At 68.8% G+C, this 55,023-nt stretch carries 56 protein-coding genes and 1 pseudogene (1 of these 57 only partly in view); 24 read left to right on the top strand and 33 right to left on the bottom strand.

Going from position 1 to position 55,023, the window contains the following annotated elements:
* Positions 1-1,033, bottom strand: partial view of an NAD(P)/FAD-dependent oxidoreductase gene (locus DYS74_RS15315; protein WP_121534559.1) — the 5' portion only. Its footprint begins 290 nt before the window's first position; only the first 1,033 of its 1,323 coding nucleotides appear in the window; its start codon is at positions 1,031-1,033; its stop codon lies beyond the left edge, outside the window.
* A complete protein-coding gene (locus DYS74_RS15310) occupies positions 1,033-2,382 on the bottom strand; it encodes a glutamine synthetase family protein (RefSeq protein WP_121534558.1) in 1,350 nt (449 codons plus the stop codon). Before DYS74_RS15310 ends, DYS74_RS15315 begins: the two co-directional genes overlap by 1 nt.
* Before the next feature lie 122 nt (positions 2,383-2,504).
* Between DYS74_RS15310 and DYS74_RS15305 the strand changes: the two genes are divergently transcribed.
* Positions 2,505-3,185: a GntR family transcriptional regulator gene (locus DYS74_RS15305; RefSeq protein ID WP_121534557.1), complete on the top strand. Its 681-nt coding sequence runs from the start codon at positions 2,505-2,507 to the stop codon at positions 3,183-3,185.
* Between the two features lie 3 nt (positions 3,186-3,188).
* Here DYS74_RS15305 and DYS74_RS15300 read toward each other — a convergent pair whose 3' ends face one another.
* The 7 genes from DYS74_RS15300 to DYS74_RS15270 all read right to left on the bottom strand — a co-directional run bounded on the left by DYS74_RS15300 (position 3,189) and on the right by DYS74_RS15270 (position 8,240).
* Positions 3,189-3,440 (bottom strand): WGR domain-containing protein, encoded by a 252-nt coding sequence (locus tag DYS74_RS15300; protein ID WP_183077556.1) that lies wholly within the window; start codon positions 3,438-3,440, stop codon positions 3,189-3,191.
* Between the two features lie 130 nt (positions 3,441-3,570).
* Positions 3,571-4,752 (bottom strand): plasmid replication protein RepC, encoded by a 1,182-nt coding sequence (repC, locus tag DYS74_RS15295; RefSeq protein WP_183077555.1) that lies wholly within the window; start codon positions 4,750-4,752, stop codon positions 3,571-3,573.
* 174 nt (positions 4,753-4,926) lie between these two features.
* Positions 4,927-5,889 (bottom strand): plasmid partitioning protein RepB, encoded by a 963-nt coding sequence (gene repB / locus DYS74_RS15290; protein WP_121534594.1) that lies wholly within the window; start codon positions 5,887-5,889, stop codon positions 4,927-4,929.
* Positions 5,886-7,079, bottom strand: a complete 1,194-nt coding sequence (gene repA, locus DYS74_RS15285) for a plasmid partitioning protein RepA (protein ID WP_121534555.1) — start codon at positions 7,077-7,079, stop codon at positions 5,886-5,888. The genes repB and repA overlap by 4 nt, the downstream gene beginning before the upstream one ends.
* A gap of 209 nt (positions 7,080-7,288) precedes the next feature.
* Positions 7,289-7,438, bottom strand: coding sequence for an entericidin A/B family lipoprotein (locus DYS74_RS15280; protein ID WP_394342974.1), 150 nt, complete (start codon positions 7,436-7,438; stop codon positions 7,289-7,291).
* A 146-nt stretch (positions 7,439-7,584) separates the two neighbouring features.
* On the bottom strand, positions 7,585-7,989 hold the full coding sequence (locus DYS74_RS15275) for a type II toxin-antitoxin system VapC family toxin (protein WP_121534554.1): 405 nt from the start codon (positions 7,987-7,989) through the stop codon (positions 7,585-7,587).
* On the bottom strand, positions 7,989-8,240 hold the full coding sequence (locus tag DYS74_RS15270) for a type II toxin-antitoxin system Phd/YefM family antitoxin (RefSeq protein WP_121534553.1): 252 nt from the start codon (positions 8,238-8,240) through the stop codon (positions 7,989-7,991). The genes DYS74_RS15275 and DYS74_RS15270 overlap by 1 nt, the downstream gene beginning before the upstream one ends.
* 169 nt (positions 8,241-8,409) lie before the next feature.
* Between DYS74_RS15270 and pqqA the strand changes: the two genes are divergently transcribed.
* Genes pqqA through pqqE form a run of 5 tightly spaced genes read left to right on the top strand, consistent with a single transcriptional unit; the run spans position 8,410 to position 11,525 of the window.
* Positions 8,410-8,505 carry a pyrroloquinoline quinone precursor peptide PqqA gene (pqqA, locus tag DYS74_RS15265; protein WP_113901478.1) on the top strand — a complete coding sequence of 32 codons (96 nt, stop codon included), beginning with the start codon at positions 8,410-8,412 and terminating at the stop codon, positions 8,503-8,505.
* 5 nt (positions 8,506-8,510) lie between these two features.
* Positions 8,511-9,404, top strand: coding sequence for a pyrroloquinoline quinone biosynthesis protein PqqB (gene pqqB / locus DYS74_RS15260; protein ID WP_183077562.1), 894 nt, complete (start codon positions 8,511-8,513; stop codon positions 9,402-9,404).
* Complete coding sequence (pqqC, locus tag DYS74_RS15255) at positions 9,401-10,162, top strand: pyrroloquinoline-quinone synthase PqqC (protein WP_121534551.1); 762 nt, start codon at positions 9,401-9,403, stop codon at positions 10,160-10,162. The genes pqqB and pqqC overlap by 4 nt, the downstream gene beginning before the upstream one ends.
* Entirely contained in the window at positions 10,159-10,437 is a 279-nt protein-coding gene (pqqD, locus tag DYS74_RS15250) for a pyrroloquinoline quinone biosynthesis peptide chaperone PqqD (RefSeq protein ID WP_121534550.1), read from the top strand. The genes pqqC and pqqD overlap by 4 nt, the downstream gene beginning before the upstream one ends.
* Positions 10,434-11,525 carry a pyrroloquinoline quinone biosynthesis protein PqqE gene (pqqE, locus tag DYS74_RS15245; RefSeq protein WP_121534549.1) on the top strand — a complete coding sequence of 364 codons (1,092 nt, stop codon included), beginning with the start codon at positions 10,434-10,436 and terminating at the stop codon, positions 11,523-11,525. The genes pqqD and pqqE overlap by 4 nt, the downstream gene beginning before the upstream one ends.
* Here pqqE and DYS74_RS15240 read toward each other — a convergent pair.
* A complete protein-coding gene (locus DYS74_RS15240; RefSeq protein WP_121534548.1) occupies positions 11,522-12,466 on the bottom strand; it encodes an AraC-like ligand-binding domain-containing protein in 945 nt (314 codons plus the stop codon). The genes pqqE and DYS74_RS15240 overlap by 4 nt on opposite strands.
* A 319-nt stretch (positions 12,467-12,785) precedes the next feature.
* Between DYS74_RS15240 and capB the strand changes: the two genes are divergently transcribed.
* The 3 genes from capB to DYS74_RS15225 all read left to right on the top strand — a co-directional run bounded on the left by capB (position 12,786) and on the right by DYS74_RS15225 (position 18,166).
* Entirely contained in the window at positions 12,786-14,534 is a 1,749-nt protein-coding gene (gene capB, locus DYS74_RS15235; RefSeq protein ID WP_121534547.1) for a caprolactamase subunit beta, read from the top strand.
* Positions 14,535-14,622: 88 nt separating this feature from the next.
* On the top strand, positions 14,623-16,749 hold the full coding sequence (capA, locus tag DYS74_RS15230; protein WP_121534546.1) for a caprolactamase subunit alpha: 2,127 nt from the start codon (positions 14,623-14,625) through the stop codon (positions 16,747-16,749).
* A 79-nt stretch (positions 16,750-16,828) separates the two neighbouring features.
* Positions 16,829-18,166 carry a purine-cytosine permease family protein gene (locus tag DYS74_RS15225; RefSeq protein WP_121534545.1) on the top strand — a complete coding sequence of 446 codons (1,338 nt, stop codon included), beginning with the start codon at positions 16,829-16,831 and terminating at the stop codon, positions 18,164-18,166.
* A 65-nt stretch (positions 18,167-18,231) separates the two neighbouring features.
* On the opposite strand, the gene DYS74_RS15220 is transcribed toward DYS74_RS15225, so the two are convergent.
* On the bottom strand, positions 18,232-18,861 hold the full coding sequence (locus tag DYS74_RS15220; RefSeq protein ID WP_121534544.1) for a TetR/AcrR family transcriptional regulator: 630 nt from the start codon (positions 18,859-18,861) through the stop codon (positions 18,232-18,234).
* Between the two features lie 108 nt (positions 18,862-18,969).
* On the opposite strand from DYS74_RS15220, the gene DYS74_RS15215 reads away from it, so the two are divergent.
* The 12 genes from DYS74_RS15215 to DYS74_RS15160 all read left to right on the top strand — a co-directional run bounded on the left by DYS74_RS15215 (position 18,970) and on the right by DYS74_RS15160 (position 30,287).
* Positions 18,970-20,019, top strand: coding sequence for a polyamine ABC transporter substrate-binding protein (locus DYS74_RS15215; protein WP_121534593.1), 1,050 nt, complete (start codon positions 18,970-18,972; stop codon positions 20,017-20,019).
* A gap of 1 nt (position 20,020) precedes the next feature.
* Complete coding sequence (locus tag DYS74_RS15210) at positions 20,021-20,875, top strand: ABC transporter permease (RefSeq protein ID WP_121534543.1); 855 nt, start codon at positions 20,021-20,023, stop codon at positions 20,873-20,875.
* Complete coding sequence (locus DYS74_RS15205; RefSeq protein WP_121534542.1) at positions 20,875-21,645, top strand: ABC transporter permease; 771 nt, start codon at positions 20,875-20,877, stop codon at positions 21,643-21,645. Before DYS74_RS15210 ends, DYS74_RS15205 begins: the two co-directional genes overlap by 1 nt.
* A complete protein-coding gene (locus DYS74_RS15200) occupies positions 21,642-22,676 on the top strand; it encodes an ABC transporter ATP-binding protein (protein ID WP_121534541.1) in 1,035 nt (344 codons plus the stop codon). Before DYS74_RS15205 ends, DYS74_RS15200 begins: the two co-directional genes overlap by 4 nt.
* On the top strand, positions 22,673-23,401 hold the full coding sequence (locus DYS74_RS15195; RefSeq protein ID WP_121534540.1) for an MBL fold metallo-hydrolase: 729 nt from the start codon (positions 22,673-22,675) through the stop codon (positions 23,399-23,401). The genes DYS74_RS15200 and DYS74_RS15195 overlap by 4 nt, the downstream gene beginning before the upstream one ends.
* 37 nt (positions 23,402-23,438) lie before the next feature.
* Positions 23,439-24,407: a LysR family transcriptional regulator gene (locus DYS74_RS15190; protein ID WP_121534539.1), complete on the top strand. Its 969-nt coding sequence runs from the start codon at positions 23,439-23,441 to the stop codon at positions 24,405-24,407.
* 67 nt (positions 24,408-24,474) lie between these two features.
* Positions 24,475-25,428 carry an agmatinase gene (gene speB, locus DYS74_RS15185; protein WP_121534538.1) on the top strand — a complete coding sequence of 318 codons (954 nt, stop codon included), beginning with the start codon at positions 24,475-24,477 and terminating at the stop codon, positions 25,426-25,428.
* Between the two features lie 30 nt (positions 25,429-25,458).
* Positions 25,459-26,526, top strand: coding sequence for an ABC transporter substrate-binding protein (locus DYS74_RS15180; protein ID WP_113901497.1), 1,068 nt, complete (start codon positions 25,459-25,461; stop codon positions 26,524-26,526).
* Positions 26,527-26,583: 57 nt separating this feature from the next.
* On the top strand, positions 26,584-27,621 hold the full coding sequence (locus DYS74_RS15175) for an ABC transporter ATP-binding protein (RefSeq protein ID WP_121534537.1): 1,038 nt from the start codon (positions 26,584-26,586) through the stop codon (positions 27,619-27,621).
* A complete protein-coding gene (locus DYS74_RS15170; protein ID WP_121534536.1) occupies positions 27,618-28,475 on the top strand; it encodes an ABC transporter permease in 858 nt (285 codons plus the stop codon). Before DYS74_RS15175 ends, DYS74_RS15170 begins: the two co-directional genes overlap by 4 nt.
* A complete protein-coding gene (locus DYS74_RS15165; protein WP_113901500.1) occupies positions 28,472-29,272 on the top strand; it encodes an ABC transporter permease in 801 nt (266 codons plus the stop codon). Before DYS74_RS15170 ends, DYS74_RS15165 begins: the two co-directional genes overlap by 4 nt.
* Positions 29,265-30,287, top strand: a complete 1,023-nt coding sequence (locus DYS74_RS15160; RefSeq protein WP_121534535.1) for an alcohol dehydrogenase catalytic domain-containing protein — start codon at positions 29,265-29,267, stop codon at positions 30,285-30,287. The genes DYS74_RS15165 and DYS74_RS15160 overlap by 8 nt, the downstream gene beginning before the upstream one ends.
* An 8-nt stretch (positions 30,288-30,295) precedes the next feature.
* On the opposite strand, the gene DYS74_RS15155 is transcribed toward DYS74_RS15160, so the two are convergent.
* From DYS74_RS15155 to DYS74_RS15090, 14 genes are all read right to left on the bottom strand, one after another.
* Positions 30,296-32,071 carry a sigma-54-dependent Fis family transcriptional regulator gene (locus DYS74_RS15155; protein WP_121534534.1) on the bottom strand — a complete coding sequence of 592 codons (1,776 nt, stop codon included), beginning with the start codon at positions 32,069-32,071 and terminating at the stop codon, positions 30,296-30,298.
* Between the two features lie 119 nt (positions 32,072-32,190).
* A complete protein-coding gene (locus DYS74_RS15150) occupies positions 32,191-33,771 on the bottom strand; it encodes a GMC family oxidoreductase (RefSeq protein WP_121534533.1) in 1,581 nt (526 codons plus the stop codon).
* 12 nt (positions 33,772-33,783) lie between these two features.
* Positions 33,784-34,380: a twin-arginine translocation signal domain-containing protein gene (locus DYS74_RS15145; protein WP_121534532.1), complete on the bottom strand. Its 597-nt coding sequence runs from the start codon at positions 34,378-34,380 to the stop codon at positions 33,784-33,786.
* Positions 34,381-34,582: 202 nt separating this feature from the next.
* On the bottom strand, positions 34,583-35,302 hold the full coding sequence (locus DYS74_RS15140; protein ID WP_121534531.1) for a lipoate--protein ligase family protein: 720 nt from the start codon (positions 35,300-35,302) through the stop codon (positions 34,583-34,585).
* The gene (locus tag DYS74_RS15135) at positions 35,299-35,988 is read right to left on the bottom strand and encodes a 2-oxo acid dehydrogenase subunit E2 (protein WP_121534530.1); all 690 of its coding nucleotides are present in this window, start codon (positions 35,986-35,988) and stop codon (positions 35,299-35,301) included. Before DYS74_RS15135 ends, DYS74_RS15140 begins: the two co-directional genes overlap by 4 nt.
* Positions 35,985-36,218: a biotin/lipoyl-containing protein gene (locus tag DYS74_RS15130; RefSeq protein WP_121534529.1), complete on the bottom strand. Its 234-nt coding sequence runs from the start codon at positions 36,216-36,218 to the stop codon at positions 35,985-35,987. The genes DYS74_RS15135 and DYS74_RS15130 overlap by 4 nt, the downstream gene beginning before the upstream one ends.
* 66 nt (positions 36,219-36,284) lie before the next feature.
* Positions 36,285-37,313, bottom strand: coding sequence for an alpha-ketoacid dehydrogenase subunit beta (locus tag DYS74_RS15125; RefSeq protein WP_183077554.1), 1,029 nt, complete (start codon positions 37,311-37,313; stop codon positions 36,285-36,287).
* A gap of 10 nt (positions 37,314-37,323) precedes the next feature.
* Positions 37,324-38,310, bottom strand: a complete 987-nt coding sequence (locus tag DYS74_RS15120; RefSeq protein ID WP_183077553.1) for a thiamine pyrophosphate-dependent dehydrogenase E1 component subunit alpha — start codon at positions 38,308-38,310, stop codon at positions 37,324-37,326.
* 222 nt (positions 38,311-38,532) lie between these two features.
* Positions 38,533-39,444 carry a carbamate kinase gene (gene arcC, locus DYS74_RS15115; RefSeq protein WP_121534527.1) on the bottom strand — a complete coding sequence of 304 codons (912 nt, stop codon included), beginning with the start codon at positions 39,442-39,444 and terminating at the stop codon, positions 38,533-38,535.
* Positions 39,445-39,447: 3 nt separating this feature from the next.
* Positions 39,448-40,449, bottom strand: coding sequence for an ornithine carbamoyltransferase (gene argF, locus DYS74_RS15110; protein ID WP_121534526.1), 1,002 nt, complete (start codon positions 40,447-40,449; stop codon positions 39,448-39,450).
* A gap of 15 nt (positions 40,450-40,464) precedes the next feature.
* Positions 40,465-41,682: an arginine deiminase gene (locus DYS74_RS15105; RefSeq protein WP_121534525.1), complete on the bottom strand. Its 1,218-nt coding sequence runs from the start codon at positions 41,680-41,682 to the stop codon at positions 40,465-40,467.
* A gap of 14 nt (positions 41,683-41,696) precedes the next feature.
* Positions 41,697-43,151, bottom strand: a complete 1,455-nt coding sequence (gene arcD / locus DYS74_RS15100; RefSeq protein ID WP_121534524.1) for an arginine-ornithine antiporter — start codon at positions 43,149-43,151, stop codon at positions 41,697-41,699.
* A 183-nt stretch (positions 43,152-43,334) separates the two neighbouring features.
* A complete protein-coding gene (locus DYS74_RS15095; protein WP_121534523.1) occupies positions 43,335-43,904 on the bottom strand; it encodes a TetR/AcrR family transcriptional regulator in 570 nt (189 codons plus the stop codon).
* Positions 43,904-44,392, bottom strand: a complete 489-nt coding sequence (locus DYS74_RS15090) for an HPP family protein (protein WP_121534522.1) — start codon at positions 44,390-44,392, stop codon at positions 43,904-43,906. The genes DYS74_RS15095 and DYS74_RS15090 overlap by 1 nt, the downstream gene beginning before the upstream one ends.
* Before the next feature lie 158 nt (positions 44,393-44,550).
* On the opposite strand from DYS74_RS15090, the gene ftsH reads away from it, so the two are divergent.
* On the top strand, positions 44,551-46,359 hold the full coding sequence (gene ftsH / locus DYS74_RS15085) for an ATP-dependent zinc metalloprotease FtsH (protein ID WP_121534521.1): 1,809 nt from the start codon (positions 44,551-44,553) through the stop codon (positions 46,357-46,359).
* Positions 46,360-46,409: 50 nt separating this feature from the next.
* Here the strand turns inward: ftsH and DYS74_RS15080 are convergent, their stop codons facing one another.
* The 6 genes from DYS74_RS15080 to hmgA form a co-directional block, all read right to left on the bottom strand.
* Complete coding sequence (locus DYS74_RS15080; protein WP_121534520.1) at positions 46,410-47,720, bottom strand: TRAP transporter large permease; 1,311 nt, start codon at positions 47,718-47,720, stop codon at positions 46,410-46,412.
* On the bottom strand, positions 47,721-48,236 hold the full coding sequence (locus DYS74_RS15075) for a TRAP transporter small permease (protein ID WP_121534519.1): 516 nt from the start codon (positions 48,234-48,236) through the stop codon (positions 47,721-47,723).
* On the bottom strand, positions 48,233-49,237 hold the full coding sequence (locus DYS74_RS15070; protein WP_121534518.1) for a TRAP transporter substrate-binding protein: 1,005 nt from the start codon (positions 49,235-49,237) through the stop codon (positions 48,233-48,235). The genes DYS74_RS15075 and DYS74_RS15070 overlap by 4 nt, the downstream gene beginning before the upstream one ends.
* Complete coding sequence (gene maiA, locus DYS74_RS15065) at positions 49,234-49,923, bottom strand: maleylacetoacetate isomerase (RefSeq protein ID WP_121534517.1); 690 nt, start codon at positions 49,921-49,923, stop codon at positions 49,234-49,236. Before maiA ends, DYS74_RS15070 begins: the two co-directional genes overlap by 4 nt.
* A gap of 2 nt (positions 49,924-49,925) precedes the next feature.
* A complete protein-coding gene (fahA, locus tag DYS74_RS15060) occupies positions 49,926-51,143 on the bottom strand; it encodes a fumarylacetoacetase (protein ID WP_245965297.1) in 1,218 nt (405 codons plus the stop codon).
* Positions 51,144-51,412: 269 nt separating this feature from the next.
* Complete coding sequence (gene hmgA, locus DYS74_RS15055) at positions 51,413-52,780, bottom strand: homogentisate 1,2-dioxygenase (protein ID WP_121534515.1); 1,368 nt, start codon at positions 52,778-52,780, stop codon at positions 51,413-51,415.
* A 151-nt stretch (positions 52,781-52,931) separates the two neighbouring features.
* Between hmgA and DYS74_RS15050 the strand changes: the two genes are divergently transcribed.
* Entirely contained in the window at positions 52,932-53,354 is a 423-nt protein-coding gene (locus DYS74_RS15050) for a MarR family winged helix-turn-helix transcriptional regulator (protein ID WP_121534514.1), read from the top strand.
* On the opposite strand, the gene DYS74_RS15045 is transcribed toward DYS74_RS15050, so the two are convergent.
* Positions 53,351-53,836: a MarR family winged helix-turn-helix transcriptional regulator gene (locus tag DYS74_RS15045; protein ID WP_121534513.1), complete on the bottom strand. Its 486-nt coding sequence runs from the start codon at positions 53,834-53,836 to the stop codon at positions 53,351-53,353. The genes DYS74_RS15050 and DYS74_RS15045 overlap by 4 nt on opposite strands.
* Before the next feature lie 84 nt (positions 53,837-53,920).
* Positions 53,921-54,649, bottom strand: a complete 729-nt coding sequence (locus DYS74_RS15040) for a helix-turn-helix domain-containing protein (RefSeq protein ID WP_121534512.1) — start codon at positions 54,647-54,649, stop codon at positions 53,921-53,923.
* Between the two features lie 112 nt (positions 54,650-54,761).
* On the opposite strand from DYS74_RS15040, the pseudogene DYS74_RS15035 reads away from it, so the two are divergent.
* Positions 54,762-55,023, top strand: a pseudogene (locus DYS74_RS15035) (MBL fold metallo-hydrolase); the annotation flags it as partial.

The raw sequence follows: 55,023 nt of genomic DNA, 5'->3' as shown, positions 1-55,023 counted from the left end.
TCGTGCCCTTCAGCTGCGGGAAGACCTTCTCGAGGTTCTTCCACAGCTTCGCCTTGATGTCCTTCGGATCGGTGCCGCCATAGACGGTGCCGCCCCCGAACAAGAGCCGGTTGTCCGCCGACATGCGATAGTAATCAAGGATGTAGCGCACGTCCTCGATGCAGACGTCCGACGGCATCAGCTGCCGCGCCAGCGTCTCGCCAAGCGGTTCGGTCGCCATCACCTGGGTCGAGACCGGCATCACCCGCCACTCGAGCGTCGGCACGACATGGCCGAGATAGGCGTTGCCGCACAGCACCATGACCTTCGCCACGACCTTGCCCTTCGCCGTGCTCAGCGAGGGCCGCGCCGAGGCGGTGTCGACCGAGGTCACCGGCGACATCTCGAAGATCGTGCCGCCAAGCCGCTCGATCGCCGCCGCCTCGCCAAGGGCGAGGTTCAGCGGGTGCATGTGGCCGCCCTTGTGGTCGATCATGCCCCCCGCATAGAGGTCCGAGGCGGCGTGCGCGCGCATCTCGTCGCGGCTCAGCATCTCCTGGCTCTCTATGCCATAGCTGCGCCACAGCTTGCGCCGCGCCTCGAGCTCGCGCATGTGCGCCTGCGTCAGCCCGGCAAAGACGTTGCCCTGCTTGAGATCGCACTTGATGTCATAGGTGGCGATCCGCTCGCGGATGATGTCGCCGCCCTCGGTGACCAGGCTCGCGACGAATTTCGCCGCATCCGCGCCATAGCGCCGGCCGATCGTCTGCAGGCTGGCGTTCAGCCCGTTCACGATCTGCCCGCCGTTGCGCCCCGACGCGCCCCAGCCGATCCGCGCGCCCTCGACCACCGTCACCTTGTAGCCCTTCTCGGCCAGGTGCAGCGCCGTCGACAGGCCGGAATAGCCCGCGCCAAGCACGCAGACATCGGTCTCATGCGTGCCCACCAGCTCGGCGCGCAGCGGCGCCGGGTTGGCCGAGGCGGCATAATAGCTGCCGGTATGGGCGCCATTGCCGGCATAGGGGTGGTTCGGGAAGGTGGGCTGGGCGTTCATCAGACGGCCTCCAGGTAGGAGTGATATTCGAAATCGGTGACATGGCGGGTGAAGCGGCGCAGCTCCTGCAGCTTGCACTGCACGAACATCCGGCGCAGGCGCTTGGAGAAGACCTGCTCGACATGCACGCCCTTCTCGAAGGCCTCGATCGCCGAGGCCCAGTCGGGCGGCAGGGTCTCGATCACCTGCGTATAGGCATCGCCCACCAGCGGCGCGGGCGGCTCCCATTGCCCCTCGATGCCCAGCAGCGCGCCCCCGAGGATCGAGGCGAGCACCAGATAGGGGTTGGCATCGGCGCCGGCCACGCGGTGCTCGATCCGCCGTGCCTTGTGGCTGCCGCCCGGGATGCGGATCGCGACGGTGCGGTTCTCATAGCCCCAGGCGACCGAGGACGGCGCATGCGAGCCCGGCAGCAGCCGGCGATAGGAGTTCTCGTGCGGTGCGAAGACCAGCGTGTTCTCGGCCATCGTCCGGATCAGACCGGCGACGGCGTGGCGCATCACCTCGGTGCCCTCCTCGCCGCCATTGTCGAAGACGTTGCGGCCCTCGGCGTCGATCAGCGAGAAATGCACATGCATCCCCGATCCGGCACGGTCGCCATAGGGTTTCGCCATGAAGGTCGCCGCGAACCCGTGCTTGCGGGCGATGCCGCGCACCAGCCGCTTGAACAGCACCGCATCGTCGGCCGCCTCGAGCGGGTCGGCCACGTGCATCAGGTTGATCTCGAACTGCCCTGCCCCGTTTTCCGAGATCGCCGCATCGGCCGGAATGCCCTGCGCCGCGCAGGCGTCATAGACCTCGTTCAGGAAGGCGTCGAAATGCTGCAATTCGTCCAGCGACAAGGCCCCGTCGCTGTCGAGCCGCTTGCCGGTCACCGGCGAGCACGGCGGCTGCGGCGCGGCATTCGACGGGTCGACGACATAGAATTCAAGCTCGGTCGCCACGACCGGCGTCAGGCCAAGCGCCTTGTAGCGCTCGACGATCGCGGCCAGCGCCCGGCGCGGATCGCCCGGGAAGGGCTCGCCGTTCTCGGTCCGCATCCACAGCTGCGCAAAGGCCGCCGGCCGCGCCGTCCAGTCGACCGGGATCAGCGGGCGGCCGGTGAAATCGCACAGCCCGTCGGCATCGCCGGTGTCCCACACCAGTTCGTTGCCCTCGATGTCCTCGCCCCAGATGTCCATGCCCAGAAGCGACAGCGGCATCCGCAGCCCGCCGGAGACGATCTTCTCGACCTGATCGACCGGCACGCGCTTGCCGCGCATCACGCCGTTCAGGTCGCAGATGCAGGCGAAGATCGTCTCGATTTCGGGGCGGTCAGCCAGCCAGGCCGTCGCGTCCTCGGGTTCCATTGTGATGCTCCCTGGCATTTTGTGATATCTTTTCTAAATCTGTGATACACGTCTACCCTTGAGTCAAGCTTCAAAGCACGGCAGGATGGCGCGTCCCCCAGCCCAGGAAAGCCAAAGGCCCCATGACCGACTGCCCGCTCCCCGAAATTCCGCATCTCGCCGGGATGACCACGCAGGATTATGCCTATGCGCGGCTGCGCAACGCGGTGATGGTGGGGGCGCTGAAACCGGGCACGGCGCTGACCTTCCGCGGTCTGGCGCTGGCGCTCGGTCTCAGCCCGACGCCGATCCGCGAAGCGGTGCGCCGGCTCAGCACCGAGAATGCGATCGAGGTTCTCGGCAACCGTCGGCTGCGCGTGCCGCAGATGACGTCGGGCCGGTTCGAGGAGCTGGTCGAACTGCGCGTGCTGCTTGAAACCCACGCCGCCGGCCGCGCCCTGCCCTATCTGTCCGAGGTGGTGATCGACCGGCTCACCACGCTTGACGACCGGATGGATGCCGCGATCGCGGCGCATGACCTCGACGCGCTGACCCGGATGAATCAGGAGTTTCACAAGACGCTTTACGCGCTGAACCCGGATCAGGCGACGATCCCGCTGATCGAGAGCATCTGGCTGCAACTCGGCCCGTTCCAGCGTCAGGTGATCGAGGATATCGCGGCGATCACCATGGTCGACCACCACAAGGAGATGCTGGCGGCGATGCGGGCCCGCGACGCGGCGGCGCTGCGCGTGGCGCTCGAGCGCGACATCCATGACGGTTCGATCCGTGCCGGCCGGACGATGCTCGCTGCTGCGGGCTGAGCCCTAGAACAGCGGCAGCTGCACCGGGATCACCGCATAGCCGCGGCGCAGCTTCAACGCCTTCAGCCGCTCGCAGGCGGCCTCGGCCTCGGCGAGCGTGGCGAGGTAGATCGTCAGGCTGCCGCCGCCGGCGCGGCCGATCGGTCCCCAGCGACGGACAAGACACCACTCGCCGAACAGCGTCTGCGTGACGCTGATCTCGTAGAACCGGCGCTGGCGCCGGATGTGGTTGATCTTCTCGAGCCGGATCTGCACGGTGGCCTCCCTGGTCCCGCTTCCTAGCGCATCGCGCGGCCGAGGAAATCCCCCTTCGACGCGGCGCCCGCAAAGTTGACAGCTGTCAACACCCTCCGCCTGCCGGCACCGGTTGACAGCTGTCAACCGATCACGCCGCGCGGGTGTTGTCGGCCCGCAGAAGCGCCATCACCATCGGCCCCGGCGAGAAGCCACCCGCCGCCGCCTTGGCGGAAAGCGAGCGCAGATAACCGCCCGGGCTGCGGATCTCGGACGCGCGTTGCAGCATGCAGGCGAGTGTTACCGCCGCCGCACCATCGCCCATCGTCGCCCGCGCCTCGCGCCAGGCGTCGGCGCTGATGCCGAGCATCGGCCGGACGAAATCGGCAACGCCCACCAGCTCGTGCCAGCTGTCGACGCCATGCGGCGCATAGTCGAGAAGATCGGGACAGGATTTGAGCACAAGGTAAAGCGGCAGTTTCGGTACCGCCCGGTCGGGCTCTGGCGCCTCGGCCTCCGCCAGCCCTTCCTGTTCACTGGAAGGTTCAGATTCAGAGAGGAGTCTGTTTGAATCCTGTATGTGCCGCTCGGATTCGAGGGCATTGCCGCTCATTTCTTCTGACTCGACCGGAGACAGACGGGCATTCACGGCCTCGAGCAGATCCGCCGCCTCGAGCCCCAGGGCTTCGAGCGCCCCGGCATCGAGCTTGCGACGCAGGCAGCGGGCCATCAGCCGCGCGCGATCGGCGAGCGCATCCCAGTTCCCGCCCAGCTCCTCGCCAAAGGCAATCAGCTTGCTCGCATCGCGCAGACGCAGCACCACGGATTCGCGCAGACGCTTCAGCCGCAGGTTGGCCGCCCGCGCTGCCTCGGCCGCCGCCGCGATCTCGGTGGCACGCACGAGCAGGGGACGCAGATCGAAACCGAAGGCCACCGCCAGCCCGCCATCCATCCCGCGCGCGGCATAGCGCTTGCCGTTCGGGCTGTCGTGGCGCAGCACCAGCCCGGCGCGCACGAGGGCCGCCAGATGCCGGCGCAGGGTCGATTCCGCCATGCCATGCGTGCGCTCGCCAAGGGCCGCGTTCGAGGGGAAGACGATGGTGCCGTCGCCCTCGGCCAGCTGCAGATGCGGATGAAAGCTGACCAGCGCCGAGAGCACGGCGAGATCCCGGTCCGAGATGCCAAAGGCCGCGCGCGCCGCGGTCAGGTCGCGCAGGATCGCCCATTTGTCGGGCGCCGTGGCGGGCAGGGGGGCCTCGGCCAGGGCGCGCTGTGCCAGATGGCCAGCCGCGACCGGCCGCCGCCCGAAGGGCGTCGTGGAAATGTGCTGCATTCAGTCTTCACGAGGCAAAAAGAAATCGGCCACCGCAGGTGCGATGTTGACAGCGATTCGTCGGGCCGGTATTTCTTGAGGTGCTAGATCAAGAACGGGCCTCTCGGGATGTCATGTCCTGGGGGGCTTTTCTCTATTGGCCGGGTCGTGCCTCCTTGGTTGCGGGTGACGGGATCATGCGCCCTCGCTCCACTTGCGGTGCAGCGCGGGAAGTTCGGTCAGAAGCCAGTCCTCGAAGCCACGGTCGAGGCGCTTCTCGAAGCGCAGGGTCAGGCGGCCGCCGCGACGCTCGGCCTCGGCCAGCGGCATGCCGTTCACACTGTCGATGCGCTGCGGGGCAGGGCGGTTGCGGGCGGGTTTCGGGCCCTTGGCATAGGCAAGCGCCGCCTCGAACCGCGCGTCCGAGGTCGCCCCGCCCGAGAGGTTCACCATCGCCACGACCTCGGAGGGGGCATGATCGCCCGCCTCGATCGCATCGGCGAGCGCAAGCCAGCGGTCGCGGCCCACCGAAGGGGCGGCGCCGATCGCCTCGACGATTTCGGGGGCGACCCGCTCGGCCACGGAAAGCAGGCGCGAAATCAAGGTCTTGTCCATCGACAGCGTGTCGCCGATAAGCTTGCGGTCATAGCCCGCGGCGATCATCTGCCGGGCGAAACTGGCCTTCTCGATGAAGGAGAGATCGCGGCGCGCGGTGTTTTCCTGCCCCTGCGCGATCAACAGGTCACGGTCGTCGAGCGCACGGACCAGCGCCTTGACCGGGCGGCCGAGGTCGCGCAGCGCGAGCACCCGGCGGCGGCCATAGACGATCTGATAGCGGCCCTCGGCCGAGGGATGCGGGCGCACCAGCACCGGCACCTGCTGGCCATATTCGGCGATCGAGGCGCGCAGCGCGGCATCCTCGGCATCGTCGCTTTCCAGCCGGTCCTGCACGCCGCCCGCGTCGATCAGCGCCGGATCGATCTCGACCAGCGCGCGGGCCTGCAGATCGGCGACCGAGCGCGAGATCGCGCCGATCGCGCCACGGGCGAAACGCGGCCGGTCCGGATCGAGCCCCGAGACCGAGGGGCCCGGGGCGGGGGAGGGGGTCTGCGGATCGGTCGGGCCCATCAGCCCGCTGAGAAGGTTCTTCCGGCTCATCCGCGCCCCCATGCCTTCTGGATCAGCCCCTCGATCTCGCCATTGACCGCGTTCAGGCTTTCCATCGCGCGGTCATAGGTGGCGCGGGTGAACTGCGCCTTGTCGATCTCGTAGAGCGTCTGCTTGGTGATCCCGGCATCCGAGATCGCGGTCGATTTCAACACCGTGTGGTTCAGCACATGCTCGCCGAAGAGGGCGCGCATGAAGCTGACCATCTGGTTTTGCGGCCCGTCGCCGGGCTCGTAACGGGTGATGACATAGCGCAGCCAGTCGTATTCCATGTTGCCGCCCGCATCGGCGACGACGCCGAGCAGGTTCGAGGTCATCAGCAGGAACTGGCACATCGACATCACGTCGAGCATCTGCGGATGCACGGTGACGAGAACGGCAGTGGCGGCGGAGAGCGCACTCATGGTCAGGAACCCAAGCTGCGGCGGGCAATCGATGATGACGAGGTCATAATCGGCCTCGACCTCTGCCAGTTTCTCCGCGATCCTGGTAAAGAACATCTGACCGGAGCGCGCGGCGAGCACACGGGGGGTGTCGTGCTCGAACTCCATCAGATCAAGGTTGCCCGGAATCAGGTCGAGATTGGTGAAATAGGTCTTGCGGATCACCTCGCGCAGGGCGACCGGCTCGTCATAGCGGATCGCGTCGTAGAGCGTGCCGCCGTCGAGCAGGTCGAATTCCGGCTGGAACCCGTGCAGGGCGGACAGCGAGGCCTGCGGGTCGAGGTCGATCGCCAGCACCCGATAGCCGTCGAGTGCGGTCTTCTGCGCCAGATGCGCGGCGGTGGTGGTCTTGCCCGAGCCGCCCTTGAAGTTGATGACGGTGATCACCTGCAGGTGGTCGTGGCGGCCGTCCGCATGGGTGCGCCGGCCGGGCAGGTAGGTGCCGGGCACCTTCGCGCCCTGTTCGAGCAGCCGGCGCAGCGCCATGATGTCATCGGGGGTGTAGAGACGGCGGCCGCCGGGGCCGGTCTCGGGCTGCGGGCCGCGGCCCTCGAGGCTGAGCTTGCGCAGATAGGCGTCCTTGACGCCCAGCAGATCGGCGACCTCGCCCGAGGTGAAGCGGCGCAGCTGCTTGTGCGCATCGGGCGGGAACAGCTGCGCGCGATGCGCGAGCAAACGCTCCGATAGCTTCGCGGCATGTTCGCCCACGAGCCGGTCAATCCGGGTCTGTTCCGTCATCTGCTGCCCTCGGCCGAAGCGTTTGTTACGCTCTTTGGCGATTATTTCTCTGCTTGGCGTAAATGAATGCGGCAGAATCGGGATTCGGGCAAGCCCTTTTTCCCACAGCAGCCTGTGGATAACTTTCCGCGCGCGCGAACGAGGGCAGGGGGCGGCGGGGCGGTCCCCCGGGACGGGGAACCGGCTTTCCGTTCCGGCGGGCGCCGGGCTTACATGTCGGACTGCGCCTTGCCGGCCTCCCGCGTCACCGCCGCGCCGGCGGCCTGCATGTCCCGGCCGGCGCCCTTGACGGTTTCGCAGGCGGCGAGCGCGCTAAGGGCCAGCATCAGGATCAGGGTCTTGGGCATCTTGGTCTCCATCACGTTTCCCTCCCGAACGCGCCTGCGCGGATCGGGTTCCGGCACAGCCTAACCGGCCCCGCGGCGCGACAGAAGAGCCTTGTCGAGGACAGGCTTCACGAACGCCGGACCGACCCGCGCCCAAACCGGCTCTGCTCCGGCCGAAATCAGCCGAACGGGTCTTCGAGCCGGCAGCCGGTGGGCAGGAAATCGGCGGTGTTGCCGGTGACCACGGTCGCATCGAGGGCGAGTGCGGTGGCGGCGATCAGCAGGTCCGCGCCGGCATGGCCGATCTCGGCCGAAAGCCGGCCCCAGATCCGCGCCTCCTCGGCGCCGAAGGGCAGGAGCCGGTCCGAGAAGAGCGTCACCGTGCGCGACAGCCAGGCCCGCAGATCCTGCGCGAAGGCCGGGTTCAGCACCTCCTGCCGGGCGATGCCGCGCTCGATCTCGCCCAGTGTGATCACGGAGAGATACAGCTCCTCGTCGCGTTGCCGCGCCAGCCAGGCCGAGACCGCGGGGCTGCGTTCGGGCCGGCGCAGAGCCGAAATCACGTTGGTGTCGAGGATCAGCATCAGAAGGCGACGTCGCGGGGCGTGACCGCGGGGCGATCCTCGGGCAGGGCGCCGCCTGCAGGGAAGGCGCGCAGATGCGCGGCGAAAGAGCCGCGATGCGCCGTCGCCGCGGCCTGCATCCGGGCGTAATCGGCGGCCGAGAGCACCACAACGGCGGGCTTGCCGCGCCGGGTCACCTGCTGCGGCTGGCCCGCAAGCGCGGCCTCGACCACGGCGGAGAAACGGTTCTTGGCGTCTTGCAGCGTCCACATGGCGGGCCTCCTGTCCAGCTACCTATCTAGATAGGTCCGGATGGGCCCGGAATCAACCCCTGCCGCGCCCGCATCTCCGACCAAAGGAGGGATCGCGCGACCCGGGGACGATCTGGCAGCATGGGGCTATCGCCCGACGCCACGGGCGCAACCTCGGGAGGAGAGACCTATGGCCTGGACGAAACCGGTTCTGCGCGAAATCGAATGCGGCATGGAAATCAACATGTACGGCCCGTCGGAAGACGAAGGCGGCGTGCTGTTCTGAGCCCGTTGCGACTGCGCATCCTGGGCGCCGCAGCGGGTGGCGGGCTGCCGCAGTGGAACTGCGGTTGCCCGAACTGCACGGCCGCGCGGGCGGGCGAGATTGCGTCGCTGACGCAATCCTCGCTTGCCGTTTCGGGCGATGGCGGCGGCACCTGGGCGGTGCTGAACGCCTCGCCCGATATCCGCGCACAGCTGGCGGCGGCGCCCCCCCTGCACCCGACCGGGCCGCGGGCGGTGCCGCTTGCCTCGGTGCTGCTGACGAATGGCGATATCGACCACATCGCGGGGCTGCTGACGCTGCGCGAGATGCAGCGGTTCGACCTCTTCGCGACGCCCGCGATTCTGGGCGTGCTGGCGGCGAATCCGGTCTTTGACGCGCTGCGCCCCGATCTGGTCGCGCGCCGGCCGGTGGCCCTCGACACGCCCTTTCGGCTGGCACAGGGTCTTGAGGCGACGCTCTTCGCCGTGCCGGGCAAGGTGCCGCTCTACCTCGAGGGCGAGGTGGTCGAGACCGGGCTCGTCGGCGAGCAGACGGTGGGGGTCGAGTGTGTGGGGGCAGGGCGCCGGGTGCTCTACATCCCCGGCTGTGCCGCGATCACGCCCGCCCTTGCCGCGCGGATCGAGGGGGCGGACGTGCTGTTCTTCGACGGCACGCTGTGGCGCGACGACGAGATGATCCGGGCCGGGCTGGGCCACAAGACCGGCGCTCGGATGGGGCATCTGTCGATCTCGGGCCCCGGCGGCACGATCGCCGCGCTTGCCGGTCTGAACATCGGCCGGCGCGTCTTCGTGCACATGAACAACACCAACCCGGTGCTGCGCCCGGGCTCGGCCGAACGCGCCGAGGCCGAGGCGGCAGGCTGGACCATCGGACAGGACGGACTGGAGATCACCCCATGACGGAGCCCGCCGCTTCCCACGCCGGTTTCGAGGCGCGGCTGCGCCGCATCGGCGCCGAGCGCTATCACGACCTGCACCCGTTCCATCACCGGCTGCACGGTGGCGGCTGCACCCCCGATCAGGTGCGGGCCTGGGTCATCAACCGCTATTACTATCAGCATTCGATCCCGATGAAGGACGCGGCCTTCATGTCGCGGGTCGAGGACCCGGCGCTGCGCCGCGCCTGGCGCTCGCGGATCGAGGATCACGACGGCACCGACACGAACGAGGGCGGCATCCGGCGCTGGTTGCGGCTGGCGGAGGCCGTGGGGCTCGACCCCGATTATGTGGCGTCGTGCGAAGGCGTGCTGCCCGCGACGCGCTTTGCGGTCGATGCCTATGTCCGGTTCGTGCGGGAAAAGACCCTGCTCGAGGCGGTGGCGGCCTCGCTGACCGAACTCTTCGCCCCGGCGATCCATGCCCGGCGGATCGAGGGCTTGCTGCGCAACTATGCCTTCGCGAATGACGCCGCGCTGAGCTATTTCCGCGCGCGCCTGAACGAGGCGCCGAAGGATGTGGCCTTCGGGTTGCAATGGGTGCTCGACCACGCCGATACCGACGAGAAGCAGGATGCGGCGGCGAAGGCGCTGATCTTCAAGACCGACGTGTTGTGGGCCCAACTCGATGCGCTCGAATCGGCTTATGTGCTGCCCGCGCGGATCCCGCCCGGGGGCTGGGTGCCGGGCGAGGGGCTCATGTCCCGGGCGCGGGCGTCGTGATCGGGCCAGGCGAGGTGCCGCGCCTGCCGCGCGGCGTGCGGGTGCAACCCGACCGGGTGCGCGGGGGCTGGGTGCTGCTGGCGCCCGAACGGGCGGTGACGCTCGATGCCGTGGGCCAGGCGATCCTGGCCGAGGTCGACGGCAGCCGCAGTTTCGGCGAGATCTGCGCGCGTCTGGCCGCCGCCTTCGGTGCACCCGAGGCGCAGATCGCCGAAGATGCCGGCGGCTTCCTGAGCGCCCTGCGCGAGCGGCTGTTTCTGGAGGTGAGCCCATGACCCGCCCGCCGATCGCGATGCTGGCCGAGCTGACGCATCGCTGCCCGCTTGCCTGTCCCTATTGCTCGAACCCGCTCGATCTGGTGCGCGGCGCGGCCGAGATGGGCACCGAGGACTGGGCGCGGATCTTTCGCGAGGCGGCGGGTCTCGGCGTGTTGCAGCTGCACCTGTCGGGCGGCGAGCCGGCAGCGCGGCGCGATCTGGTCGATCTGGTGGCGGCGGCGCGGGCGGCGGGGCTTTACACCAACCTGATCACCTCGGGGATCGGGCTTACCGCGGCGCGGCTGAAGGCGCTCGATGCCGCGGGGCTCGACCATGTGCAGCTGTCGTTGCAGGGCACCGATGCGGCGATGGCCGATGCGATCGGCGGGCTCGAGGGCGCCTTTGCCCGCAAGCTCGAGGTCGCGCGGCAGATCGGCGAGATCGGCTTTCCCTTGACGCTGAACGCGGTGCTGCACCGGCGCAACCTGCATCAGCTGCCGCGCGCGATCGAGATGGCGCTCGAGCTGGGGGCGCGGCGGCTCGAGGTGGCGACGGTGCAGTTCCACGGCTGGGCGCTGCGCAACCGCGACGCGCTGATGCCGACCCGCGAGCAGGCGCGCGAGGCCGGGCGGATCGTCGCCGAGGCGCGCGCGCGGCTGCGCGGGCGGCTGGTGATCGACTATGTGCCGGCCGATTACCATGGCGACTATCCGAAGCGTTGCATGGGGGGCTGGGGCAGCACCGGGCTGAACGTCGCGCCCGACGGCACGGTTCTGCCCTGCCACGCGGCGCAGACCATCCCGGGGCTCGAGTTCTGGTCGGCGCGCGAGGTGCCCCTCGCCCGGATCTGGGCCGAGAACCCCGCCTTCAACGCCTATCGCGGCACCGAGTGGATGGCCGAGCCCTGCCGCTCGTGCGAGCGCAAGACGAAGGATTTCGGCGGCTGCCGCTGTCAGGCGATGGCGCTGGCGGGCGATGCGGGCGCGACCGATCCGACCTGCGTGAAATCGCCCCTGCACGCGGATCTGGCGGCGCGTGCCGGGGCGCATGCGGCGGCCGATGCCGCCTTCGTCTTCCGCCCGGCCCCGGGGCGCGTCGCAGTCTAGCCCTCGCCGCGCCGGCAGGCCGAGGGGGTGAGCCCGAACATCGCGCGGAACAGCCGCGAGAACTGCGCCTGATCGGAAAAGCCGAAGCGATAGGCGATGTCGGCGATCGAGGCGCCCGGCGTGGTGCGCAGCGCGTCGCGCGCCGCGATCAGCCGGCTTTCGCGGATGAACTGCGCCACCGTCGCATTCGTCTCACCAAAGAGCTCGTGCAGGTAGCGTTTCGAGATCGCACAGGCCTGCGCCACGGTCTCGGGCGTCAGATCGGGGTCGGAGAGGCGGGCGCGGATCACCTGCTCGGCCCGGCGCAGATGCGCGGCGCGAACGGCGCTGGTCGCGCCCTCGACCGCCTCGGACTGGCCGTCGAGCGCCAGCGCCAGCAGCTCGACCACCTGCCGGCCCAGCACCTCGGCCGCGTATTCGTCTGCCCGCGGCAGCCCCTGCAGCGCCCGCACCGTCTGGGTGAAGAGCCCCGCCACCCCGTCGCGCCCGTCGAAGACGCGGGCGCAGAACCGGTCCGGGCCGCGCAGTTTCTCCGACAGCGCGCGTTTCGAGATCTTCAGCACGCACAGCTCGTTCGTCGCGCCGTAGGAGAAGCGATAGGGCGCGTCGCCGCGCTCGATCAGGAAGCCCCCCGGGTCGCAGACCACCTCGCGGCCGAGCTGGCGGAAGGCCACCGGGCTCAGCCGCGGGATGGTGATCAGGAACTCCTCCTCGGCGCCGGCGCGGATGTGGCTGGGCAGGCGTTCGTATTGCGCGGGCTCGGTCATCAGCCGCGACAGCGACACCGGCCCCATCGAGCGCCGCTCGATCCGGCCCGAGAAGCGGGCGGCGTCGCGGAAGGTGAGGTCGAGCGGGAAATAGGCCTCGGCGATGGTGCCGGACCAGAACCGCGCGCGCAGCGGCGGGGCAACCTCGTCGGTGTGGCGGGCAACGACCTCCATGCGCAGTCTCCCGTTGCGCTTTTCGAATCGGTAACCGCGCCGCGCCCTGTCGATCAAGACGTTTTCGCGACAACTGTCCGGCGCGTGCACCCGGCGACAAATCCCGGTGCGCGCAGGAACAAAACCGGCCGCCCGGCGCGCTGAGTGACAAGTTTTTGCGCATCCGCGTGCAAGATCGCACCCCCCCGAGTCGCGCAGCCTGAAGGGACAATGCGAGGCCGGACAGCGGCCCGTGCGAACAGGGAGAACTGACATGACCCGCCCCCGGCGGCCCGGTTTTCGCATGCCCGCTGTCCCTGAACACAAGGACCGACAGGGCATGACAAGACGCAAGGTGGACCCGATCACGCTTTCCGTGGTGCGGGGCGTTCTGGAAACGACACAGCGCGAGATGACGCTCGCGCTCGAGCAGACGGCGCGCAGCTCCGTCTTCAACCTGGCGCATGACTATTCGACCGCGCTCTTCAACGGCGCGCCCGAGATGATCTTGCAGGGCCAGGACATCCCGATCCACCTCGGCTCGCTGATCCCGGCGATGAAATCGGTGGCGCGCTTCTTCGAGGGCGAGATCCACGAAGGCGACCTGATCTTGCACAACGACCCCGCCTATGGCGGCAGCCACATCATCGACACCTGCATGTACATGCCCGTCTTCTACGAGGGCGAGCTGGTGTTCTGGACGGTGTGCAAGGGCCATCTGACCGATGTCGGCGGGCCGGTGCCGGCGGGCTACAACCCGAACGCCACCGAGATCTTCGCCGAGGGGCTGCGGATTCCGCCGGTGAAGATCTGGGACCGCGGCGTGCCGCGCCATGACGTGATGAACATGATCCTGACCAATATGCGCGCCCGCCGCGATCAGGAGGGCGATTTCAACGCGCTGATCGGCGCCTGCCAGGTGGGGGCGCGCAACCTCAAGGGGATGATGGACAAATACGGCAAGCAGGTGGTGCAGGACTGCATCGCCGAGCTGCTCGACATGGCCGAGGCGCATATGCGCAAGCTGATCGCGGCGGTGCCCGACGGCACCTATTCGGGCACCGCGATCCTCGAGGATGCGGGCCACGGTCTGGGCGATTTCGAGATCACCGCGACCGTCACCATCAGTGGCGACAATTGCCACATCGCCGTCAGCTCGCCGCCGCAGGTGCCCTATTTCATCAACTCCTACGAGGGCAACAGCCACTCGGGCGTCTATCTCGGGCTGATGATGTTCGCGCAGCTGCCGCCGCCCTACAACGAGGGGCTCTATCGCTGCGTCTCGACCGACATGGGGCCGAAGGGCACGCTGTGCAACGCGCAATCCCCGGCGCCGCACATGAACTGCACCACGACGCCGATGGAGACCCTGACCGACGCCGTGCGTCTGGCCTTCGAGCAGGCGGCGCCCGCCAAGGTCGCGGCAAGCTGGGGCCATGCCAACGGCTGCAACATCGCCGGCTGGGACAAGCGCCACGACGAGGAATACGTGACGATGGTGCTGGCCTCGATCATCTCGGGCGCGGGCGCCACCGCGACGCAGGACGGCTGGCACGCCTGCGGGCCGGAATGCTGCTTCGGCGCGCTGCATTCGGGCGACATCGAGATGCTCGAGCATTCCTATCCGATCATCATCCACGAATACGGGCTGATGGAGGATTCGGGCGGGGCCGGGCGCAACCGCGGCGGCTCCGGCACCCGCTGGGAGGTCGAGCCGCTCGACGCGCCGATGACCCTCGTCACCTTCGGCGAGGGCCGGCGGATCCCGGCCATGGGCGCCTCGGGGGCACGCTCGGCACTGGTACCGCCGAAGGTCGGCCGGCTCGAGGTGACGCGCGGCGGCGAGACCACCGTGATCACCGAGAACGTGATCGAGACGATCCGCCCGGGCGAGCGCGCCGCCAACATGAACCCCGGCGGCGGCGGCTATGGCAATCCGTTCGAGCGCGACATCGCCCGCGTGGTCGAGGACGTGAAGAACGGCCTCGTCAGCCTCGAGGGGGCGCGGCTCGATTACGGCGTCGTCATCACCGACCGCGCGACGCTCGCCGTCGATGCCGCGGCGACACGCGCGCTGCGCTCGGCCTGATCCCTTCATCTTGCCCGAAATACCTCCGGGGGGACCGGGGGGCAGGCAGCCCCCCGCGCGACCCCGGCCACAGTCAAGGACCCATCCCATGCAGAACCAATACCGCCTCGGCATCGACGCCGGCGGCACCTTCACCGACTTCATCCTGGCCGACCGCAGCGGCGGCGTGCGGATCTTCAAGGCGCTCTCGACGCCGCAGGACCCGACCCGCGCGATCCGGAACGGCCTCGCCCTGATCGAGGAAGAAACCGGCATCACCCCGCGCGAGATCGTCTCGAACGCCGATCTGTGCATCAACGGCACCACCGTCGGGCTGAACGCGCTGATCCAGCACAAGGGCGCGCGCACCGGGCTGATCGCCACGGCCGGCCATCAGGACAGCATCGAGATCCGCCTCGGCCACAAGGAAGACGGCTATCGTTACGACCCCGACTATCCGCCGGCGCGGATGCTGGTGCCGCGCTATCTGCGCCGCGGCGTGCGCGAACGGGTGCTGTCGACCGGCGCCGTGCACAGCGCGCTAAACGAGGAGGACGTGCGCGAGGCCTGCCGCCATTTCCTGGCCGAGGGCGTCGAGTCGGTCGCGATCTCCTTCGTCTGGTCGGTGCTGCACCCCGCCCACGAGCGCCGCGCCGGCGAGATCGTGCGCGAGATGATGCCGGGCGTGCGCCTCACGCTGGGCAGTGCGCTCTATCCGCAGGTGCGCGAATACACCCGCACCTCGACCGCGATCGTGAACGCCTATCTGGCGCCGATTCTCGCGGGCTATGTCGAGAAGGTCGACGGCTATTTCCAGTCGCTCGGCGCGCGCGCCCCGGTGCGCTACTTCCAGTCGAACGGCGGGCTGGCGCTTGGCCGGGTGGTGTCGGACCAGTCGGTCTATGCGATCAACTCGGGCCCGGCCTCGGCGCCGCAGGCGGCGCTCTACCTCGGCGAGCCCTGGGGGATGGAGGACATCATCACCGTCGACATGGGCGGCACCTCGTTTGACATCACCCTGACCCGCAACGGCCGCGCCAATGTCTCGAAGGACATCGACTTCCTGCGCTATCGCATCGGCATCCCGATGATCCAGGTCGAGACCCTGGGCGCGGGCGGCGGCTCGATCGGCTGGATCGACGAGATGGGCCTGTTGCAGATGGGGCCGCAATCGGCGGGCTCGGAACCCGGCCCGGCCTGCTACGATCAGGGCGGCGAGCAGCCGACGACCACCGACGCGAACCTGGTCCTGGGCTATCTGAACCCCGATGGGCTCGTCGGCGGGCGGCTGCCGCTGAACGTCGAAAAGGCCCGCCGCGCGATCGAGACGCATCTGGCCAAGCCGCTCGGCATCAGCGTCGAGAAGGCGGCGCATGGGATGTTCACCATCGTCAACAACAACATGGTGAACGCGATCCGGCGCGTCTCGGTCGAGCGCGGCTATGACCCGCGCGACTTCGTGCTGAACTGCGCCGGCGGGGCGACGGCCGCCCATATCACCGCGCTCGCCCGCGAGATGGGCATCCGCAAGGTGCTGATCTCCAAGCTTGCTTCGGGGCTGTGCGCCTTCGGCCAGATCATCTCGGACGTGAAATACAACTACATGGCGCCGGCGCCGGTGCGGCTTGAAGGGGCCGAGGCCGCGGCGAAGCTCGATGCGCTGTTCAAGGAGCTCGAGGCGAAGGGCCGCGCCGATCTGGCCGGCGACGGCTTCGGCGCCGAGCGCGTCTCGGTGCTGCGCTCGCTCGACATGCGCTATGTCGGGCAGGTGCATGAATGCACCGTCTCGGTCGAGCCCTTCGAGGTGACCGAGGCCGCGCTCGAGCGTCTCAAGGCCGCCTTCCACGCCCGCCACGAAGAGCTTTACACCTATTCGGAACCGGGCAGCGTGGTCGAGGTGGTGAACGTCGAAAGCGCGCTGACCGGCGCCGTCGACAAGCCCGCGCGGATGACGATCGCGGCGGGGCAGGGGGCGCACGCCGCCCTTGCCGGCACCCGCGAGATGATTTTCGCCGCCGATGGCACGCAGCAGGACACCCCGGTCTACGAGGGCGCGAAGCTCGGTGCGGGCGACCGCATCCTCGGGCCGGCGGTGATCCAGGAGGTGACGACGACGATCGTGATCGAGCCGGGCTGGACCGCCGAGCTCGACCCGACCGGCGTCTATGTCCTGACCCTTGCCGAAGCGGAGCCGGCGCTCGCCGAGACCGCCGCGGCGCTGACCGAGGACGCATAAGCGCCCCCCGCGGCGGGGCCGCGCGCCGGCCCCGACGCACCCCCCAACGACAAACACACAACAACAGGGAGTTTCCGCAATGGCCGGAAAACTGGAGGGCTCGGAAGAGCTCGAATTCTCCGACCGCCCGGTGCCGCGCGACGCGCGGATGGGGCGGCTGCCGCTGACGATGGCCTGGTGGTCGGTCTGCTCGGCGATGTTCTATCTGGTGGTGGCGGCCTCGCTCGCGCTCGCCTATGGCGCGCGCAACGCGATCATCGGGCTGGTGCTGTCGGTGATCGCCTATGCGGTGGTGAACGCGGTGCTTGCCCGCCACGCGATCCGCACCGGGCTGAGCGTGTCGCTGTTCTCGCGCATCCTGCTCGGGCGCACCGGCGCCGCGGTGGCGACGCTGATCTTCTTTGCCACGGCGATCTATTACGCGGTCTTCGAGGGCTCGGTGATCGCGCTGGCGCTGCAGGATTATGCCGGGCTCGCCTATCCGCTCGCCGCGGGCATCGTCGTCGTCTATTCGGTCGCGCTGATCTTCGGCTCGATCCAGAACTGGCTCGACAAGTTCAACGGCGTGCTGCTGCCCTTCTATGTCATCGGGCTGCTGGCCGCGATCGGGCTGGCGATTGCCGAATACGGCTATTCCGACGCCTGGCTGGCGCTTGGCCCCGAGGGCGGCGCGCCTGCCGGCGGCTGGTGGGACTGCTTCGTGGCCTACATGGGCGTGTGGGTGCTGATGATGTACACCTACGATTACGCCCGCTTCGGCAAGACCGAGGACGCGGGCTTTCATGCGGGCTTCACCTTCGGCGCGCCCTTCTATGCGGTGGCCTTCCTGCTCAACGGTCTGGCCGGCATCTTCCTCGCCGCCAGCCTGCCCACCGGCGGCGCGGTGAGCGAGGTCTCGGTGGTGCTCGCGCTGATCAAGCTGATGGGCCTGGCCGGGCTCGGCTTCGTCTGGATCTCGCAGACCCGGATCAACACCGCGAACTATTACCTTGCCGCGGTGAACATGGAGAGCTTTGCCGAGACCACCTTCCGGCTGCACCTGCCGCGCGTGGTCTGGGCCTGTGTCACCGGGGTCGTGGTCTATGCGCTGATGATGGCGAATGTCTTTGCCTACATCCTGCAGGCGCTGGCCTGGCAGGGGATCTTCGTCGTCGCCTGGGTCGCGGTGGCGATGACCCATATCCTGACCGAGGGCCGCAGCGGCGCCGACGAGGACCGGCTGCATTCGAGCCTGGCCGAGACCCGGGGCGTGAATGCGGCGGGGCTTGGCGCCTGGCTGGCCGGGGCCGGCGCGGGGCTGGTGCTGCATGTGGCGGGGGGCGCGGCCGCCTCCTTCTCGGCGCCGCTGACCTTCGTCGTCGCGGTGGCGGGCTATGCGCTCTTTGCCGGGCGGATGCGGGCGCCGGCCGCGGCCTGAGCCGCCCGTCGTGCCGCATCGCGGCCCCCGGCCCCCGTTCCCCCGGGGCCGGGGGCCTTTCGCGTTCAGACCGTCCGCAGCGGCGGGGCCAGCAGCCCGGTCAGCGCCGCGACATGCGCCGCCATCCGCCCGGTCAGGGTCGCAAGCGGCATCGTCTCGTCCATGGTGAAGCCGGTGAACATCGCGTTCAGATCGGCGAAGATCACCTCGCCAAGCGCCGCGGCATCGGCGTCACGCCGGATCGTGCCGCGCGCCTGAAGCCCGCGCAAGAGCGCCGTCACCTGTTCGGCCAGCGCCGCATCAAGCTCGAAATAACGCCGCGAGAAGGGCGTTTCCGGGTGCTGGATCGAGAGCGCCATCGCGGTGCGCCACATCTCCTTCGTCAGATAGACGAGGGAATGGTCGTAATAGGTCGAGATCAGCGCGAAAAGCGCCGCCTCGGCCGTCGCGGGGGGCGCGGCGACCACGGATTCGCCCTGATGCAGCACCTCCTCGACCTCCATCGAGACGATGGCGAGCAGCAGGTCCGCCTTGTTCTCGAAATAGTTGTAGAAGGTGCCCACCGAGACCTCGGCGGCCTCCGCGATGGCGTCGATTCGCGCCGCCTCGTATCCGACCTGCCCAAAAAGTGCGCTTGCCGCCGTCAGGATCGAGCGGTTCCGTTTCGCCTTCTGTCTTTCCCGCAGCCCGGCCATCGCGGCCCTCCCGTCTCTTCAAAATTATCATTGACTGAAAAAATGAATGCGTTCAATTTTTTTCTGCAAGCGGCGCCGAAGACGTGCCGGACCCAACGGGAGATGACGATGAGACTGACGACTTCCTGTGCTGCGGCCGCCGTTCTGGCCGCCCTCGCCCCGACGGCCCAGGCCGAGGAGCTGAACGCGCTGATCTGGTGCGACCATGCGGACCCGGCGCTGCTCGAACCCTTCGAGAAGGCGCATGGCGTCAAGGTCAACACCAAGGAATACGAGGGCACGGCGGCGGGTCTGACGATCCTCGAGCAGTCGCGCCCGGGCGATTGGGACGTGATGGTGATCGACGCGGTCGACGTGCATCGCGCGGTCGAGCGCGGGCTGCTGGCGCCGCTGCCCGCAGCCGAGATGGCGACGGCCGATTACTTCCCGCAGGTGGTGATGGCCGCGAACAATTCGGTCGATGGCGTGACCTATGCCGTCACCGAGAAGTTCGGTTACAACACCATCGCCTTCAACAAGGCGGCGGTCGATCCCGAGGACATGAAGAGCCTGAAGACGCTGTTCTCGGGCAAGTATGACGGCCGCATCGCGGTCTATGACTATTATCTGCCGGTCGAGGGGATCGTCGGTCTGTCGCAGGGGATCGCGACCAGGGATCTGGACGCGGCCGCGCTCGAGCGGATCAAGGCGCCGCTCTTCGCGCTCAAGGCCGCCTCGAAGCAGGTCTCGGACGTGGTGGCGAGCCAGACCGCGCTCGCGACCGGCGAGGTCGACGTGCTGGTCGGCGGCGGCGAATGGCTGACCGCGGTGTTGCACGCGGAAAACCCCGACCTCGACTGGACCATCCCGGCCGAGGGCGGGCTTCTCTGGGCGCAGTCCATCGCCGTGCTGAAGGACTCGAAAAAGCCCGAGCTGGCGCTTGAATTCGTGAAATACATCACCTCGCCCGAGGGACAGGCGCGGCTGGCCACCTCGTCGTGCTACTGGGGGATGCCGGCGAACCGCAAGGCGGGCGCGCAGCTCGACGCCGATCAGAAGGCGGTGCTCCGCTGGGACGAGCAGGACGACTATCTTGCCCGCGCGCAGCTTTACCCGGTGCCGGATGCGGCGACCGATGCCGCGATGCAGGACCTCTGGACCGAGATGCTGCAGAACTGAGATGGGCATCGAGGCGATCGAGAAACGGCAGGGGGCGGCGCTGGTGCTGCCGGCGCTGCTCTGGACGGTGGCATTCTTCGTGCTGCCCTTCGCCGCCATGGTCTGGATCAGCCTCGGCCATCTGGACGGGCGCGAGATGGTGCCGGGGCCCGACCTCGGCAACTATCTGCGGATCTTCACCGAACCGGCGCTGAGCCGGGGGATCTGGGTCTCGCTGCAGATCACGCTGATCGTCACGGTGATCTCGGTGGCGCTGGCGTGGCCCTTGGCCTGGATCATCGCCACCCGGGTGCCTCCGCGCTGGCGGCGGCTGGCGCTGCTGCTGGCCGTGCTGCCGTTCTGGACGTCCTATGTCGTGCGCTCCTATTCCTGGGCGCTGGTGCTGGGCCAGAAGGGGGTGGTGATGACCGCGCTCGTGGGTCTGGGCCTCCTTGACGCGCCGGTGCAGATCATGGCGACGCGGGCGGCGACGGTCATCGGCTTCGTCCATTTCTTCGTCATGCTGCTGACGCTGACGATCTATTCGAACCTCGTGCAGCTCTCGCCCAACTATGCCCGCGCGGCCGAGGATCTGGGCGCCTCGCGGTTCCAGGTGATCCGCCTCGTCATCCTGCCGCTGACCCTGCCGGGCGTGATGACCGGCGCCTTCCTGACCTTCGTGCTGTGCATCGGCGATTACATCACGCCGCAGATCCTGGGCGGCAACAACGAGCTGACCCTGCCGCAGCTGATCATGCTGCAGCTCGGCCGGCGCGGCGATTACCCCATGGCCTCGGCGCTGTCGGTGGTGCTGATGGCGCTGGTGACGCTGGCCTATGCCGCCTGCGCGCGCTGGCTGAAGATGGAGCGGGTCTGATGCGCGTGCTGTCCTGGGCCTATCTGGTCGCGCTTTTCGCCTTCATCCTGCTGCCGGTCGTCGTGCTGGTCGTGTTCTCGTTCCAGGACGGCCGGCTGCCGGTGCCGCCGTTCCGCGGCGCGACGCTGAAATGGTATGCCGAGATCCTGAGCGACCGCGACCTGATGGCGGCACTTGGCAATTCGCTGCTGGTGGCGCTCGGCTCCTCGACCGTGGCGCTGCTTCTGGGGTTCATGGCGGCCTCGGGACTGGCGCGGGTGGCGCTGCCCGGCACGCTGGCGATGCGGGCGCTGCTGATCGCGCCGATGACGGTCAGCTATCTGATCATCGCGCTCGGCCTGCTGCAGATGTTCAACGCGGCCGGCGTCGGCCCCTCGCTGCTGACCACCGGCATCGGCCATGTCGTCATCAACCTGCCGCTGTGCTTCTCGATCCTCTACGCCGCCATGGGCGAGCATCAGAAGAACGCGATGCGCGCCGCGCGCGACCTTGGCGCCGGCGAATGGCAGGTGCTGGCGCTGGTCTCGGCGCCGATGCTGGCGCCGGCGCTGGCCGCGGCCTTCTTTCTGTCGGTCACCTTCAGCTGGGACGAGTTCATCATCGCCTTCCTGCTGACCCGCTTCGACGTCACCTTGCCGGTCGAGATCTGGTCGATGCTGCGCTCGGGGCTGTCGCCCAAGACCAACGCGATCGGCTCGCTCGTCTTCCTCGTCTCGGTGGCGATCACCGTCACGCTTGAGTTCACACTTTTCCGAAAGGCCAGAAAATGACCGCCGAGGTGCGCATCGACGCCGTTCAACACCGCTTCGGCAGCTTCACCGCGCTGCGCCGGGTCGACCTGACCATCGCGCCCGGCGAGTTCATCGTGCTGCTCGGCCCCTCGGGCTGCGGCAAGACCACGCTGCTGTCGATCCTGGGCGGCTTCCTGACCCCCACAGAGGGGCGGGTGACGATCGGCGGGCGCGACATGACGCAGGTCGTGCCGAAGGACCGCCCGACGACGACGATGTTTCAGGACTATGCCCTTTTTCCGCACATGAGCCTGCGCGACAACGTCGGCTTCGGGCTGCGGATGCGGGGCGTGGGGCGGTCGGCGCGCAACGCGAAGGCCGAGGAGATGCTGGCGATGGTCGGGCTCGCCGACAAGGCCGGTCGGCGCCCGCATGAGCTGTCGGGCGGGCAGCGGCAGCGCGTGGCGCTCGCCCGTGCGCTTGCCGTCGAGCCCGAGGTTCTGCTGCTCGACGAACCGCTCGGCGCGCTGGATCTGAAGCTGCGCCGGCAGATGCAGGACGAGCTGAAGGCGATCCAGCGCCGCGTCGGCACCACCTTCGTGCATGTCACCCACGATCAGGAAGAGGCGATGGCCGTCGCCGACCGGATCGTGGTGATGAACGCCGGCCGGATCGAGCATTGCGGCACGCCCGAAGAGGTCTACATGCGGCCGGCGACCCTCTTCACCGCGAATTTCATGGGCGAGGTGAACCGCATCCCCGTCACCCGCGGCGACGGGGCAGGGGTCAGCAGCCCGCTCGGCCCACTCGCGCTTCCCACGCCCGCGCGCGGCGTGCTGTGCCTGCGCCCGGAATCGGTGGGGCTGTCGGGCGATCTGGCGCTCGGCCCGGCGCGGCTGGTCGAGGCGGCGTTCTTCGGCGCCTATCTGCGCGCGCATTTCGCCCCCCTTGCCGCGCCCGGGATGCGCCTTGTCGCGCACCTGCCGCAGGGCACGGTGCTGGCGCCCGGGGCGGAAGTGATGCTTCATGGCCGCAACCCGATCGTCCTGCCCGAACCGGAGGCCGCATGAGACGCATTCCCCCCGCCGACTGGTACCGCATCCGCAGCGCCGGCGACGACATCACCCAGATCGACGAGCCCTTCATCCAGGAGTTCTATCGCTGCAACATCTGGCATGTGCGCGGGCGCGACCGCGACATGCTGGTGGACAGCGGCATGGGCGTGGTGTCGCTGCGCGAATGGGTGCCGCTGGTGACCGAGCGGCCGCTCGATGCCGTCGCAAGCCATACCCATTTCGACCATGTCGGCTGCAGCCACGAATTCCCCTGCCGGCTGTGCCATGCCGCCGAGGCCGAGATCCTCGCCCGGCCGACGCGCGAGAACACGGTGGCGGCGGGCTATGTGACCGACGAGATCTTCGATGCGCTGCCGCCCGAGCCCTATCAGTCCGCCACTTACGCGGTGAAGGCGGCGCCGGCGACGCGGCTCCTGGCCGATGGCGACATCATCGACCTCGGCGACCGGCAGTTCGAGGTGATCCACACGCCGGGCCATTCCCCCGGCGGCATCGCGTTGTGGGAAGCGGCGAGCGGCGTGCTGATCTCGGGCGACATCGTCTATGACGGCCCGCTGGTCGAGGAGACCTATCACTCGAATGCCGGGGATTACCTGCGCTCGATGCAGCGCCTTGCCCGGCTGCCGGTGCGGGTGGTGCATGGCGGGCATTTTCCCTCCTTTTCCGGCGAGAGGCTGCGTGACATCATCACCGCCTGGCTGAGGGAGAAGGGTGCCTGAGCGGCAGGTCCCGCCCCGCCCGGCCGGGAGGGTCTCGATGCAGCTTGCCGGAACCGACATCCGCCTGTTGCGCGTCTTCGACGCGGTGGTGCGCCATCGCGGCTTTGCCGCCGCACAGGCCGAGCTGAACGTCTCGGCCTCGACGATCTCGGCGCAGATCTCGGCGCTCGAGGACCGGCTCGGTGTGACCCTGTGCCGGCGCGGCCGCGCCGGGTTCCGTCTGACGCAGCGCGGCGAACAGGTGCACCGCGCGATCGAGCGGCTGCTGGCCGCGATGGACGGGTTCGTCTCGGAAACCGCGGCGCTGCGCGACACGCTTGCCGGCACCTTGCGCATCGGCGTCGTCGACAGCGTGGTGACCGACCCGAATTTCCGCCTGTATGAAGCCCTGGCCGCGCTCGAGAAACGCTCCTCCGCGATCCGTTTCGAGATTGCCCAGACCTCACCGCAGGAATTGCAGACGCGGGTGCTGGACGGGGTTCTGCACCTCGGCATCGGGTCGTTCCCGCACAAGGTGGCGGGGCTGCGCTACACGCCGCTCTATGAGGAACGCAACACGCTTTACTGCGCCCGCGGCCACCGGCTGTGGTCGGTGCCCGACGCCGATCTGACGCCCGAATTCGTCGCCTCGCTGAAGACCGTCGGGCGCAGCTATTGGCGCGAGGATCACTGGAACAACCGCGATTTCCGCAACTCGACCGCGATGGCGCAGGGGCTGGAACAACAGCTGATCATGATCCTGACCGGCGCCTTCATCGGCTATCTGCCCGACCATGTGGCCAAGCGCTGGTGCGATCACGGACGGCTGCGCCGGATCCTGCCCGAGCATTTCGTCTATCGCTGCCCCTTCGACGCGATCACCCGCGACGCGACCGAGGTTGCACCGCTGGCGAAGGCGCTGCTGAGCGAGCTCGAGGCGCTTTACCCCACGCCGCTCGCCGCCTCGGGCCGGGGTGCCGAAGAATCCGGCAGCGCCGAGGACAAACATCGGGTTTTGTCCAACTGAACTTCGATACACAGGTATTCTTTCGAAGCATTCCCTGCCGCATCCTCCTCCTCAGATGGAGGCGAGAATGACGAAAACGCTGAACCAGCCGCTTGGCGGCAACACCATGCCCCGCTTCGGGGGACCGGCCACGATGATGCGCCTGCCGGCGGCGCCCTCGGCGGCGGGGCTCGATGCCTGCTTCCTCGGCATTCCGATGGATATCGGCACCTCGAACCGCGCGGGCACCCGCCTCGGCCCGCGCCAGATTCGCGACGAAAGCCGGATGATCCGCCCCTACAACATGGCGACCGGCGCCGCGCCCTTCGAGGCGCTGCAGGTGGCCGATATCGGGGACGTGCCGATCAACACCTTCGATCTGAAGAAATCGGTCGAGATCATCGCCAGCCATTACCGCGAGGTGCTGAGCCACGGCGTGATCCCGCTCACCCTTGGCGGCGACCACACCCTGACCTGGCCGATCCTGCGCGCGATCAAGGAACGCCACGGGCCCGTCGCGCTGATCCATGTCGACGCGCATTCCGACACCAACGAGGACATGTTCGGCGAGACCGTCGCGCATGGCTGCCCGTTCCGCCGCGCGTGGGAAGAGGGCTGCCTGATCAACGACAAGGTGTTCCAGATCGGCCTGCGCGGCACCGGCTACTCGCGCGAGGAATTCGACTGGGGCCGCAAGCAGGGCTGGACCTGCATCCAGGCCGAGGAGTGCTGGCACAAGTCGCTGACGCCGCTGATGGCCGAGATCCGCGCGAAGATCGGCGATGCGCCGGTCTATCTCAGCTATGACATCGACAGCCTCGACCCGGCCTTCGCGCCCGGCACCGGCACCGTCGAGGTCGGTGGCTTGACCACGATGCAGGGGCTCGAGATCATCCGCGGCACCGCCGGGCTGAACCTTGTCGGCTGCGATCTGGTCGAGGTCTCGCCGCCCTACGATCCGGCCGGCAACACCGCGGTGATCGCCGCGAACTTCCTCTTCGAGATGCTCTGCGCGCTGCCCGGCGTGCCGCGGGGCCGCTGACACACAAGCCGGACCACCAGGGAGAAGACCATGATCAACAGACGTGCATTCCTTGCCGCCACCTCGGCCGGCGCCGCGATGCTTGCAGCCCCCTCGGTGCTGCGGGCCTCGGGCGCGGCGCTGAAGGTGGGCACCTACGGCGGCTATTTCCAGAACAGCTTCGACAAGTTCATCTATCCCGATTTCACCAAGGAAACCGGGATCGAGATCGAGTCGATCGGCGAACCCACGGGCGAGGCCTGGCTGGTGCAGCTGGGTCAGGCGGCGCGCGCGAACCAGGCGCCGGCCGATGTCTCGATGATGGCGCAGGTGGCGCGCATCAAGGGCGAGCGCGCGGGCCTGTGGGCGAAGCTCGACGAGAGCAAGATGAAGAACCTCGGCGTGCTGCCCGAGCATTTCGTGCACCACTATGAAGACGGCGCGCTTTACGGCACCGGCGCGGTGAGCTGGTATGTCAGCCTGGTCACCAACACCGCGACCTACCCCGAGGCCCCGACCTCGTGGAAGGCGCTGTGGGCGCCCGAGCAGAAGGACAAGCTCGGGCTGATGTCGCTCGCCTCGAACTCGTTCCTGCTCGAGATCACCGCGACCACCTTCTTCGGCGGCACCGACATCCTGAAGACCGACGACGGCGTGCTTCAGGTGATGGCGAAGCTCGCCGAGCTGAAGCCGAACGTGCGGCTGTGGTATCGCGACGAGGGCCAGTTCCAGCAGGCGCTGGAAACCGGAGAGATCCCGATGGGCGAGTATTACCACGACGTGACGGGCCTCGCCGCCAGCCAGGGCAAGCCGGTGCGCTCGACCTTCCCGGAGGAGGGCGCGGTGCTCGACTCGGGCTCGTGGGTGGTGTCGAAGGCGTCGAAGATGCTCGATCAGGCGCAGGTCTTCATCGACTACATGGCGCAGCCCGCGGTGCAGGCGAAGCTGTCGCGCAATGTCGGCACCGCGCCGACGGTGCCGCGCAACCTGACCGATCTGACCGACGCCGAATTCGCCGCCGTCTCGTCCGACAAGGCGCCGATCCTGCCGCTCTCGACCCTCTATGTCGACAAGGGGGACTGGGTGTCGCAGAAGTGGTCGGAACTGATCACCGGCTGAGGTGACCCCCCGCGCGCCCCGGTTCCGGCCGGGGCCGCCCAAGGCTGAGGAGGCCCCATGACCGAACTCCGCATAGAGGGGCTGAGCAAACGCTTCGGCACCTATCTTGCGCTCGACGACGTGTCGATCACCATTCCGAACGGCAAGTTCGTCTGCCTGCTCGGCCCCTCGGGCTGCGGCAAGACCACGCTGTTGCGGCTGATCGCCGGGCTGGAGACGCCGTCCGAGGGGCGGATTCTGGTCGGCGGCACCGACCTCTCCGCCGTGCCCAGCCACAAGCGCGGCATGGGCATGGTGTTCCAGTCGCTCGCGCTCTTCCCCCATCTCGACGTGGCCGAGAACATCGCCTATCCGCTCGCCATCCGCGGCGCCGACCGCGCCACCCGGCAGGCGAAGGCGGCCCATCTTCTCGACCTGGTGAAACTGCCCGGCATGGGCGGGCGGCGCATCCACCAGCTCTCGGGCGGCCAGCGTCAGCGCGTCGCCATCGCCCGCGGCCTGGCGATCGACCCCAAGGTCTTCCTGCTCGACGAGCCCCTGTCCGCGCTCGATGCGGGCCTGCGCGAGCACATGCAGATCGAGCTGCGCCAGATCCAGCAGAGCCTTGGCGTCACCACCGTCGTCGTCACCCACGACCAGAAGGAGGCCCTGACCATGGCCGACCTCGTGATCGTGATGAAGGACGGCAAGGTGCAGCAGGCCGGCACGCCGATGGAGATCTATCACGCACCGGCCAATGCCTTCGTCGCCGATTTCATCGGCAACACCAACCTGATCCCCTGCCGCTGGGACGGGCAGGCGATCGAGGTGCTGGGCCACCGCCTTGCGCCCGCCGAGGGCGACCGGATCGCCGCGGCGCCGGGCCTTGCCCAGCTGTCCGTGCGCCCCGAACATGTCGAGATCGCCGCCCCCGGCACCGGCTTTGCCGCCGAGATCACCTTCATCCGCGACCTTGGCGAAAGCGTGCATTTCGTCACCCGCTGCGGCGCGCAGGTGATCACCGCACAGGTCGCCCCCGGCGCCCGTCCGCCCTTCGGCGTGGGCGATGCCGTCTCGCTCGGCTTCCGCCCCGGCAAGCGCGTGGTGCTGGCATGACCCATCTGGCCGAACCCGAAACCGCGGTGCCGCGCTGGATCGCGCTCTGGCCGGCGCTGATGCTCGGCCTGTTCTTCCTTGTCCCCTTCGGGATCATGCTCTCGGTCTCGGTCGCGCACCGGGTCGAGGGCGGCTTCTTCGAGCCGGGCTTCGAATGGGCAAGCTATATCCGCTTCCTGACGCCGTTCTTCGGCCGGGTGCTGGCCGTGTCGCTGGGCATCTCGCTCGCCGCGGCGGCGATCTGCGTGGTGCTTGCCTTCCCCTTCACCGTCTTTCTCGCCACGATGAGCCGCACCGTGCAGACCCGGGTTCTGGTGGTGCTCCTGTCGGTGCTGTCGCTCTCCGAAGTCATCATCGGCTTCTCGCTGTCGACGCTGCTGTCGCAGACCGCCGGGATCGGCAATCTCTTCGCCGCGATCGGGCTCATTGACGCGCCGCGCGCCTATACGCCCTCGCTTTTCGCGCTGCTGACCGGGTTGTGCTATCTCGGCTTTCCCTTCGCGGTGCTGGTGCTTTACGCCCCGGTCTCGCGGCTCGATCCCGAGATCGTCGAGGCGGCGCGGGTGATGGGGGCCTCGGCCGCGCGCGCCTTCTTCGGCGTCGTGGTGCCATTGCAGCGCGGCGCGCTGACCGGCGCCTTCATCCTGATCTTCGTCTTCACCCTCGGCTCCTACCTGCTGCCGCAGCTTCTGGGCCGGCCCGAGCACTGGACGCTGTCGGTGCATATCACCGATCAGGCGATCTATCAGGCGAACCTGCCCTTTGCCGCGGCGATGTCGGTGTTCCTGATGCTGGTGGCGCTGGCGCTGGTGGGGCTTGCCTCGCTCGCCGGGCGCGACAGGGGGGCGGCATGACCCGGGGCCTGAAACTTGCCTATATCTGCGTGCTGCTGGCGCTGCTGCTGGCGCCGCTGATCGTCGTCACCGGGGTGTCGCTGAACGGCGCGCAGAGCCTGCGCTTTCCGCCGCAGGACCTGTCGCTGAGATGGTATGGCGCGCTCTTCCACGACAGGGAATGGCTGGTGCCGCTGATGAACTCGCTCATCATCGCGAGCTGCGCCGCCGCCCTTGCCGTCGCCATCGCCGCGCCGCTGGCCCTCTATGCGTGGGAGCGCGGCGGGCTTGTCGCGCGGCTGCTGACCGGGCTCGGCCTGGCGCCCTTCGCGCTGCCGCCGGTGATCTCGGCACTTGGTTTCATGATCTTCTGGATGACCGTCGGCGGCTATGGCCAGATCTGGGCGACGATCGTCTCGCATGGCGTCTTCCTCGTCACCCTGCCGCTCGTCACCATCTCGCTCGGTCTCAAGGCCACCGACCGCGCCCTGATCGAGGCGGCGCGGGTGATGGGCGCCGACCGGCTGACGGTGCTGCGCACGGTGATCGGGCCGCTTCTGCTGCCCTATGTCGTCTCGGGCTATGCCTTCGCCTTCGTGCTCAGCCTGAACGAATACATCATCGCCTACATGGTCGCGGGCTTCACCGTCGAGACCCTGCCGATCAAGATCTTCAACGCCCTGCGCTATGGCTACACGCCGATCCTCGGCGTGGTCTCGGTGATCTTCGCGGCGCTGGCGGCGCTGGTGTTCGGACTGATCGGCCGCTTCGGCAACCTGCCGCGGCTGATGGGCGCGGAAAGGGTGCGCGATGAGTGATCTGCCGACGATGATGCGCGCGGCGCTGCTGGATGCGCCGGGGGCCGCGCTGCGCCTGGCCGAGGTGCCGGTGCCGGTGCCGGGCCCCGGGCAATACCTTGTCCGGCTCGAGGCCTGCGGGCTGTGCCATTCCGACCTGCACGTGCAGCGCGGCGAGGAGCCGATGCCGCCCGAGGCCTTCCCGCTGATCCTCGGCCACGAGGGGATCGGGCGCATCGTCGCGGGCGAGGGGCCCTTGCCCCATGGCACCCGCGTCGGCCTGCCCTGGCTTTATGACACCTGCCTTGGCTGCGGCCCCTGCCTTGGCGGGCACGAGACCTTCTGCACCGCGCAGCGCGCCCGCGGCCTTGATGCCCCCGGCGCCTTTGCCGAGTATGCGCTGCTCGAGACCCGCTTCGCGCTGCCGATCCCCGAAGAGGTCGACCCGGTCAGCGGCGGCCCGCTGCTCTGCGCCGGGCTCACCGCCTGGTCGGCGCTCGAGCGCTGCGAGGTGCATGCGGGCGCGCGGCTTCTGGTGATCGGCGCGGGCGGGCTTGGGCAATATGCGCTCGAGATCGGGCTTGCCCGCGGGCTGCGCGTCGCCGTCGTCGAACCCGATGCCCGCAAGCGCGCCGAGATGCGCGCCCGTGGCGCATCGCTGGCCGTCGCCCCGGGCGAGGTGCAGGCGATCCGCGATTGGGGCGGGGCGGATATCACGCTGAACTTCGCGCCGACGCCGAAGGTCTGGGACCTGATCGCGGCGGTGGCGAACCCGCTCAGCCAGATCGTCGCCGTGGCGCTGGTGCACGAGCCCGTGGCCCTGTCGATGATGTGGCTGATCAACGGCGGGCACCGGGTGATGGGGTCCTCCGTCGGCACCCGGGCCGAGCTTTCGGCCTTCCTTGCCTTCGCCGCCGATCACCCGTTCCGCGTCGCGGTCGAGCGGGTGCCGTTTGCCGACATCAACGCCGCCCTCGAACGGCTTGCGGCGGGCGAGGTCGCCGGCCGCATCGTTCTGGACTTCGGCGGGCGCTGAGCGGCGCCTCAGTGCACCGGCCGGCGCGCCGCCTTGCCGGGGCGGTGCAGGTCCTGTTCGCGGATCCGGCGGTTGAGGGTGGCGCGGCTCAGCCCCGTCACCTTCGCCGCCCGCGTCACGTTCCAGTCGCACAGGCGCAGCACCTCGGCCAGATCCGGCGGTGTGCCCGTCTCCGCCGGGGCCCCGATCCGGCCGGCGACATGCTCGGGCAGATCGGCGCGCGCAATCATCCCGCCATCGCAGCAGGCGCAGGCGACATCCAGCGCGCCGCGCAGCTCGCGGATGTTGCCGGGCCAGTCATGCGCGGCGATCGCCGCCATCGCCTCGACGCCAAGAGCTGGCGGCCCCTCGGGCACCAATGTCCGCAGCAGATGGCGGATCAGCCGCTCGCGGCTGTCGAGCTGCCGCACCGGCGGCAGATCCAGCACGAAGCCGCCGAGGAAATGGCCAAGCTCTGGCAACAGCCCGGTATCGGCGCTCGCGCAGGTGGCGACCAGGGCGGGGCGATGCCCGGCCGCGCCCGCCCGTTCGAGGCAGGCCAGAAGCGCAGTTTGCAGGCGCGGCGGCCATGCCGCGAGCGATTCGGCCAGCATCAGGTCGGGCATCCCCGCGGCGTCCCGGTTCCAGCCGTCGATGCGCGCGGCGATCACCGTCTCGGCCTCGCTGCGGATGTCGAGAACACCCGGAATCCCCGGCGCCCGGCCCGCTTCCGCCAGCAGGACCCGTGCGGCATGGCTCTTGCCTGACCCGACCGGGCCGCGGATCAGCACCGGCGTGCCGGCCCGCAGCAGCCGGCGCGCCTGATGCAGCCGCACCGGCGGCAAGAGGCCGCTTTCGGCCAGGGCCAGAAAGGCCGGGGCGCCGGTCAGGGCCTGCGGCGCGCGCCCTGCGGCGCGCGGCCGGGCCGCGGCCAGGCCCGCCGCGCTGATGCGGACCGAACCAGCGGGCGGTCCCGCACCGGGCGACAGGCTCAGCAGCCGGTCGGGCACCCGGTCGGCGGGCTCGAGCCGGGTGCCGAAGATCTCCTCGAAGCTGCGCCCGCACAGGGCGGCCTCCCGCTCCGGCTCCGGCAGCACGGCGCGCGCCGCCGCGGTGATCGCGACGATCCGGCCGTCGTCATCCAGCGCGACCAGCGCATTGCTGCGCCCCGGCGACGCATCGGACGGGGGCGAGACCCGCAACGTGACCGCTGCACCGAAGCGGCGCAGGAAAAGCCAGGCCTGCACCCGGTCCGCCGCCATGTTCAGCACATGCCGCGCGAAGGCGAAATCCGCGGTGTTGCCCCGGTCGATGGTGGTGAAGTTCAGCAGCGCGATCACCGCATCCCCGGCATCGAAGACCGGCACGGCGGTACAGGCGAAGGGCCGCAGCGTCTGGTAGAAATGTTCACTGCCGCGCACGGTGACGGCGCGCCGGCCGAGGCTGGCCATCGACACGCCGTTCGTGCCCGCGATGCGCTCGTCCCAGTTCGACCCGGGCGCGACGCCCCGGCTCTCGAAGGCCTCGCGGTCGGCATCCCGGCAATAGATGTCGAGCAGGATCTGGTCACGGTCGGTGACGACCAGAGCGCTTGCGGTCTCAGAGGCCAGCGCGGCGAGCTGCGACATCCCCCGCAGCTCGCCCGAGGTCATGTCGTTGAACGCCTCGCGGCGATGCGCGATCTCTTCGCTGCGCAGGCGCAGGATCGGTCGGGCGAGGCCGGCGACGAGGTTGTGGCGGTGCGCACAGCGCTCCCAGGAGGCGGCAATCGCCTCACGATGCGCGACTTCGGGGTCTCGGTCCACCTTGGCACCCTCCCAAATGCTGGTGTTGCACCAGAGTTCTCCTTGCCCGGCGGAAAATCCAGAAGTTTCTGCAACCGGAACGGATCGGGGCCGGCGCCGCGAGGACGCCGGCCCGCAGCTCAGAGCGATCCCGCCGCCATCTCGCGCGCGATGTGCTCCGCCTGGCGGATCGCCAGGGCGACGATCGTCAGGGTGGGGTTCGCCGCGCTCGAGCTCGGGAAGGTGCTGCCATCCGAGACGAAGAGGTTGCGCACGTCATGCGCCCGGCCCCAGCCGTCGACCACCCCCTCCGAGGCCTTCGCCGCCATCCGGTTGGTGCCCATGTTGTGGCTTGCCGGGTAGGAGGGCAGGTTCCACACCTTCGTCGCCCCGACGGCGCGATACATCTCGCCGGTCTGCTCATAGGCATGGGCCGCCATGTTGACCTCGTTGATATGCGGGGTCTTGGTGACGATCGGCACCGGCAGGCCGTGCTGATCCGTCTCGGTCGGGTGCAGGGTGATGCCGTTGCCGGCCTGCGGCAGATCCTCGCCGCAGATCCAGGTGCCGGACATGTAGGCGTATTTCTCCAGCGCCTGCGCGTGCTCGCGGCCCCAGCCAGAGGCAGCGGGGTTGAGGAAGACCGACAGGAAGGGCAGGCCGAGGGCCAGGATCTCCAGCCGGTAGCCGGCATAGAAGCCGCGCGAGGGGTCGTTGCGCGCCTCGTCCGAGATGATCCCCGCGACCGTGGTGCCGCGGTTCATGTGCACCTTCTCGGGCATCTCGGCAAAGACGCCGGCGCTGTTGTGGGTCATGTAGTTGCGCCCGACCTGGCCCGAGGAATTGGCGAGCCCGTCGGGGAACATCGACGAGGCCGAGTTCAGCAGCAGCCGCGGGCTCTCGATCGCGTTGCCGGCGACGCAGACGAGCCGCGCCTTCTGCCGCTGGATGTTGCCCGCGCCGTCGGCATAGAGCACGGCGGTGACCTTGCCGGTCGCGTCATGCTCGATCTTCAGCGCCATCGCGTCGCAGCGGATCTCGCACTTGCCGGTGGCCTCGGCGCGGGGAAGCTCGGTGATCATCGTCGACCATTTCGCCCCGACCATGCAGCCGCTCATGCAAAAGCCGTATTGCTGGCAGGCCGGGCGGCCGTCGTTCTCGACCGAGTTGATCGCCATCGGCCCCGAGACGATGTCGCGATAGCCCATCCGCCGCGCCCCCTCGGCCAGCACGCGGAAGCTGTTGTGCCAGGGCAGGTGCGGCATCCCGGTGGTCTTGCCCGTCACCCCCATCTTGCGCTCGGCCGCCTCGTAATACGGCGTCAGCTCGGCCAGGGTCAGCGGCCAGTCGGCGACCGAGGCACCGGGGATCTCGCCGTTCAGCGTGCGCATGCGGAACTCGTGCTCCTGGAAGCGCAGCGACACGCCAGCCCAGTGGATGGTCGAGCCGCCATAGCCCTTGACGATCCAGGCCGGCAGGGTCGGATGGTTGCGCTTGCCGTGCCATTCCCCGGCCGAGATCCGCTTGTCGAGCCAGGAGATCTTGTTGAACATCGCCCATTCGTCATTGACGATGTCCTCCTGGCCGAAGCGCGGGCCGGCCTCGAGCACGACAGACCTGATGCCCTTCTGCGCCAGTTCGTTGGCCAGCGTGCCGCCGCCCGCGCCCGAGCCGATGATGACGACGAGGCTGTCGTCGTCGAGGTCGAATTTCGTGGTCATGATCGCTGTTCCTTACCGCTGGACCTGGGCGAGAAGCTCTTCGGGGCTCGGCCCCGGCGGGAGCCAGTCGATGTCGCTGAACCCGGCGTGCAGGAAGCCGCCGACGTCCGAGGCGGGGCCTTCGTAGCCGAGCGCCGGCCACAGGTCGGGGGCGTTGTAGATGCCGAAGACCCCGGCCCAGCGGAATTTCTGGAAGAAGGGCGTGGTCTCGATGCCGCGCAGGATCCCCTCGCGCGCGTAATCCTCGGTGACCTCGGTGAAGGGCAGGCCGAAGGCCGCGCGGGCGCGCGCGTCGAGGTCATCGACGCCGTCGCTCAGCAGCATCTTCACCGCCTCGTCCGCCGCCGCCTCCTCGAGCATGGCGTCGACGAGGCGCTGATAGGTGGCCAGGCTGACGATCTGCGGCCCGTGCGGGAAGGTGTCGCGCATCACCCGCAGCATGGTTTCGGCGCGGGCGGTGCCGATCGTGTCATTGGCCCAGGCGGCCACCGGCAGCGCAAGGCCGGCAACCGCGCCGCCGGTGGCGACGGCGGTGGTGATCAGGAAATGCCGGCGCGACAGGCGGCGGGCGGGTCTGGGGCGCGCTTCGGCGCGAAGGTCAGGGCTCATCTCGGGCTCCGGTGTTGCGGTCAGGGCAGCCCGGTCCGCCGGCGCAGTCGCGCGGGCGGGGCAGGGCGGCACAGGATGGGTGGGGTGATGCGGGGGCGGCCCGGGCAGGGCTCAGCCGGGGCCCGAAGGCCCGTGCCGGGTCTCGGCGCGTGGTCTCATGTCGTCCTCCCTTGCGGTTCGGTGATGCGCGTCCTCGCGCGGCTCAGGCCGCCCGCCCCTCCCCGGGGGCAGGCGATCCCTCCATGTCCTCCTCCCCGAGGGCATGGATGAAATCGGGCGCACCGAGATCGGGTCGTTCGGCGCGCAGGCTGGTATGGGCGTCGGGCAGAACCCTGGTCCCGAACTCGAGATCGCGGTGCAACCGGTCGATCACCGGCACCACCGCGGCAAGCGGCGGATCGATCAGGACCAGCGCATGGGCCAGCACCGCCCAGCCCCCCTCGCGGCGCTGCCAGCGCTGCGCGGTGCCGACGATCTTGCGCCCGGCAAGCGACAGGTTCCACGCCCCGTCACAAAAGCTGCCCTCGGTCGCGCCGGCGGTGGCCGACAGGCCGAACCGCGCGAAGGCCGCGGTCAGCGGCGCGCAGATCCGCCGATAGCCGGCCTCGAGCGTCAGCCCCGGCGCGGCGGGAAAGGCAAGCGCCAGATTGAGCACGCCCGGCCCCTGCGGCACCGCGCCGCCGCCGGTCGGACGGGCCAGCAGCGGCCAGCCGGCCGCCGCCGCATGCCCGGCCGCCGCGGCAAAGCCCGGGCGGCGCAGGCAGGCCGCCGGCAGCACGATCGCCGGGGTGCGGGCCTGCCACAGCAGCCGCGCCGGCCGCCCGGTTGCGGCGACCTGCGCCAGCATCGCGACCTCGGCCGCGATCCCCTCGGCGGCACTGTCGACGCCCTGCGGCGCAAGCCCGGTCACACCGTCCGTCACGGGGCGAAATCCTCGATCTCGTGGCACAGCGTGGTCAGCGCCGCGGCGGCCGGCGCGCCGTCGATCGCACGGTGATCGAAGGTCAGCGACAGGCCGATGAAGGGCCGCAGCCCGATCGCGCCGTCGGCCTCGCGCACCGCGCGCTCGCGGGTGCAGCCGATGCCGAGAATGCCGATCTGCGGCGTGTTCAGGATCGGGGTGAAGGCCTCGACCCGGGTCAGGCCGAGGTTCGAGATGCAGAAGGTGCCGCCGGTCATCTCGGACACGCTGAGCCTGTTCGCCCGCGCCCGCGCCGCCAGATCCTGCCGTGCCGCGCGCAGCGCCGCGATGTCCAGCGCCTCGGCGCCGAAGATCGCCGGCGCCACCAGCAGATTGCCCGGCAGCGCGATCGCCACCGACAGATCGACCTGCGACGCGAGCCGCAGCTCGCGCCCCTCGAGGCGGCCGTTCAGCTCGGGATGCGCCTTCAGCATCCGCAGCGTCGCCAGCATCAGCAGATCCTCGACCGAGGCCTTGACCCCCTGCGCCGCCAGCGTCGCGCGCGCCGCCAGAAGACGGCTGGCATCGGCGCTGGCGTGATGGGTCAGCTGCGCCGCCTCGGCGAGGCTTCTGACCATCTTCTCGGCGATCATCGCCCGCATGCCGCGCAGCGGCACGACGGTGTCGGTGGCGGGCGGCGCGCTCATTCCACCCGCCCGATCACCGTGCCCTTCGGCACCACCGCATCCTGTGCCGCGAGGATCACCAGCCGGCCCGCGGCGGGGGCGTGGATCTCGTACTGGACCTTGGCGGTCATGATCTCGGCGATCAGCGCGCCCTCGGCCACCTGGGCGCCGTCATCGGCAAGCCAGGAGGTGATGACCGCCTCGGTGTCCTCTTCCCACAGGTCGGTGGGGATGATGATGTCAGTTGCCATGTCGTTTTTCCCTTTGTCCTGTCGCTGGCCTGGCGGGGGCGGGGCGGGCCCGCCCCCGGGCCGGTGTCACGCCGCCATCTGCGCCCATGCCGCGACGATCTTCGCCGGGCTGGGCAGGCAGAACTGTTCCATCACCCGCGCATAGGGGATCGGCACGTCGGGATAGGCCACCCGAACCGGTGCCGCCTTGAGCACCGAGAGGTCATGCTCGACCACCGAGGCGATCACCTCGGCCGAGACGCCGAAGCTGTGGTAATCCTCGTCCACCACGATCAGCCGCCCGGTTTTCGCGACCGAGGCGCGGATCGTGTCGCGGTCGAGCGGCACCAGCGAGCGCAGGTCGACGACCTCGGCCGAGACGTTCTGCTGCGCCAGCGTGTCGGCCGCCTTCAGCGCGTGATGCACCCCGATGCCGAGCGAGACGATGGTGACATCGCGCCCCTCGCGCACGACCTTGGCCTTGCCGATCTCGACGGTATAGCTGTCTTCGGGAACATGCACGGTCGCGCCCGGCTCGGTGCCAAGCCAGCCCATCCCCTGCAACCCCTTGTGATACATGTAGACCACCGGGCTGTCGTCGCGCAGCGCCGCGGTCATCAGCCCCTTGGCGTCATAGGCGTTCGAGGGCGCCACCACCTTCATCCCCGGCAGATGCGCAAAGGTGCCGTAAAGGCATTGCGAGTGCTGCCCGCCGTCGGAATAGCCGCCGCCGGTCGAGGTCATCAGCACCATCGGCACCTTCAGATGGCCGCCGGAGAAGTAGATGTTCTTCGCCATCAGGTTGTAGATCGCGTCGAAGCAGACGCCGAAGAAGTCGACGAACATCAGCTCGACCACCGGCCGCATCCCGTCCTGCGCGGCGCCGACCGCGGCGCCGATGAAGCCGGTCTCGGAGATCGGCGTGTCGCGCACCCGCTCGGGGCCGAATTCCTCGATCAGGCCGCGGGTATTGCCATAGACGCCGCCGAGCGTGCCGATGTCCTCGCCCATCACGAAGACGGTCGGGTCGATCCGCATCTCCTGCGCCAGCGCCTCGGCCATCGAGCGGGCGATGGTCAGCTTGCGTTCGTTGGATTTCACAATCGTTCCGGTCATCTCATCCCCCTCAGGCAAAGACCGCGGTCAGGGCGTCCTCGGGACGCGGATCGGCGCTGTCGCGGGCAAAGCGGATCGCCGCGGCGACCCGGTCCGCCGCCGCACCCTCGGCGGCGACGAGCTCGTCCTCGGAGAAGCCGAACTCGGCCAGCAGCCGGGCCCGCATCTTCGGGATCGGGTCGGCGGCGAACAGCGCCTCCTTCTCGCCCTTCGGGCGATAGCCCTCGGCATCGCCCATGAAGTGGCCGGCCAGACGATAGGTCTCGCATTCGATCAGCGTCGGCCCCGCGCCGGCACGGGCGCGCGCGATCGCCTCGCCCGCGACCTCGTAGATCGCCAGCGGGTCGTTGCCGGCGACGTAATGGCCCGGAATGCCATAGGCCGCGGCGCGCACGTCATTGCGCGCCACCGCGGTCGAGGCGCTCTTCGGCACCGAGATGCCCCAGGAATTGTCCTCGATCACGCAGACGAAGGGCAGCTTCCAGACCGCGGCGAGGTTCATCGCCTCGTGGAAGGCGCCCTGGTTCGCCGCGCCGTCGCCGAGGAAGGCGACCGCGACGCCCGGCAGGCCGCGCAGCTTGCGCGACAGCGCCGCCCCGACCGCCGGGCCAAGCCCCTGCGCGATGATCCCCGAGCAGGCGAAATTCACCTTCGGGTCGAACAGGTGCATATGCCCGCCGCGCCCGCCCGAAAGCCCGGTCGCCTTGCCGAAGATCTCGGCGACCATCGCGTCGAGGTCGACGCCCTTGGCGATCGCCTGGTGATGCGGGCGGTGCGTCGCGGTGACGATGTCCTCGGCCGTCAGATGGGCGCAGACCCCGACCGCCACCGGCTCCTGCCCGTTCGAGAGGTGCATCTCGCCCGGGATCGGACCGTTCGCCATGTTGAAGACCGGCGTCTTGCCCTCGAAATAGATCTTGGAAATGGTTTCCTCGAGCCTGCGGCTGAGCACCATGTTGCGGTACATCCAAGCCAGCTCGTCGCGTGATGGCGTCATCTGATCCTCCCCGTTTGCAGCGGCACAGGGCATGGATGGCCCTGCTTGCGAGGATCTTTCTCAACCCGGCCATGCGCGTGCTGCAACGCAGGATCACCTCTGCGCTGCAGCGTGTCTCAGACTGTCTCAGGGAACCGGCGCCCCCGGCCGGAACGGGCGCGAGACACCGGCAGGGCAGGGGAGGCGGCGACCGCCGCCCCCTTCTTGCCAGGCAGGCCGGCCTCAGCCGCCGCTGGCGGAGATCCGCGTGCCCGCGGTGCCGGCGACGATGGCCGCCGCATCCTCGAGCCGGCCGATCCCGGCCCGCCCGCCGGTCGCGCGGACGAAGTCGACCGCGGCGCGCACCTTCGGCCCCATCGAACCGGCCGGAAAATCTGCGGGCGACAGCGCATCGGCCGCGACCGCCGCAAGCGGACGGGCCTGCGGCGTGCCGAAATCGCGGTAGACGGCGGCGACATCGGTCAGCATCAGCAGCATGTCGGCGCCCAGCTGGCGCGCCAGCAGGCCGCTTGCCAGATCCTTGTCGATCACCGCCTCGACCCCGGTCAGCCCGCCCTGCGGCAGCGCGACGACGGGGATCCCGCCGCCGCCGACGCAGATCGGAATCACCCCCTGCGCAAGCAGCAGCTTCAGCACCGGCGCCTCGAGGATCTCGAGCGGCGCGGGCGAGGCGACGACGCGGCGCCAGCGGTCGGTGTCTGGCGCGACGGTCCAGCCGCGGGCGGCGGCAAGGCGCTCTGCCTCGGCCCGGTCATAGACCGGACCGATCGGCTTCGTCGGCTGCCGGAACGCCGGATCCTGCGGATCGACCCGGACCTGGGTCAGCAGCGTCGTCACCAGATGCCCGGGCAGGGCATTGTCGAGCTCCTGTTGCAGCACGTATCCGACCATCCCCGCGCTTTCGGCATCGAGCACATCAAGCGGGAAGGGCGCGTCGGGCGTCGCCGCCGCCTGCAGCGCCAGAAGCCCGACCTGCGGCCCGTTGCCATGGGTGACGACGAGCCGGTGGCCAGCCTGCACCAGCTGCGCCAGAACCGCCGCCGCGGCGCGGATGTTGGCACGCTGGTTCTCGCCCGTCATCGGCTCGCCCCGGCGCAGGAGCGCATTGCCGCCAAGGGCCGCGACGATCAGCATGGCTCAGCCCCCGATCGTCGCGACGAGCAGCGCCTTGATCGCGTGCATCCGGTTCTCGGCCTCGTCGAAGACGATCGAGGCGGGGCTTTCGAACACCTCCTCGGTCACCTCCATGCAGTCGATGCCGTAGTCCTTGAGCACCTGCGCGCCGACCTCGGTCTCGGCATTGTGGAAGGCGGGCAGGCAATGCATGAACTTGACGTAGGGGTTGCCGCTCGCCGCCATCAGCGCGGCATCGACCCGGTAGGGCGTCAGGAGCCTGATCCGCTCGCCCCAGGCCGAGCTCGCCTCGCCCATCGACAGCCAGACGTCGGTGTAGATGAAATCGGCGCCCTTCACCGCGGCGACCGGATCCTCGGTGAGGGTGAAGCGCCCGCCGGTCGGCGCCGCCATCGCGCGGATCCCGGCGACGAAGCTCTCCTCGGGCCAGAGCGCGCGCGGCGAGGCGATGCGGAAATCCATCCCCACCTTCGCCGCCCCGATCGCCAGCGAGCGGGCGACGTTGTCGCGGCCCTCGCCGGTGAAGGTCAGCACCATGTCCGACAGATGCTTGTGGGTGAATTCCCGCATCGTCATGAAATCGGCGAGGATCTGGGTCGGGTGGGTCTGATCGGTCAGGCCGTTGTAGACCGGCACGCCGGAATGGCGGGCGAGAGTTTCCGCATCTTGCTGCGAGAAGCCGCGATATTCGATCGCGTCATACATCCGGCCCAGCACCCGGGCGGTGTCCTTCATCGTCTCCTTGTGGCCGATGTGGCTGCCCGAGGGGCCGATATAGGTGACCTCGGCGCCCTGATCGTGGGCGGCAACCTCGAAGCCCGCACGGGTGCGGGTCGAATCCTTCTCGAAGATCAGCGCGATGTTCTTGCGGGTCAGGCGGGGAACCTCGGTCCCCGCCATCTTCGCCACCTTCAGATCCGCCGCCAGCCGCAAGAGAAAGCGGATCTCGTCCGGGGTAAAATCGGCCAGCGTGAGGACGCTGCGGCCATGCAGATTGACAGGCATGGATGCCTCCTGTGCTCAGACCGGGTCGCGGACGATCGGGCAGGTCATGCAGTGACCGCCGCCCCGGCCGCGGCTCAGCTCCGCGCTTTCGATGGTGATGACCTCGACGCCGGCGTGACGCAGAAGCGTGTTGGTATAGACGTTGCGGTCATAGCCGATGACCACGCCGGGCTCGACCGCGACGACGTTGTTGCCGTCGTCCCACTGCTCGCGCTCGGCCTCGTAATCGTCGCCGCCGGTGGCGACGATGCGCAGCTTCTTCAGCCCCATCGCCTCGGCCACCACGGCGGTGAACGGGCGCTTCTCCTCGCGCACATCGACCGAATGCGCCCCCTCGCCGGGCCGGATCGAGAAGGTCCGGATCCGGTCCACCACCGGCGGATACATCGTCGCCAGATCGGCGTCACAGAAGGTGAAGACGGTGTCGAGATGCATGAAGGAACGGTCGCGCGGCATCAGCGCGGCGATCACCTGCGTCGCCTCGCCCGCGGCAAAAAGATTGCGCGCGAGGCTGCCGACCGCCTGCGGGGTCGAGCGCTCGCCCATCCCCACCAGCACCACGCCCTTGCCCACCGGCATCACGTCGCCGCCCTCGAGGCTGCAATGCATCCCGGTGTTGTCGGGCGAGACGAAGGGCACGCCGGCATCGCGGAAACGCGGATGGAAGCGATAGATCGCCTCCACATTGTCGGCCTCGGGCCGGCGCGCGGGCCAGAACATCGGGCTGACCGAGACCGAGCGATAGATCCAGCACGAGGAATCGCGGGTGAAGAGCTGGTTCGGCAGCGGCGGCAGCACGAAGTCCTGCGGCAGCAGCGTCTGCCCGAAGAGGCCGGGGGGCGCGAAGGGCAGCTCCGCCCGGGTCACCCCGCCGATCAGCCGGGCGGCGAGTTCGGTCGCCGGCAGCCCGCCGAGCCAGCCGCGCAGCTCGGGCGCGAGATCATAGCCCACCATCCCCGGATCGACCCGGCGCGCGAGCAGCCAGTCGCGGGCCTCGGCCTGCTCCAGCGTCTCGGCGAGCAGATCGCCGAAGAGATGCACCATCACCCCGCGTTCGCGCAGCGTGTCGACCAGCACGTCATGCTCCTGCCGCGCGCGCTTCACCCAGATCACGTCATCGAACAGCAGATCGTGGCAATTGTCCGGCGTCAGCCGGCGCAGGCTCAGATCGGGACGATGCACGATCACCTCGCGCAGCTTTCCCACTTCGGAATGCACACCGAGATCGGTCATGGTCTTGCCCTCCCTCACAGCGCGCTGACCGCGCCGGTCCACATCTCGTAGGCCGCGTAGAGGCCGACAAGCACCAGCGCCACGGCAAGGATCGCCTCGACCGCGGTGAAGCTGCGCTCCTGCCGTTCGCGGCGGGCCCAGATGTAGAACAGCACGCCCGGCGCATAGAGGACGGCGCACATGAACAGGTAGGTCAGCCCCGCCGCATAGACGAGCCAGATCCCGTAGACCGTCGCCAGCAGGCCGATCAGCATCGGGCCGGTGCGGCTCTCGCCGGCGGCATAGCCCTCGCCGGTGATAGCAAGTTTCGCGGCATAGGCGCCCGAGAAGATATAGGGCACGAGGATCATGCTCGAGGCGATGTAGAACAGCGCCTGATAGGTGCTTTGTGCGAAGAGGGTGATGATCAGGAACAGCTGCACCAGCGCATTCGTCACCACCAGCGAGGTGACCGGCACCTTGCGCGCATTCTCCGTCGCGAAGAACCGCGGCATCGTGCCGTCCTTGCCCGCGACATGGGGCACCTCGGCGGCGAGCATCGTCCAGCTCAGAAAGGCGCCCAGCACCGACACCACCAGCGCGAGGTTGACCATCACCGCGCCCCAGGGGCCGACGACGGCCTCCATCACCCCGGCCATCGACGGGTTCTTCATCTGCCCCAGCTCTGCCTGGCTGATGATGCCAAGCGACAGCAGCGACACCAGCGCATAGAGGATGATGCAGGTCAGGAAGCCGAGAACGGTGGCGCGGGCGATGTCCCGGCGTTCGGCGGCACGGGCGGAATAGACGCTTGCCCCCTCGATGCCGATGAACACCCACAGCGTGACGAGCATCGTGCTCTTCACCTGATCCAGCACCGTGCCAAGGCTCGCGTTGCCCTTGCCGGAGAAGTCGGCAGAGAAGATGTCGACCTTGAAGGCGAGCGCCACGACGAGGACGAACAGCACGATCGGCGCGATCTTGGCCAGCGTCACCGCGGTGTTGACGACCGCCGCCTGCTTCACGCCGCGCAGGATCAGGAAATGCACGCCCCAGACCAGCACCGAGGCGCCGAGCACCGCCTGCCAGGTGTTGCCGTCGCCGAACGCCGGAAAGAAGTAGGACAGCGCGCTGAACACCACGACCGCATAGGAGACGTTGCCGACCCAGGCACTGATCCAGTAGCCCCAGGCGCTGTTGAAGCCGATGAACGGGCCGAAACCGGCCTTGGCATAGGCATAGGGCCCGGCATCAAGCTCCGGTTTTCGCAGTGCCAGGGACTGATAGACGAAGACAAGGGCGAGCATCCCCACCGCGGTGATGCCCCAGCCGATCAGGATCGCGAGAGGCCCCGCGCCCGCGGCCATGTTCTGCGGCAGGCTGAAGACACCCGAGCCCACCATCGAGCCGATCACCAGTGCCGCCAGCGCCCCGAGGCGGAGCTTGTCGCCGGCGCCCGGTGATTTGTCCGAGACAGTTCTATCACTCATGAAATTTCCTCCACACCCAACTCGCTCTCGACAGGAGCCCAGGGAGAGAAAGTTGCCGCCCTTCTCCGAGACGGAGAAGGTTGTTTAATTTCAGCATTATACATGATGTTTGCAGAAAAAAGTAGCACAATCTGAAGACCCGGACCCGACGGAATGCGCGGCAGGCCCGGCGCGGGGCTGTGCTCAGCGCCCGATTGCCTCGGCGCCGGCCCGCGCCAGCGCCGAGGAAAGGGCCGTCCGGAACGCCTCTGCATTGCCCGAGGCGCGGGTCAGGACGATGCCGCCCTGAATTGCGGCCAGAATGCTGATGGCCTCTTGCCGCGCCGCGGATTCGGGCCATCCCGCCCGCTGCAGGCATTCTGCCAGCGCTTCGCTCCAGCGGGCGAAGTAGCTTTCGATCCGCTCGGAAAAGCGGCTGCGAACGTCATCGAGCGCGAAGGCGCCGACGAGGCAGATGCGCTGGCCGGAGCGGAAATAGGTCTCGACACTCGCGGCCATCTCGGCCAGCGCCTGCTGCGCCGGCCTCTCCCGCAGCGGCGCGAAGATATGGACCTCGAACCAGTCGGAAATCTGCGCCAGCACCGCATCGGCCATCTCCTCCTTCCCGCCGGGAAAGAAGTGATAGAGGCTGCTCCGGCCCGCCCCCGTCTCCTTCGCGATGACGCCGATGCTGGCGCCCTCGTAGCCGTGGCGGCGGAAGATCTCGGCCAGCTGCGGCACGAGGTCGCTCCGTTCCAGATAGCTGCGCGCCATCACCGCACTCCTGCCGGATAGTCGGCCCCGTTCAGCCGGTGGAACAGCAGGGCGACGCCCACCAGGATCACCGATCCGGCCAGAACCGGGAGGAAGAGAAAGCCGAAGCCCGGCGCGGTGGCGAAGACGACGAGGGGATCGGCCCCGGCCGGCGGGTGGGTGACGCGCAGCGCGACCATCAGCGCGATCGCGCCCCCCACCGCAAGCGCCATGCCCCACCAGGTCGGCGGCAGCCAGGCATGCATCAGCAGCCCGGTCAGGGTTGCCACGAAATGACCGCCGATCACGTTGACCGGCTGCGACAGCGGCGCCGAGGGCGCGGCGAACAGCAGCACACAGCTTGCACCGAACGGGGCGATCAGCAGCGACACGGCAAGCTGGCTCGTCAGGAGCGCCAGCAGCGCGATCGCCAGGAAGCCGCCCGCGCCGGCAAGCAGGACCGTCCTCGGGCGCGGTGCGGGCAGGGTGGGGGTGAGGAATCTGAGCACGGCGAATCCTGTAACGATGTGTCCACGATGGACCAATCGTTACAACCAGACCCCGCACTTCGTCAATGGCCGACCCGAGGCCGGTGACACGCGGCAAGGCTCTGGCGGCGAACGCGGCAACGGGGATAGCATGGGTCGAAACCGAACGGGCGCAGGGCATGAACAAGACGACTCAATTCCACGTCTGGTACTGGGTGGCCGCCTTCGCCCTCCTGACGGTCTTCCAGTATTTCTACGCCGGCACCGCCCAGGTCGAGCAGATCCCCTACAGCCGGTTCGAGACCGAGCTGCAGGCAGGCAAGATCGCCGAGGTCGCGGTGTCGGACCAATACATCCAGGGCAAGTACAAGCTGCCCGCGGATGGCAAGCCGATGTTCATCACCACCCGGGTCGAGCCCGACCTCGCCCGGGACTTTCAGGCACAGGGCGTGGTGGTGAGCGGCGAGGTGCAGAACAATTTCCTGTCCGAGCTGCTGTCCTGGGTGGCGCCGACGGCGCTGTTCTTCGGGGTCTGGATCTTCATGCTGCGCCGGATGGGGCAGGGCGGGCTTGGCGGCGGACTGATGCAGATCGGCAAGTCGAAGGCGCGGGTCTACGTGCAGTCCGACACCGGCGTCACCTTCGCCGACGTCGCCGGGGTGGACGAGGCCAAGGCGGAACTGGTCGAGATCGTCAATTTCCTGAAAAATCCGAAGGATTACAGCCGGCTTGGCGGGCACATGCCGAAGGGCATCCTGCTGGTCGGGCCGCCGGGCACCGGCAAGACCCTGCTGGCGCGCGCCGTCGCCGGCGAGGCGGGGGTGCCGTTCTTCTCGATCTCGGGCTCGGAATTCGTCGAGATGTTCGTCGGTGTCGGCGCGGCGCGGGTGCGCGACCTGTTCGAGCAGGCCCGCACCAGGGCCCCGGCGATCATCTTCATCGACGAGCTCGACGCGCTCGGCCGGGCGCGCGGCATCGGGCCCTTGTCGGGTGGGCATGACGAGAAGGAGCAGACCCTGAACCAGCTTCTGGTCGAGCTCGACGGGTTCGACCCGTCCTCGGGGCTGGTGCTGCTGGCCGCGACCAACCGGCCCGAGATCCTCGACCCGGCGCTGCTGCGCGCCGGCCGCTTCGACCGGCAGGTGCTGGTCGACCGCCCCGACAAGGTCGGGCGGCTGCAGATCCTCGCGCTCTATCTGAAGAAGGTGACGCTCGCCAGGGATGTCTCGGCCGAGCAGATCGCGGCGCTGACCCCGGGCTTCACCGGCGCCGACCTGGCCAACCTGGTCAACGAGGCGGCGCTTCTGGCCACCCGCCGCGACGGCGATGCGGTGACGATGGAGGATTTCAACAACGCGGTGGAACGGATCGTCGCCGGGCTGGAGAAGCGCAACCGTCTGCTCAACCCGAAGGAGCGCGACGTCGTCGCCCATCACGAAATCGGCCACGCGCTGGTGGCGATGTCGCTGCCCGGGGTCGATCCGGTGCACAAGGTCTCGATCATTCCGCGCGGGGTGGGGGCGCTTGGCTACACGATCCAGCGCCCGACCGAGGACCGTTTCCTGATGACCCGGACCGAGCTCGAGAACAAGATGGCGGTGCTTCTGGGCGGGCGCGCGGCGGAACAGGTGATCTATGACCAGATCTCGACCGGTTCGGCGGACGATCTGGTGAAGGCGACCGACATCGCCCGCGCCATGGTCACCCGCTATGGCATGAGCGAGAAGCTCGGCCATGTGACGCTCGAGCGCGACCGGCCGTCGATGATGGGCACCGAAGACCCCTATTTCGCCGAGCCGCACGACTATTCCGACGAGACCGCGGCGCTGATCGACGCGGAGGTGAAGCGGCTGATCGACGAGAGTTTCGACCGGACCGTCCGTCTTCTGGGCGCCAGGCGTGCGCTTCTGGAACGGGCGGCGCAGGCCCTGCTCGAGAAGGAAACGCTCGACGAGGACGATCTGCGGGCGCTGATGGCCGCGGGCTGAGCGGCGCGCGGGCGGTCCCCGGAAGGCCCGCCCGCGGTGTCAGGAGGGGGCTACTGCACCAGCCACAGCGACAGCCACGGCACGAAGATGATCAGCGCCAGCCGGATGATGTCGGAGACCCAGAACACATAGACGCCGCGGAAGATCGTGCGCAGCGGCACATCGGGCAGCACCGAGCGCAGCACGAAGACGTTCATCCCGATCGGCGGGGTGATCAGGCTGATTTCCGTCACCACGACGACGATGATCGCGAACCAGGTGATCACCGCCTCGGGGTCGCTCAGCACCGCCAGGCCGAAGTCGAGGTTCGCGATCACCGGATAGAACACCGGCACGGTGAGCAGGATCATCGACAGGCTCTCGAGGAAGCAGCCAAGCACCAGATAGATCGCGACGATCAGCAGCATCACCAGCCAGGGCGAGAGGCCCAGCCCCTCGACGATCTCCGACAGGCTGTCGGGAAGACCGGCAAAAGTGATGAAATTGCTGAAGATCTCGGCGCCGATGATGATCGCGAAGATCATCGCCGAAGCGGTGGCGCTGTCGAGGAACGCGGTCCAGAGCGCGCTGCGGGTCATGCCGCCGGTGGCGAAGGCGATGACCAGCGCGGCGGCGGCGCCCATGCCCGCGGCCTCGATCGGCGTGAACAGGCCGCCATAGATGCCGACCATGATGAAGACGAAAAGCGCCGTGACCGCCAGCACCGAGATCACGTCGCGGCGCGTCATCGGATGCACCTCGCCGACCTTGGGCGCCAGTTCCGGCTTCAGCCGCACCGCGGCCATCACGGCGAGCAGATAGCCGAGGATGCCGACCACGCCGGGGATGATGCCGGCCAGGAACAGCTTGCCGATGTCGGCCTCGGTCAGCAGGCCGAAGAGGATCAGCACCACCGAGGGCGGAATGAGGATGCCGAGCGTGCCGCCCGCGGCGATCGCGCCGGTGGCGAGGCTGTCGGAATAGCCGAAGCGCCGCATCGAGGGCATCGCCACCTTCGACATCGTCGCCGCGGTGGCAAGCGACGAGCCGCAGACTGCCGAGAAGCCGCCGCACGACAGCACCGTCGCCATCGCGAGCCCGCCGCGCATCCGGCCGAAGATCCGGTCCGCCGCGGCGAACAGCCCCTGCGCGATGCCCGAGCCCGCCAGCACGTTGCCCATGAAGATGAAGAGCGGCACCACGGACAGCGAATAGTTCAGCCCGGTCTCATAGACCGTGTTGCCGATCATCGCGCCCGCCGGTTCCCAGCCCCGCAGGATGCCGAAGCCGATGCCGCCGACGATCGCCATCGCGAAGGCGATCGGCACGCGCAAAAAGACCATGGCCAGAAGGATGGCGAAGGCGATCAGGGAAATGGTCATTCAGTCCTCCCGGCGCAGGATCAGCACGAGCGCGGAAAAGCCGCAGCTGGCCGCGGCGATGAAGGCAAGCGGCGCCATCGGCAGCGCGAGCGAGGAGCTGCGCGTGTCCTCGGCAAGCTGCGTCAGGCCAAGCCCGGCGAGCCGCCAGCAGAAGAAGCCAAGCGCCAGCGCCGAGACGAGGCCGGCCAGCCGGCCCAGCCCGCGCTGAACCGGCCGCGGGAAGAGGTGGAGCGCCAGGTCCACCTCGACATGGCCGCCGTCGGCGCTGGTCAGCGGCAGCGCCACGAAGACAAGCGCCGCCAGCAGGATCTGCGTCAGCTCGTAGGCGCCGCCGAACGGGCGGTTGAAGAAATACCGTCCCACCACGTCGACGCAGGTCACCGCGATCATCAGCGCGATCAGCACCGCGGCCACCACCGCCAGCGCCCGATACCAGGCCGTGTGCCGATGCGGCGTGCGGCCCGGGATCATGTCATGCGGCGCGTCCTCGGCGCCGCTCTGGACCTGCCCGCTCATTCCAGCGTCACCCCGGTCATCTTGCGGAACTCGGCGAGCGCGGCCTTGCCGTCATAGCCGTCGCCCAGCGTCGCCGCCCAGTTGTTCTCCAGCGTGTCGGCCGCGGTCTTCATCGCGGCCAGCACCTCGGGCGTCGCCTCGTAGAAGTCGACCTTGTCGCCGATCACCTCGCGCGCCTTGGCGTCGGCGTCGTTCCAGGCCTTGCCCACGCGCTCGGCGAAGGCCTCGCCCGAGATCGCGTCGATCGCGGCGCGGTCCTCGGGCGAGATCTTCTCCCATTTCGCCTCGTTCACCACGAAGAACCAGGTGGTGTTGTAGATCCCGCCGGGCACGGTCATCGAATACTTGATGTAATCGGTGAGGTTGAAGGCGGTCATCGATTCATAGGTGAAGGCCACCCCGTCGATCACCCCGCGCGACAGCTTCTCATAGACCTCGGTCGAGGACATGAAGAGCGGCGTCGCACCAAGCGCCGAGACCAGATCGCCGACATAGCCGCCCGGCACGCGCAGCTTCAGCCCGGCGAAATCGGCCGGCGTCTCGATCTTGCGCTTGTTGTTGTGCAAAAGACCCGGGCCATGCATGAAGAGGCCGAGGAGATGGGTGCCCTTGTGCTCCTCGGCCGCGTTCAGCTCGCCGCCGTAGATCTTCCAATAGGCCTTGGAATTCGCGATCGCGTCATCGCCGAGGAAGCTGAACTGGCCAAGGCGGGCGCGGTTGAAGCGGTTGTCCTCGGTGAAGGAATGCAGGCCATAGGTGATGTCGGCCACGCCGTCGCGGGCCATGTCGAAATGCGCCGGCGGGCTGCCGAGCGGCTTGCCCATGATCCGCACGGTGACGCGGCCGTCGGTGACCTTCGCGACCTCGGCCGCCCAGGGCTTGAAGGCGTTGACCACGACCGGGTGCTTGGGCGGCAGCCAGGACGACATGATCAGTTCCTCGGCCAGCGCCGGGGCCGAGGTGAGCAGCAGCGCCGCAAGCGCCAGTTTCAGCGATTTCATCGGGTCTCTCCCTGAATGGCCTTCGCCTCCCGCGAAGGGTCGAATTGATCGGGGTGCGCGGCCGCGAAGGCGGGCAGCGCGGCGCAGGACCGCGCCACGGCGGAAATGCGCGCGAGGTGATCGAAGCCCACCCCCCAGCGGGTCGCGTTGTAAAGCTGGGGGATCAGCGTGCAGTCAGCCATGCCCGGGGTGTCGCCGGCGCAGAACTGCCCGGTGAAGCCCGGATGGTCGAGCATCCTCTCGAAGGCGGCAAGACCCGCCTCGATGTTGTCGCGGTTCCAGCTTGCCCGCGCCTCGGGGCCGGCCAGCCGCTCGACCCGGGCCAGAACGCCGAGGTTCGAGACCGGATGCACCTCGCAGGCAAGCGCGAGGGCAAGGGCGCGGACATGGGCGCGCGCCTCCTCGCCCTCGGGCAGCAGCGGCGCGGCGGGGCGGGTCTCCTCGAGATATTCGAGGATCGCGAGCGATTGCGTCAGCAGATGGCCATCGATCGCCAGCGCCGGCACCAGCCCCTGCGGATTGATCCGCAGATGGGCGGGGGCGCGTTGTGCGCCGGCGACCAGATCGACCGGCACCCGGGCGAAGGGCACGCCCTTCAGCCCGAGCGCGATCCGCACCCGGTACGAGGCCGAGGACCGCCAGTAGTCGTAGAGAACGACATCGGTGACCGGGACCTGCACCGTCATCGTCAGGCCTTCGCGGGCGTGATCCGCCCGGTGCAGGGGCCGAAGCCGATGCGATAGCCCTCGCCCTCGGCAAAGGCGTAAAGGCCGATCTCGTCGCCATCCTCGATGAAGGTGCGGCTCTCGCCGTTCACCGTCACCGGCAGCTTGCCGGCCTGGGTCATCTCGAGCAGCGCGCCGGTCTGGTCGGGCGTCGGCCCCGAGATCGTGCCCGAGCCGAGCAGATCGCCCACCCGCATCGGACAGCCCGATTCGGTGTGATGGGCGAGCTGCTGCGCGCTCGAGTAATACATCACGTTGTAATTCGTCCGCCCCATCGGCGCGCCGTTCATCGTCCAGCCGATGGTCAGGTCGAAGAAGCCCGGCTTGTCTTCCTGCAGATAGGGCAGCAGCGGGTTCACCCGCTCGGCCCCGGCACAGCGGAAGGGCTCGAGCGCCGCCTGCGGCACGATCCAGGCGCCGATCGTGGTGCCGAGCGCCTTCGACTGGAACGGCCCGAGCGGCGCATATTCCCAGGCCTGGATGTCGCGCGCCGACCAGTCGTTGAGCAGCACATAGCCGAAGATCATCTCGTCGGCCTCGGCGACGCTGACGCGCTCGCCCATCTGGCTGTCGGCGCCGACGATGGCGCCGAGTTCGAGTTCGAGATCCAGCCGGCGGCAGGGCGACCAGACCGGGCCCGTCTCGCCCTTCACCTGGCCCATCGGGCGGCGGATCGGGGTGCCGGTGACGACGACCGACGAGGCGCGGCCGTTATAGCCGATCGGCATGTGGGTCCACTGCGGCGGCAGCGCGTTCTCGGGGCCGCGGAACAGCACGCCGACGTTGAAGGCGTGGTTCTTCGAGGCGTAGAAATCGGTGAATTCGGTGACCTTGACCGGCAGGTGCAGGGTGGCCTCGGCCATCGCCACGGTGGGCGCGGTCTCGTCGCCGCCCTCGGCCAGGATCTCGGTCAGGCGGGCGCGGATCTCGGCCCATTTGGCGCGGCCCTGCGCGATGAAGGCATTGAGCGCGGGTTCCGCGAAGGCGCCCTTCGCGTCGATCAGGCCGCGCGCCTCGCAGGCGGCGAGGTCGAGGATGCGGTCCCCGATCGCCACGCCACAGCGCGGCGCGGTGCCCTCGGTCGAAAACACCCCGTAGGGCAGGTTCTGCACCGGAAAATCGCATCCCGCTTCGTTGGCAGCCGCAAGCCAGCTGCGCAACGGCTTCTCCACCGTCGGCACCATCCGTCTCCTGTCTTATGATCCCCCCGGACAGGCCCGCGGCTCAGTTGCGCAGGCCGTGTCACTGCCCCGAATCCTTACCACGACTTGTTTCATTTGCAACCGTCAAAGATGTATCTCGGCCGTAAAATGACGAAAAACTTGTGTCACATGAAACGAAATCCCGGGACGGAGCGGCGTTTTCCGTCAATGCTGCAAGGGGATGACGGAAAACGGCCGGGCAGCAATGCCGCCCGGCCGTTCGATTGACGTCGCGTGAGGTGCGCGCCTCACTTCACTCCGGGGGTGCCGTCGAACTTCTTCTCGAGGCTGTCCCAGCAATCGATGTAATCGTCCTGCATCGGCGCCTCGGTCGCGGCGAAGGCGGTCAGGTGCTGCGGGAAGCGGGTCTCGAACATGAACTGCATCGTCTCGGCCTGATAGACCGGCACCATCGGCTCGGTCGAACCATGCTCGAAGGCGGCGCGGTCGGGGCCGTGCGGCAGCATGCAGTTGTGCAGGCTCATGCCGCCGGGGACGAAGCCCTTGGGCTTGGCGTCATAGATGCCATAGATGTTGCCCATCAGCTCGGACATGATGTTCTTGTGATACCACGGCGGGCGGAAGCTGTGCTCGGCCACCATCCAGCGCTCGCGGAACAGCACGAAGTCGATGTTGGCGGTGCCTTCCTGACCCGAGGGCGCGGTCAGCACGGTGAAGATCGACGGATCGGGGTGGTCGAACAGGATCGCGCCCACCGGGCTGTAGGTGCGCAGGTCGTATTTGTAGGCGCAGTAATTCCCGTGCCAGGCGACGACGTCGAGCGGGCTGTGGTCGATCCAGGTCTCGTGGAAGGTGCCGCACCACTTGATGACCACGCGCGAGCGCGCCTCGCGGTCCTCATAGGCGGCGACGGGGCATTTGAAGTCGCGCGGGTTGGCGAGGCAGTTCGCGCCGATCGGGCCGCGGCCGGGCAGGTCGAACTTCTGGCCGTAATTCTCGCACACGAAGCCGCGGGCGGGGCCTTCCAGCACCTCGACCCGATAGACGAGGCCGCGCGGCAGGATGGCGATTTCCTTGGGCTCGAGGTCGATCACGCCGAGCTCGGTGCAGAACCGCAGCCGGCCCTCCTGCGGCACCACCAGCAGCTCGCTGTCGGCCGAGAAGAAATATTCGTCCTGCATCGAGCGGGTGACGAGGTAGATGTGGCTCGCCATGCCGACCTGGGTGTTCACGTCGCCCGCGGTGGTGATCGTGCGCATGCCGGTGATCCAGGTCAGCGCCTCGCCTGCGGCCGGCATCGGCACCGGGTCCCAGCGATACTGGCCAAGGCTCGTCACCTTCGGCACCACATTCGGCGCGGTCTTCCAATAGGGCACGTCGATCTCGGCAAACCGGCCGGTGTGCTTGACCGAGGGCCGGATGCGATAGCACCAGGTGCGCTCGTTCTGGCCGCGCGGCGCGGTGAAGGCGGTGCCGGAAAGCTGTTCGGCATAGAGGCCGTAATTGCATTTCTGCGGGCTGTTCTGCCCCTGCGGCAGCGCGCCGGGCAGGGCCTCGGTCTCGAAGTCATTGCCGAAACCGGGCATGTAGCCCTCGTGCGTGCCGGTGGTGCCGGTCGCGCGGATCATGCCCGTGGGCAGCGTCTGGCTGGTCATTCCACGTCCTCCCTTCGCAGATGAAAGTCATTGCTTCTGCAACGAACATGTCGTTGTTGATGCAACGATGTCAACGGAGATTTCGCGCCCTGCGCATTTGTCGTTGTTTGCGCAACGAATTTCTGCTGATCTGGCGGCAAAGGAGGGGCCGATGAGCTTCGATCTGGACGGGTTCCTGCCCTATCGGCTCAGCGTTGCCGCGGCGCGGGTCAGCCGGCGATTCGCCGCGCTCTACGAGGCCGAGGCGGGGCTGACGATCCCGGAGTGGCGGGTGCTGGCGCATCTTGCGCGCTCGGGCTCGGTCAGCGTGCGCGACATCCACGAGCGCGTCGCCCTCGACAAGTCGGTGGTCAGCCGGGCGGCCTCGCGGCTGGAAACCGCGGGCTGGTTGCGCAAGTCGGGGCACGAGACCGACCGGCGGCTGATCGTGCTGGAACTGACCCCCGAGGGCGAGGCGCTGATGGCGCGGCTTGGCGCGATCGCGGCGCGGTTCCAGGCCGAGCTTTGCGCCGAACTCGGCCCCGGGGCCGAGGCCTTCGCCGCGGCGCTGTCCCGGCTCGCGGGCGAGGGTTAGTCCTCGATCGGGCCCGGGCGCGGGAAGGCGGTGCCGTGACCGGTCTCGGGCTCGGTGACCCTGGCGATTGCCCGGTCCAGCGCCGCGACCCCGCGTTCCAGCGCCGCCCGGTCGCGCGCCGGCATCGCCTCGAGGATCTCGTCCGCGCGCGCGCCGACCTGATCGAAGGCGCGGCGGAAGAGATCGCGCCCGGCCTCGGTGATCGCGTAATTGCGCAACCGCCGGTCAGAGCCCAGCACGGTGCGGGTGATCAGCGCCTTTTCCTCGAGCCGCGAGGCCGCCCGGCTGACCTGCACCTTGTCGAGCGAGGTGCGCTGCGCCAGCTGCAGCGAATCGAGCGACCCGGCCTCCTCGAGCAGGAACAGCAGCCGCCATTCCTCGCGCGAGAGCCCGTATTCGCGGCCATAGACCGCCACCAGCTGGCGCGAAAAGGCCTCGGCCACCACGGCCAGCCTGTAGGGAAAGAACGCCTCGATACGCATGACGGGCCCCGGCCACTTCCGAAAACTGTTTCAAATGCAACATTTGCCCCGGTCCGGCCGAAGAATCAACCCCCGGGTGAACGGCTAGCCCATCACCGCCGCCAGCAGATCGTGCGCCCTGGAGTGGCCGAGCTTCTGATAGGCGCGCTGGCGATAGGTCAGCACGGTCGCCGGGCTGAGGCCAAGGGCCTGGCCGATCTCGCGCGCGGTCTCGCCGGTCAGGCTGCGGGCGCAGACGCCGCGCTCGCGCCCGGTGAGGGAGGGGTGCGCGGCGGCAAGGCGGCGCTCGACCTCCTCGACCAGCGGCACCGGGGGCGCGGCGTTGCGCATGAGCCCGGTGATCGCCAATTGCGCCAGCGCGCCAAGCTGCGCCATGTCGGGCGCGGCGCCGCCCGAACGCGCATAGAAGGTCACGACCGTCGTCGCCTCGGGCTTGCGCCAGCCGAAGCAGATCTTCTCGGCAAAGCGCGGCCGCTCGAAACACAGCCGGCGATAGGCGCCCAGCTCGATCGCCTCGGCCGGGATCCGGCAGGCAAAACCGCTTCCGGGCCGCGCCGCGCGCCGCGCCGCCGCCACCGGGTCCGAGGCATGGAAGCGCCGCGCATAGGCCTCGGCCCGCTCGCGCACATCGCCAAGCCCGCTCGACGAGGCAAGCGCCTGCGGCGCGCCGTCCCCCACGCGATAGGCGAAAAGCTCCTCGACCCCGGTCGCGGAATGCGCAAGCTCGAGCAGCCGCTCGGCGAACAGGGCCGGGTCGCGCGCCTCAAGCAGCGCCGCCGCCCGGTCCGGGTCGATCAACCCCGCCGTCTGCATCCGATCCTCCCTTTCGGGCCTGTCATCAGATCTGCTGACAGACGGCCCGATTTCGTTTCCCTAGAAACGATCCTGAGCGTGAGAACGCAAGAAATCAAGGGGAGGGAGACCCATGACGAAACCTTTCGCATCCTCGGCCGATACCGCACTGAAGACTGACACGCTGGAAATCCTGGGGGACGGCGTCTATGCGCTGACCGCCGAGGGCGACCCGAACGTCGGCGCCATCGAGGGCGAGGATTTCCTCGTCGCCATCGAATCGCGCGCCACCCCCGCGGCCTCGCGCGACTGGCTGAAGATCCTGCGCGAGCAGACCGACAAGCCGGTGCGCTACCTGATCCTGACCCATTACCACGCGGTGCGGGTGCTCGGCG

It is taken from the genome of Paenirhodobacter hankyongi, from assembly GCF_003664585.1.
GTDB lineage: Bacteria > Pseudomonadota > Alphaproteobacteria > Rhodobacterales > Rhodobacteraceae > Rhodobacter > Rhodobacter hankyongi.
This window is presented reverse-complemented; position numbering and strand designations above follow the sequence as displayed.

What these genes read in the sequence shown, in the direction of transcription:
- DYS74_RS15225 (WP_121534545.1), top strand. Translation starts at nt 16,829, where the DNA reads ATGGCCGGAAAACTGGAGGGCTCGGAAGAGCTCGAATTCTCCGACCGC.
- DYS74_RS15190 (WP_121534539.1), top strand. Translation starts at nt 23,439, where the DNA reads ATGCAGCTTGCCGGAACCGACATCCGCCTGTTGCGCGTCTTCGACGCG.
- DYS74_RS15120 (WP_183077553.1), bottom strand. Translation starts at nt 38,310, where the DNA reads ATGACGCCATCACGCGACGAGCTGGCTTGGATGTACCGCAACATGGTG.
- DYS74_RS15195 (WP_121534540.1), top strand. Translation starts at nt 22,673, where the DNA reads ATGAGACGCATTCCCCCCGCCGACTGGTACCGCATCCGCAGCGCCGGC.
- DYS74_RS15215 (WP_121534593.1), top strand. Translation starts at nt 18,970, where the DNA reads ATGAGACTGACGACTTCCTGTGCTGCGGCCGCCGTTCTGGCCGCCCTC.
- ftsH (WP_121534521.1), top strand. Translation starts at nt 44,551, where the DNA reads ATGAACAAGACGACTCAATTCCACGTCTGGTACTGGGTGGCCGCCTTC.
- repA (WP_121534555.1), bottom strand. Translation starts at nt 7,079, where the DNA reads ATGACGGAACAGACCCGGATTGACCGGCTCGTGGGCGAACATGCCGCG.
- DYS74_RS15275 (WP_121534554.1), bottom strand. Translation starts at nt 7,989, where the DNA reads ATGCTGATCCTCGACACCAACGTGATTTCGGCTCTGCGCCGGCCCGAA.
- arcD (WP_121534524.1), bottom strand. Translation starts at nt 43,151, where the DNA reads ATGAGTGATAGAACTGTCTCGGACAAATCACCGGGCGCCGGCGACAAG.
- pqqC (WP_121534551.1), top strand. Translation starts at nt 9,401, where the DNA reads ATGACGGAGCCCGCCGCTTCCCACGCCGGTTTCGAGGCGCGGCTGCGC.
- DYS74_RS15095 (WP_121534523.1), bottom strand. Translation starts at nt 43,904, where the DNA reads ATGGCGCGCAGCTATCTGGAACGGAGCGACCTCGTGCCGCAGCTGGCC.
- speB (WP_121534538.1), top strand. Translation starts at nt 24,475, where the DNA reads ATGACGAAAACGCTGAACCAGCCGCTTGGCGGCAACACCATGCCCCGC.
- pqqA (WP_113901478.1), top strand. Translation starts at nt 8,410, where the DNA reads ATGGCCTGGACGAAACCGGTTCTGCGCGAAATCGAATGCGGCATGGAA.
- DYS74_RS15200 (WP_121534541.1), top strand. Translation starts at nt 21,642, where the DNA reads ATGACCGCCGAGGTGCGCATCGACGCCGTTCAACACCGCTTCGGCAGC.
- DYS74_RS15135 (WP_121534530.1), bottom strand. Translation starts at nt 35,988, where the DNA reads ATGAGCGCGCCGCCCGCCACCGACACCGTCGTGCCGCTGCGCGGCATG.
- DYS74_RS15045 (WP_121534513.1), bottom strand. Translation starts at nt 53,836, where the DNA reads ATGCGTATCGAGGCGTTCTTTCCCTACAGGCTGGCCGTGGTGGCCGAG.
- argF (WP_121534526.1), bottom strand. Translation starts at nt 40,449, where the DNA reads ATGCCTGTCAATCTGCATGGCCGCAGCGTCCTCACGCTGGCCGATTTT.
- hmgA (WP_121534515.1), bottom strand. Translation starts at nt 52,780, where the DNA reads ATGACCAGCCAGACGCTGCCCACGGGCATGATCCGCGCGACCGGCACC.
- arcC (WP_121534527.1), bottom strand. Translation starts at nt 39,444, where the DNA reads ATGCTGATCGTCGCGGCCCTTGGCGGCAATGCGCTCCTGCGCCGGGGC.
- DYS74_RS15220 (WP_121534544.1), bottom strand. Translation starts at nt 18,861, where the DNA reads ATGGCCGGGCTGCGGGAAAGACAGAAGGCGAAACGGAACCGCTCGATC.
- DYS74_RS15070 (WP_121534518.1), bottom strand. Translation starts at nt 49,237, where the DNA reads ATGAAATCGCTGAAACTGGCGCTTGCGGCGCTGCTGCTCACCTCGGCC.
- DYS74_RS15105 (WP_121534525.1), bottom strand. Translation starts at nt 41,682, where the DNA reads ATGACCGATCTCGGTGTGCATTCCGAAGTGGGAAAGCTGCGCGAGGTG.
- DYS74_RS15050 (WP_121534514.1), top strand. Translation starts at nt 52,932, where the DNA reads ATGAGCTTCGATCTGGACGGGTTCCTGCCCTATCGGCTCAGCGTTGCC.
- DYS74_RS15305 (WP_121534557.1), top strand. Translation starts at nt 2,505, where the DNA reads ATGACCGACTGCCCGCTCCCCGAAATTCCGCATCTCGCCGGGATGACC.
- repB (WP_121534594.1), bottom strand. Translation starts at nt 5,889, where the DNA reads ATGAGCCGGAAGAACCTTCTCAGCGGGCTGATGGGCCCGACCGATCCG.
- DYS74_RS15160 (WP_121534535.1), top strand. Translation starts at nt 29,265, where the DNA reads ATGAGTGATCTGCCGACGATGATGCGCGCGGCGCTGCTGGATGCGCCG.
- DYS74_RS15130 (WP_121534529.1), bottom strand. Translation starts at nt 36,218, where the DNA reads ATGGCAACTGACATCATCATCCCCACCGACCTGTGGGAAGAGGACACC.
- DYS74_RS15175 (WP_121534537.1), top strand. Translation starts at nt 26,584, where the DNA reads ATGACCGAACTCCGCATAGAGGGGCTGAGCAAACGCTTCGGCACCTAT.
- DYS74_RS15040 (WP_121534512.1), bottom strand. Translation starts at nt 54,649, where the DNA reads ATGCAGACGGCGGGGTTGATCGACCCGGACCGGGCGGCGGCGCTGCTT.
- DYS74_RS15145 (WP_121534532.1), bottom strand. Translation starts at nt 34,380, where the DNA reads ATGAGCCCTGACCTTCGCGCCGAAGCGCGCCCCAGACCCGCCCGCCGC.
- capA (WP_121534546.1), top strand. Translation starts at nt 14,623, where the DNA reads ATGCAGAACCAATACCGCCTCGGCATCGACGCCGGCGGCACCTTCACC.
- DYS74_RS15170 (WP_121534536.1), top strand. Translation starts at nt 27,618, where the DNA reads ATGACCCATCTGGCCGAACCCGAAACCGCGGTGCCGCGCTGGATCGCG.
- DYS74_RS15210 (WP_121534543.1), top strand. Translation starts at nt 20,021, where the DNA reads ATGGGCATCGAGGCGATCGAGAAACGGCAGGGGGCGGCGCTGGTGCTG.
- DYS74_RS15205 (WP_121534542.1), top strand. Translation starts at nt 20,875, where the DNA reads ATGCGCGTGCTGTCCTGGGCCTATCTGGTCGCGCTTTTCGCCTTCATC.
- DYS74_RS15150 (WP_121534533.1), bottom strand. Translation starts at nt 33,771, where the DNA reads ATGACCACGAAATTCGACCTCGACGACGACAGCCTCGTCGTCATCATC.
- pqqE (WP_121534549.1), top strand. Translation starts at nt 10,434, where the DNA reads ATGACCCGCCCGCCGATCGCGATGCTGGCCGAGCTGACGCATCGCTGC.
- DYS74_RS15125 (WP_183077554.1), bottom strand. Translation starts at nt 37,313, where the DNA reads ATGACCGGAACGATTGTGAAATCCAACGAACGCAAGCTGACCATCGCC.
- DYS74_RS15310 (WP_121534558.1), bottom strand. Translation starts at nt 2,382, where the DNA reads ATGGAACCCGAGGACGCGACGGCCTGGCTGGCTGACCGCCCCGAAATC.
- DYS74_RS15270 (WP_121534553.1), bottom strand. Translation starts at nt 8,240, where the DNA reads ATGTGGACGCTGCAAGACGCCAAGAACCGTTTCTCCGCCGTGGTCGAG.
- DYS74_RS15165 (WP_113901500.1), top strand. Translation starts at nt 28,472, where the DNA reads ATGACCCGGGGCCTGAAACTTGCCTATATCTGCGTGCTGCTGGCGCTG.
- DYS74_RS15080 (WP_121534520.1), bottom strand. Translation starts at nt 47,720, where the DNA reads ATGACCATTTCCCTGATCGCCTTCGCCATCCTTCTGGCCATGGTCTTT.
- maiA (WP_121534517.1), bottom strand. Translation starts at nt 49,923, where the DNA reads ATGACGGTGCAGGTCCCGGTCACCGATGTCGTTCTCTACGACTACTGG.
- capB (WP_121534547.1), top strand. Translation starts at nt 12,786, where the DNA reads ATGACAAGACGCAAGGTGGACCCGATCACGCTTTCCGTGGTGCGGGGC.
- DYS74_RS15180 (WP_113901497.1), top strand. Translation starts at nt 25,459, where the DNA reads ATGATCAACAGACGTGCATTCCTTGCCGCCACCTCGGCCGGCGCCGCG.
- DYS74_RS15240 (WP_121534548.1), bottom strand. Translation starts at nt 12,466, where the DNA reads ATGGAGGTCGTTGCCCGCCACACCGACGAGGTTGCCCCGCCGCTGCGC.
- DYS74_RS15075 (WP_121534519.1), bottom strand. Translation starts at nt 48,236, where the DNA reads ATGAGCGGGCAGGTCCAGAGCGGCGCCGAGGACGCGCCGCATGACATG.
- repC (WP_183077555.1), bottom strand. Translation starts at nt 4,752, where the DNA reads ATGCAGCACATTTCCACGACGCCCTTCGGGCGGCGGCCGGTCGCGGCT.
- DYS74_RS15280 (WP_394342974.1), bottom strand. Translation starts at nt 7,438, where the DNA reads ATGGAGACCAAGATGCCCAAGACCCTGATCCTGATGCTGGCCCTTAGC.